This is a genomic window from Halorubrum yunnanense, assembly GCF_026586675.1.
Lineage (GTDB): Archaea > Halobacteriota > Halobacteria > Halobacteriales > Haloferacaceae > Halorubrum > Halorubrum yunnanense.
This window is the reverse complement of the sequence record NZ_JAODIX010000023.1, coordinates 8,640-62,072: the sequence shown is the minus strand read 5'-3', so window position 1 is coordinate 62,072 and position 53,433 is coordinate 8,640. Positions and strand designations below refer to the sequence as shown.

The following is a 53,433-nucleotide window of genomic DNA, read 5'->3' as shown; positions in this document are numbered from 1 at the left end:
GCCGTCGGCTCGCGGCCCGAAGGGCCGCTCACCGGGGCGCGCCACCGCACCGTTTACTACACCATTTATAAGTGACAGTCGCGGCCGCTCGCGGATAGTTAACTACCGTATCGTCACCGACGACCTACTCCTTGGGGACGAGGTGGACCTCGCCGCCGTGCTCGAACGCGAGGACGCTGTCGGCGTCGCCCCCGACGAAGTCGGGGTTCGGGACCGTCTTCGCCTCGTAAGTGACCGGGTCGAGCACCTGGATCGCGTTCTCGTCTTCCACCGTCACCACCGTCGTCTCCGCCGCGTCGCCCCGGGTGCCGAGGCGGATCGCGTCCGGCGCCGCCGCCTCCTCGAACTCGGAGGTGTACGCCTCGCCCGTCGCGAGCCGGACGCCCTGGAGGCGCCCGGAGACCCCCGTGACGAGGACGGGGCCGTCGCCGTCCTCGGGATCGATGATCTCCCCCTCGGCGTACCGGGGGAGCCGGACCGCGAACGTCACCCGGTACACCTCGTTGCCGTCGCCGTCCTCGGTGACGAGCGTCGGGTACGACTCGAAGCTCCCGCCGAGCGCGTCGGTGATCCGGGTCGCGACGTTCTGCGCGAGCCGGTTCGAGGAGAGCTTGACGTCCGGGCCGTCGTCGGTCTCTTTCACCTCGGTGATGAACGCCTCGCGGTCGCCGTCGGCCTCCTGGTCTGCGACGTACGACTCGGCAATGTCGAGCGCCTCGGCGCGCTCCGCGGGCGTCAGATCGCGCTCGTCCGCGCGCACCTGCACCGTGCCGGCGTAGTAGCCGCCGGCGATCCGCCCGCACCGGTCGCAGGTCCCCCGCGAGATCTTCACCGGGACGGTGACCTCCGCGGATCGGAGCGTCCCGCGGACGACGCCCGAGAAGTGACAATGCATCCGGACGTTGTTCTCGTCGACCTGCTCGGGCTCGACGCCCCACTCGACCTCCTCGGCGTCGACGTGGACGCCGAGCGCCTCCGCAACCTCGTCGACGGCGACGTCGGTGTAGTCGCGCGCGCCGACATCCCGCCACGACTCGCCGCGGCGGACCGCGCCGCAGCCGGAACAGACCAGCACCTCGATCCGGTCGGGCGCGTCGACCAGCTCGAAGTCCTCGAAGTAGCAGTCGTCACACAGCAGCGCGTCCCGCCCGCCGGGGTCGCCCGGAAGCGGCTCGCGCCGCTCCGGGACGGCGCCGCCACACCGGGGACAGAACTCCCGCGACTCGCTCATTGCCGGCGGCTACGCCGAGGAGGCGTTTAAGCGGCGCGGACCCGCCTCGACCGACACGGCCGGGGCGCGTCTCTGAGCCTATCCCTCCGAAATCGTTTTTCGCACGGACCGTGAAAGCCCCCGTATGAGCGAGAATCCCGACGACGAACGGCTCGAGGAACTGCGAGAGAAGAAGATGGAGGAGCTCCGCGAGCGCAAGCAGGGCGGCGGCGGCGACGCTCAGGCCCAGCAGGAGGCCCAGGAACAAGCTGAGGCCCAGCAGGAGGCCGTGCTCAAACAGTACCTCACGGACGGCGCGCGCCAGCGTCTCAACGCGGTCGCGATGTCGAAACCGGAGTTCGGCGAGAAGGTGAAACAGCAGGTCGCGGCGCTCGCGCAGAGCGGCCGGATCCAGGGACAGATCGACGAAGACCAGATGCGCGACCTCCTGAAGGAACTCCAGCCCGACCAGCAGAGCTTCGACATCCAGCGGCGATAGATGGAGCTCGCGCTGCTGTACAGCGGGGGAAAAGACTCCTCGCTCGCCGCCCACCTGCTCGACCGGTTTTACGACGTGCGCTGCGTCACCGGGAGCTTCGGGCTCACCGACGACTGGAAACACGCCGAACGCGCGGCCGCGGAGCTGGGCTTCCCCTTCGAGCGCGTCGAGCTGGAGCGGGAGGTGGCGGACGAGGCGGCCGCGACCATGCTCGAGGACGGCTACCCGCGGAACGGAATCCAGCGCGTCCACGAGCACGCGCTCGACGCGATCGCGGACCGCGACGTCGACGCCATCGCGGACGGCACGCGCCGGGACGATCGGGTCCCGACAGTCTCGCGCGCGCAGGCGCAGAGCCTCGAGGACCGCCACGGCGTCGACTACATCTCTCCGCTGTCGGGGTTCGGCCGCCACGCCGTCGACCGCCTCGTGGAGGAGACGTTCGACGTCCAGCAGGGGCCGAGCGAGGAGGTGCCGAAGGCCGACTACGAGGACGAGCTCCGGACCCTCATCGCCGAGGAGCACGGCGAGGCGACCGTCGACGAGGTGTTCCCGGACCACGACCAGACGTACGTCCACGGTCGGAACGATTAGCTCGGCGGCGCGCCCGCGACGCCGGTCCAGGCCCAGACCGCGGTCCCGGGTCCGCCTCCGGCTCACGCCGCGACCGCTCACCGTCGCTCGCCGAGGAACGACTCCACGTCCGCCCTGGAGGGGAGTGCCGTCATCCCGCCTTCTTTTCGCACCGAGAGCGCGGCCGTCGCGTTGGCGAACGCGACCGCGTCGACCAGATCGACGCCGGTGTCGACGCGGCTCTCCCCCTCGCTCAGCCGCGCGACCAGCCCGGCGGTGAACGCGTCGCCGGCCCCGGTCGCGTCGACGGCCTCGACCGCGAACCCGTCGTGGCGAGCGGTCCGCTCGCCCCACGGCGCCGCCGCCGAGCTCGCGACGATCGCGCCCGCTTCCCCGAGCGTGACGACGGCGGTGTGCGGGCCGAGAGCCAGCAGATCGCGGCCGAGAGCCTCCCTGTCGCCCTCCCCCGACGAGAGCCCCGTCGCCGCCACGTCCTCGTCGCTGGCGAGGACCACGTCGCTGTCGGCGACGATCGCGCGGACCGCGTCGACGACGGCCTCGCGCTCGCCGTCCGGCACGAGGTCCTCGCGGTAGTTCACGTCGAACGACACCGTACAGCCGCGCTCGCCGGCTTCCGCGGCCAGCTCGCGCATCGCCTCCCGGCCGTCGGGGTGCGTCAGCGCGACGCCGCCGAGGTGGACCCACGAGGCCGACGCCAGCGCCGCGACCGAGACCGAGTCCGGATCAAAGCCGAACGTGGCGTCCCCGGAGCCATAAAACCGGAACCGCCGGCCCTCCACGCCCGGCGGCGAGACGACCGCGAGGGTGGTGTTGCCGTCGACGCGCTCGAACGCGCCTGTCGGTAGGTCCTCGGCGACGAGCGTCTCGCGCAGGAAGTCGCCGAACGGGTCGCTCCCGAGTCGGGTCCAAAACGTCGGCGCCGCGCCAAGCCGGGCGAGCCCGACCGCGACGTCGGCGGGCGCGCCGCCCGGTCGGTGCGAGAAGCCGTCGACGTCGCGAAGGGTCTCGCCGGGCCCGGGGAGCAGGTCGATCAGCGTCTCGCCGGCCACGAGGATCTCCGCCATGCGAGAGACGGAGGCGCCGGGCGACGTGAAAGTGTGCGATTCGCCGGCCCCTCCCTCGCTCGCCTCTCGCCCGCGGACGGCCGCTTACTCCTCGTCGTCGGAATCCGAGCCGTCCGACTCCCCGTCAGCCGCCGCGACCTCCTCGGCGACCGCCTCGAACGCCGCGAGGATGACCCGCTTGCAGGCCTGTCCCTCGGTCGTCCAGTGGTTGGCGTAGTCGAGCATGTCGTCGTAGATCTCCGGCTTGCAGCCGGCGGCCTGCGGGTGCCCGCCGCCGTTCACCTTGCCGGCGACCTCGTGGGCGTGCTGAAACTCCTCCGAGCCGCGGATGGACGCGGAGCCCGCGGGCTTGACGATCACCGCGGCGTCGGCGCCCTCGCCGCGGAGCGTCTCCGCGACCTCGTTCTGCGAGCACCGGCCGTACGTCACCGCGACCGTCCACTCGCCGACCTCGTGGGTCACCGCGCGGTCGACGGCGGCGTCGATCCGGGCCTCCTTCTCGACGCGGCGGTCGGCGACGAACCTCTCGACGGTCTCAGGGAGATCGGCGCCGTACGCGCCCGCGACCGTCGCGTACTCCTCGCTGCCGGCCCAGTAGGAGTAGTCGGCCAGGTCGTCCGAGCGCGGGTCCGCCTTGATCCAGAGGTCGTGGTCGCGGGTCGCGACTGCCAGCTCGGCCCACCGGTCGTCGAACGCGTGGTCGAGCGAGCGGAGCGTCACGTCGGCGGTGCATTCCTCGTCCGACTCGCCGATCACGAGGTCGACGCCGAGGTCGCGGACGGCCGCCGCCGTCTCGTCGTCCCACTGGTGGTGGTCGAACCAGCGGATCGAGGCGGTCTCCCCCGCGAGCGCCTCCAGCGGCTCCGCGATCCAGTCGTAGTCGTCGGGACAGAGGTCGCAGACGAACAGGTCGACGTCGTCGTCGGCGTACGCGAGCACGCGCTCGAGCGAGGTGTCGAGCGAGTACGGGCCCGCCGAGACCAGCCCGACCGGCGACCGCGTGTGAGCGTCGGCGGTGGGGTCGGCGTCGTCCCCGTCGCTTCCCCCTTCATCCTCATCCTCCCCGTCCGCATCCGCCCCGTCCCCGAGCCGCGCCGCGATGGCGGCCTCGAAGTCGGCGACGTCGAGGGCGGCGTCGTACGCTTCCCGGATCATCGCCGCGCAGGCGAGCCCGTCGGCGTCGCCGTCGGCGATCACAACCGCCTCGCTCCCCTCAATCGCCTCTTTCGCCTTCCGCTCGGCGCGCTCCTCGTCCAGCGAGTCCGGGTAGAAGAAGCCCTTGCCGGGCAGCCGCGTGTACCGCGAGCGGGGGATCCCCGCCTCGTCGATGAGGTCGTCGTCCATACAGTCGCCCCGGGCGGGAGCGGGAAAACTCCGCCGTTCTCGACGGCCGAAGCGCGCGACGCCGCGTCGCAGGGCCTATATCGTCGTCCGCCGCGGGTCCTCGTCGGTGAGCTGGCGGACGGTGAGCACGGGGACCGGGCAGGTGCGCACGACGCGCTCCGCGACGGAGCCGATGAGGAACCGGTTCTCCCCGTGTCGCCCGCGCGTCCCCATCGCGACGAGGTCGGCGTCGACGTCCCCGGCGCAGCCGGATATCTCGCCGGCCGGTCGCCCCTCGCGCACCTCGACGGTCACGTCCAGTTCGGAGTCGCGCTCCCCCGCGGCCTCGGTGACCTGTTCGAGCGCCGACTCCCCGTGGTCATCGAGCGCGTCGCGGAGGTCCTCGCGGACCTCGTCTGGCGTGGACTCGACCTCGCCGCTGTCGACGACGTAGATAGCGTGGACCTCGGCGTCGAAGCGGGCCGCGACGTCGACCGCGACGTCGACGGCTCGGCGCACGCTGTCGGAGCCGTCGGTCGCGACCACGATCGTGTCGAACATACGCCCCCGTTCGCCGAGCCGACAGTTAAAAACAGGCGGTCGACTCCGACGCCGTGGCGGCGGGAAGCGCGGGTGCGGCGGTGCTGTGGTTTATCAGCGATCGGCGCGGGCGCGGCGGCGTTCCCGGCCTACCGGTGCGATTCGATCTTGATCACTGGGCTTCCGCTCGTGTCGGCGATGATCGTCGCCGTCGTCGAGTCCGCCTCGAACCGGAGGGTCATCTTGAGGTTGTTATCCTGGAAGAGGCCGTCCAGCGCGTCGGTGTTGATGTCCTCGCTGATGCGCCACAGCTGATCGAGCACGTCCTCGTCGTGAGCCTTCGCGACCGCCGTGACGACCTCCGTACTCAGCTCCTCGGTCTCGTCCGGCTCGTAGTAGAACTCCCTCGCGTCGTCCATACGTGGGGGTCGGCCATCAGCCGGAAGTCCGTTGTTACCAGTAGCTGACGTCGTCGTTACCCGCACCGACCGCGGGGTCGGCGCCCCTCGACCGCAGCGGGTCCCGACGGAGTTAGTCGGTTATAAGGACAGTGATTTCCGCGGATCCGAATCCCGCGGGCCTGAATCCCGCGGACTCTACTCCTCGAACCCGAACTCCGAACACCGCCGCGCTCGCGTCGCCTTACGCCAGGAAGACGTGCCGCGGCCGGTCGGCCAGCACCTCGCGACCCCACTCGACCGTCTCGCGGAACTCGTCGGAGCCGAAGAACGTCATCGCGTCCTCCTTCGCCTCCCACTGGCTGGCGATGAACATGTCGTTCTCGTCTTCGACGTTGGCCATCAGGTCGGTCTCGACGTGGCCGTCCATCTCCGCGAGGATCTCGCCGATGTCGTCGAACGTGTCGCCGAACTCCTCGCGGTAGTCGGGCTTGACGGTGTAGAACATCCCCATCGTGCCGAAGCCGGACTCCTCGCCGGCGCGGGCGACGACGTCCGGGAGCTCCGAGAGGAAGCCGGCCGCGGTCTCGGCCGCGGACGCGGTGTCCCAGATGGAGACGACCGCGGCGCGGTCGGTGTGCCGGCCCTCGTACACCGCCGTCTTCACGTGGGTGCCGTAGTGGTCGAAGTTGCCGCGGAGCCCCTCGACCTCGTCGAACAGCTCGTCGACGTCGGCCTCGCTGTACAGCACGGTGGCGTACACGTCCTCGCCGTGGGGCTTCCCGGCGTAGATGTCGAGGTCCGCGAGCTCGCCGCGGATGTCCTCGTCGGCGACGCCGTCCCCCCCGTCGTCCGCCGCCTCGTCGCCGTGCGGGTGGTCGCCCTCGCTGCCCGCGTCCTCGTCGCCGTGCGGGTGGTCCCCGTGTGCCGAGCCCCCGCCGGCGCCGGCGCGGTCGTGGCCCCCGCCGTAGCCGTGACCGTCGTCGCCGTCGCCGTGGTGGCCGCCCTCCCCGTGGGCGCGGCCCGCGTGGGCGTCCTCGGCGCTCCCCTCGTCCGCGGGCACCGTCTCGCCCGCGAGGTACGCGCCCAGGTCCGCGGGCGGGAACCGCCGCCCGATGTAGAACTCCCCGAACTCACCGTAGCGCGAGGAGGCGGGGTCGAACCGCATCTCGTAGACGATGTCCTTGATGTCGGTGGGGTCCGAGCCGAACAGCGTGACGCCCCACTCGTGGCCCTCGAAGCCGACTGAGGAGGCGATCACCTGCTTAATCTTGCCCGCGTACTCCTTGCCGACCTCGCCGTGGCCGGCCATGAGGTCCGCGCGGTCTTCGAAGTCGAGGTCGTACCAGTTGTACTCCTCCCCGCGGCGTTTGCTCATCGGGTAGAAGCAGACGTACTCGTCGTCCGGGATCTCCGGCGTCAGCTTCCCCTCGATGTAGCGACGGAGGCCGGCGTCGACCTCCTCCGGGCCCTCCTCGAAGTACGCGTCGGAGACGTAGCCGGAGACCTCGGTCACGGAGACGTACGAGGTCGTCCGCTCCGTGAACCCCGCGAGCGCGGTGTCCTCGAACCGGCGCTCGATCGACGAGAGGTCGTCGAGCGACGGCCGGAAGTGGACGAACAGGAGGTCGGCCTTGTGCCCGAGCACGGAGAACAGCCCGGAGTCGCCCTCGTCGGCGTCGGCGACCTGTTCGCGGTGTCTCAGAAAGCGCTTGCCCTCCTCGATCGCCCGTTCCCGCTCCCGTTCGGGGGCGTCGCGCCACGCGTCCCAGTCGATCGACCGGAAGTCGTGCAGCGCGAACCACCCCTCCTCGGTCTGTGGTGCCTCGACCATACGTCGGCTTGGGTCGCCGGGGGTTAGGCGTTTGCGGGTCGTCGCCGCTGCGTCTCCGGGACGGACGTCGTTTCGACGATCTGGGTAGTCATTCCCGTGAAAACTCCAACAGTATTAATCGCGACCAGCGCCTTAGTCAGCCATGGCGATCGCCCGGCACGAACGCGGACGACGGGCGGACCTGCGGGCGTTGCTCTCGCAGGTCCATCCGGTGTTCATGCTGCCGCCGCTCGCGGCCTCGTGGTTCGGCGCGGCCGTCGCCGGCGAGTTCGCGCTCTCGGTCGGCGCGATCCACATGACCGCGATCTTCCTCGCGGTGTACACGGCTCACGTGAAGGACGGCTACGTCGACTTCCACCGGCGCGGCGAGGACGACGACCACCCGATGACGGTCCGGGGCTGTCGCCTCTCGCTCCTCGCCGCGGGCGTCGGCTTCGCCGCCTGCACGCTCGCGCTCGGTGCCCTCGTCGGCCCGGGCGCCGCGCTCGTCACCCTGCCGACCTGGTTCGTCGGGTACCTCCACGCGCCGCAGCTCGACACGAACCCGATCACCACGACGCTGGGGTACCCGACCGGGATCGCGCTCGCGCTGCTCGGCGGGTTCTACGTCCAGGCGGGCGAGGTGACCGCGACGGTGCTCGGCTTCGCGCTCGTCTTCCTTGCGACGCTCGCCGGGGTGAAGATCATCGACGACGAGCAGGACTACGCGTACGACAAGTCGATCGACAAGCGGACCGTCTCGGTGCTGCTCGGCCGGGCGCGGGCCCGGACGCTGGCGTTCTCCCTGCTGTCGACCGGGCTCGTCGGCGTCCTCTGGGGGACGGTCGGCGGGCTCTTTCCCCCGTCGGCGCCGGCCGCGGCGCTCGCGTTCGGCTCGGTAGCGCTGGTGGCCGGCCGCGCCCGTCCGACGATCGCGACGATGCTGCTGATTCGCGGCGCCTACGTCTTCCTCGCCCTCCTGCTCGTGGCCGTCTGGTTCCGACCGCTGTCGGGCACCGCGCTCCCGGACATCACCGTTCTCGGGCCGTACACGTACCTCGCCACCGAGGTCGTCTTCGGCGCGCTCGCGTTCGGCCTGCTCCGGTACGCCGGCGCGCTCCGGGAGGCGGCTCGGACGGTCGCCGCCCTGTACCCGATCGCGTACCTCTGGGACTGGTACACGCTGGAGGTCGGCGTCTTCGAGATCACGCTGCGCACCGGGTACGACCTGTTCGGGATCCCGATCGAGGAGCACCTCTTTATGATCGTCGTGCCGGCGCTCGTCCTCGGCCTCCACGAGACAATCCGGACGCTCTCGAGCGAGTCGGACGACGCGTCTCGGAGCGGCTCTCGCCCGTGAACGGGCCACCGACAGCGACGCCGCTACCGATCGATCAGCCGCCCGAGTATCCCGCCCGGTAGCCCGGCGCGAATCAGGCGGTCGTACAGCCGGTCGGGGAGCACCGCGGCGGCCCGCGGGAGCCAGCGCGCGCGGCGGCTCACCCGGTAGACGGCCCGCGGCCGCTCCGTCGTGGCCGCGACGACGACGCGCTCGACGACGGTCTCCAGGTCGGTCGCGGCGGGCGCGTACCCCTCGAACGCCCGGTAGGCGTCGGCGTAGGGGCCGTCGGGGTCCGCGTCCGCGTTCCGCTCCGCGATCTCGGCGGCCGCGCGCTCGTTGAACCCGGTCGGGACCGGGCCGGGCTCGACGAACGCGACCGTCGCCCCGCGGGGCTCGACCTCGCGGCGGAGGGCGTCGACGTACCCGCGCAGCCCGGCCTTCGCGGCGCTGTAGGCGCCGTGGTACGGGAGCGCAGTCGACCCGAGCATCGACCCGACCACGACGATCCGGCCGCCGCGCTCGCGGATCGACGGGAGGGCGGCCCTGACGACGGTGTGGACCGCGGTCAGGTTCGTGTCGAGCTGCCGCCGGAACGAGTCGACGGTGGTGTCCTCGACCGCCGCGATATCGTACCCGCCCACGCAGGAGACGACTCGGTCCAACTCGCAGTCGGCGAGGAGAGTCTCGACCGCGTCGCCGTCGCGCAGATCGAGGGCGTGCGTCTCCGCGGTCTCGGGGAGATCGGCCAGCCCGTCGGCGTCGCGGTCGAGCCCGATCACGTCGTGGCCGGCGGCCGCGAGCGTTCGCACGACGCCGCCGCCGATCCCGCCGGCCGCTCCGGTCACGAGGACGCGCATGGCGTTCGCTACCCCCCGGGGACGGGTGACGCTGGCGGTTCGGGTCGGGGCCGGACCCGAAGCGGGGTAACGTGTTCGGGGGAAGCCCCCGCCCGCGCCCCGAAGGCATATACCCCCCACCCGCGACTACCCGACGTATGTCCACCGACGAACCGTCCGTCCCGATCGTGTGTACCGAGTGCGACACGGAGACCAGCGTCCCCCTGTCCGACGTGGCGGACGCGCTCGCCAAACACAACGACGGGAAACACGACGGGGAGGAGATTGCGGAGGTCGACCCCGCGCTGAAAGACCAACTCGCCGACCTCGTCGCCGAGGACCTCGGGCTCTTCGACGAGGCGTAGGCGGGGAGAAGCGGTTCGCCGCCCGAGGCGACGCCGCCGTCACCGACGCGTCGCTCTCGGCTCTCTCAGTCGTCCTGCGCGAGCGCGCCCTTCGGGTGCCCCTTGTGCTGGAGGTTCCGGTTGTCTCGCTTCCGGGTCGCCGTCGCCGGGATGACCGTGTCGGCGTCGACCTCGCTTCGCGGTCGGCCGGTGTACCCGTGGTCGGGGTGTTCGGCGCAGTGGGCCATCGCGTCGTGCGAGCCCTCCCACGGTCCCTCGTCGCAGCCGTCCGCCGTGCAGACGAACACTATATTATCGGACATGTTGACGGGAAATTCCCGGTCGTCCTACATAAATCCGGAGACTTAATTATCAGATGAGATAACGAGGAGCGTCACCGGTCCTCATCCGTCCGACGCGGTCCGGACCTCGGCTCAGTCGCCGGCGGCGGGAGCCCCGAACAGCTCGACGCTCGTCCCGTCGTGGCGGCAGTCCTCCAAGGCGTGCTTGGCGGCGAAACCCGCTTCGTGGGCGGAGGCGCCGCGGCCGACGCCGACCTGCAGCTCCACGTCGACGTCCTCCCCGACGTGCGAGACGGCGTCGGCGAACGCGCCCTCGGGAAGGTCCGAGCAGACGGAGACGATGTTGTCCCCGCCGACGAAGAAGGAGAGCGCGCCGTGCCGCTCCCGGAGGTGGCGCATCAGGGAGCCGTACGCCCGCTCGATGTTGATGAACGTGTCGAACTCGTTGAGCTGATCGGTGTACTTCCCGGTCGCGTTGACGACGTCGAAGTGCGCGACCTGGAGATCCGAGGGGGTCGTCTCCGCGAGGTACTCGCCGGCGAGCACCTCGGTCCGGTGCTCGTCCTGCGCGCTCCCCTCCACCTGGAGCTGCCGGTTCGCGGCCTCCAAGGCGTCGACCGGTCGCTCGGCGACCGCGGTGCCGAGGCTGACGGTCACCGGGTACCGGTTCCCGATCGACTCCTGGAGGGCCGCGTGGGCCGCGCCGTCCACGCCGTTCGTCACCGCGATCATGTTGTCGAAGCGCGTGAAGAAGACGTACGCGTCGCGGTGGCCGAGGAACTGGGCGATGTCAGCGAAGAGCCGCGACTGGAGCGTCTGGAGGTCCATCTCTCGGCGCGGCTCCGGCGTCGTCGTCCACGGCCCGTAGTTGTCGATCTGGACGAGGGTCACCTGGGTCGTCGTCACAGTAACCGTCGTTACGGAGTCGCGCCGCTTTACGCTTCCGTTATCTCGAAGGTGAAACTCGTCCCGAATCTGGAACTCGCGTCTCTGCGACGACCCGGCGGCGGCCCCGCAACCACTACGGCCGTGGCGCCCCGACCGGGACCATGGGCTTCAGCGGCGCCGTCCTCGACGTGGACGGCACGGTCGTGCGAGGCAACGATCCGATCCCGGGCGCGCCGGCCGGCTATCGGCGGCTCGGCGAGGCCGGAATCGAGACGCTGTTCGTCTCGAACAACCCGACGAAGGGGCCGGCGGCGTACATCGACCGACTCGGGGCGGCCGGGTACGACGTCGACGTCGACAGCGTCTTCACGGCCGGCACGGTGACGACCCGGTACCTCCGGGAGCACCACGCGGACGACGAGCTGCTCTGTATCGGCGAGTCGGGGCTGCTCGACCAGTTCGCCGACGCGGGCCTCTCGACGACCGACGACGTCGACGCCGCCGACGCGCTCGTCGCCTCAATCGACCGCGGCTTCGACTACGACGACCTCTGTACCGCCATGTGGACGCTGGAGCGCGACGTGCCGTTCATCGGGACCGACCCCGACGTCGTCATCCCGGCCCCCGAACGCGACGTCCCCGGCTCCGGCGCGGTGATCAACGCCGTCGCCGGCGTCGCCGAGCGCGAGCCGGACGTCGTCCTCGGCAAGCCGTCTGACACCGCGATCGAGATGGTGCGCGAGCGCCTCCCCTACCCGCCCGAGGAGTGTCTCGTCGTCGGCGACCGCCTGAACACGGACGTCGCGCTCGGCGAGCGCGCGGGGATGACCACCGCCCTCGTCAGGACCGGCGTCACCGACGAGGACCGGCTCGCCGCCGCCGACGTCACGCCCGACTACGTGCTCGACGACCTCGGCGACATCGACCGCGTCCTGGGCTGATCGGGCCGGCGGCGATACGTCCGATTCTCGACCGCTGACCCGCTCTCACGCCGCTCGTCACTTCCGCTCTGTGGCCAACATTTATAACTAGAATTCGCCTCCCCTCGGTCATGTTTGATGTTGACACTCACGAGGAGGCTACCGGGGACGACGAGGACCCGGAGCGTCCCGTGCGCGTGATCGAGGGGCACGCGGTCCGGTTCAACGAGTACCGGTGCCGAGCGGGCGCGCAGACCGGTGCCGAGCGGGCGCGCGGACCGGTGCCGAGCGGGCGCGCGGACCGGTGCCGAGCGGGCGCGCGGACCGACCGGTCTCGGCGGCGTGCCACCGGCCGGTGTCGGGACCGTTAAGTGTTCGTCCCGGGTAGCCGAAGGCGTGATACAGAGGCTCCGACGCGCGAGTACCTTCGCCGCCGTGGCGGCGCTCGCGGCCCTCGCGCCGACGCTCGGCGACGCCGCCGTCGTGCCCTTCCTCGCCGTCGCCGGCCTCGCGTTCTTCGGGGTCCGCGACGGCGAGTGGTTCGAGACGCTCGCGCTGCCCGGCGACCGGGAGGCGGAGCGGCTGTACGGCCTCGTCGCCTTCTCGGTCGCCGCCGCGGGCCTCGCGCTGTTCGCCTCCCTCCCCCGCGCTCCCCTCCCCTACGAGGCGTTCGCGGGGGCGGCGCTCGCCGTCGGGGGCGGGCGACTTGGCCGGGAGTTCGTCGCCCGCCGCTCGACCGACGAGTTCCCGCTCGTCGCCGGCTACGTCGGCGTCGGGGCGCTCGCGTCCCTCGCCGGACAGGTCGCGGTCCGGATCCAGACCGAGCTCCTCGGCACCGACGGCGGGTTCTCCCTCGACGGGCCCGTCCCCGTCGCGAGCGTCGACCCCGCGGGGACGGCGTCGTCGCTGGCGACCGCCCTTCCCGACCTCGTCTTCCTCGCGTCCGTGGCCGGGCTGACCGCCGCGCTCGTGCGGTCGCTGGTGTTCGACCGCGACGCGCACATCACGGTGATCCTCGTCGCGTTCGCGGTCTGGGGGTTCGTCGCGCTCGACCCCGCGGTCACCGTCCCCCTCGTCGCCTTCGGGCTCGGCGTGACCGCCGCCCTGGGGTATATCTCCTTCGCGCTCGGCACCGCCTCGGTCCCGGGCATGCTGACTGGCGTGCTCTCGGCGCTGCTCGCGGTCGTTCTCGGCGGCGTCGGGTGGTTCCTCACGCTGATGTCCTTCTACGCCGTCGGCGGCCTCGCCTCGAAGTACCGGTTCGACGAGAAGGCGGACCGGGGCGTCGCCCAGGAGAACGAGGGCGCCCGCGGCACCGGGAACGTGCTGGCGAACTCCGCGGTCGCGCTCGTCGCGCTCGTCGGCTACGCGGCGACCCCCCACCTCGGCCTGCCGCCGGCTCCCTTCGCGTTCGCCTTCGCCGGGGCGACCGCCACCGCGATGGCCGACACGCTCTCCTCGGAGATCGGCGGACTGTTCGACGGCCCGCGGCTCGTCACGACCCTCCGGCGGGTCGACCCCGGAACCGACGGCGCGATCACGTGGCAAGGGGAGCTCGCCGGCCTCACGGGCGCGCTCCTCGTCGGCAGCATCGCCGCGGTCGGGATGCCGGTCGGCGACCTCGCCGTCGGCGGTGCGATCGTCGTCCTGGCGGGGGTCGCGGGCATGACCGTCGACAGCGTCTTGGGCGCGGTCGTCGAGGGCGACCGCGTCGGCAACCAGGCCGTGAACTTCCTCGCGACGCTCTCCGGGGCCGCGGTCGCCGTCGCGCTCGGGGTGGCGCTGCTGTGACCCGGTCGCCCGACCCGGACGACGAGGGCCCGGGCGCCGGGGACGCCGACCCCGCCGCTCCCGACCCGCGCGTCCGCGCCGCCCGGCCGGCCGACGCCGACCGGATCCGCGAGCTCCAGTCGCTCCTGCGGCAGCCGAACCCGGACCTCTTGGAGTACGGGCTCGCGGTCGGGTCGGCGCTCGTGAGCGCCGCGGACGGGCGGACCGTCGGCTACCTGCTGCCGGTCGACGCCCCGAACCGACCGGGCGTCCACCTCGCCGAGCTCGCCGTCGGCCCGGACCACCGCCGCGAGGGTCGCGCCCGGGGGCTCGTCTCGGCGGCCATCGCGGGCGCCGACGGCCCCGTGACGCTGCAGGCGCACCCCGACAACGACGCGGCGCTCGCGCTGTACGAGGGGCTCGGCTTTGCGGTCGTCGACCGGCGCACCGACGCGTACGCCGACGGCGACGCGCTCGTGTTGCGCCGCGAGTAGGGTCGATCGCGCGGGCGGACAGACAAAAGGACTATTCGAGCCCCGCGCTTCGGTCGGGGCATGAGCGACGCCGACGCGGAGACGGGAGGAGCGGGCGAGGGCGAGGACGACGACATCGGGGTCGACTTCGGCGAGAACGGGCTCGTCCCCGCGGTCGCCCAGGACGCCGACTCCGGCGAGGTGCTGATGCTCGCATACGTCTCGCCGGAGGCGCTCGACCGCACCCGCGAGACGGGCGAGGCGCACTACTACTCGCGGTCGCGCGACGAGCTGTGGTACAAGGGCGGCTCCTCCGGCCACACGCAGGCGATCCGCGAGGTGCGCGTCGACTGCGACGCCGACACGCTCCTGTACCTCGTCGACCAGAGCGTCGGGGCGTGTCACACGGGTCATCGGTCCTGCTTCCACCGGACCATCGACGGCGAGCACGTCGGGGAGCGCGTCTTCGACCCGGACGAGGTGTACTGAATGGGCGGCGCGGCGGGGGGCGGCGCGGCGGACGCGACGGCGAGCGGCGCGACGGCAGAGACCGACCCCGTCGCCGAGGCGGGCGAGGCGGCCGCGACGCTCCGCGAGCGCTACGACGAGCTCCGCCGGCTCGAGGGCCGGATCGCCGACCTCGGCCGCGAGCGCGTCGAGGCCGCGGCGGACACGTACCGGCGGGCCCACCGCGTGCTCGACCAGTACGAGGAGGACGCGGTCGGCAGCGGGGACTTCGCGGCGTACGTCCAGTTCGAGGGGGAGTTCGCGAACGCGGTCGACGTCGACGACGACGCGCTCGCGGCCGACGCGTTCGCGGCCGCCGACGAGGCGGTCGACAAGAAGCGGCTCTCCGAGCGCGACTTCGAGGCGGCCCGCGAGGCGCTCGACCCCGCCGGGGAGTACGTCGACCTCCTCGGCGATCGCGACGAGGCCCTCGACGACTACCGGGTCGCCCGCAAGGACGCCCGAGAGGCCCGGAAGGCCCTCGCCGCGCGGCTCGACGAGCTCCGCGAGGTCGCGGCGATGGCGGACGCGGACCTCGACGCCGACGTCGACCGCCTCCGCGAGCCGGTCGAGACGTACAACGAGGCGGTCCGCGAGTCGTTCGCCGCCTTTTATAAGTCCGCGTCGGCCCGTGAGGCCTTCGCCTTCCTCGACCGCGCGGACGCGACCCCCTTCGTCGACGTCGACGTGCCGCCGACGGACCTGGCCGACTACGTCGCCGAGTACGAGGCCGGCGAGGAGCCGCTGCCGACCCTGCTGGAGTACGCGGACTACTCGAACTCGAAGCTGGAGCACTACGTCGACGACCCCGGCGCGCTCCGGACCGCGGTCGCGGTCCACCGCACCTACGCCGAGCGGATCGACGGCGAGCCGCTGACGCTCGACTGGCCGCCCGCCGCCGGCGACGCGCTCGCCTACGAGATCGACGAGCTGATCCCGCTGGTCTCGCGGGTCGCCGGCGAGGAGACGGTCGCGACGCTGCGGGCGGTCCGCGACCTCGCGCGCGACGACGAGTACGAGCGGCTCCGCCGTGCCGCCGAGGTGCGCGACGCGCTCGATAGGCCGGAGCTGGAGCTCGTCCGAACGGGCGTCATCGACGACCGGGTGCGCGAGGCCGAGCGCACCCTCGACGTCGTCGAGGACGTGCTGGCGGAGACGGAGCGGTAGCGGGCGTTTAAATAAACGCGACGAGGAGTCGCGGCCTTTCAAGAGCCGCCGGCGCCGACGTGGTGATATGACCCGATTTGACGCCGCCACCGAGGCGGAGCGGCTGAAGCTGTTCGCGGACGGGGCGACCGCCCACCGCACCCGGTCGAGCGACGTGATGACCGTCGACGTCGACCCCGACAGCGACGTCACCGAGGGCGGCGAGGTGCCGCCGTGGGTCCAGCTCGCCGGCACGGAGCTGGTTCTGGACTGCACCGACGGCGAGCTGGACCGGCTGAAGGAGCTGCTCGGCGAGTTCCCCGAGTTCCGGATCGACGAGCTCGTCAGCCCGGAGGAGGCCGAGGGGACGAACGCGGTCGTCACGGCGCGCTCGGACGCGAACCGCGTGGCGGGGTTCATTGAGCGCGCGTTCCGCGAGGTGTACGGGCTCGACGAGGGGTACCGGGCCTGGGTGACGGCTATATGAATTGACTTTCCACGTTGTCGTCGGTTGCTTATAAGTCGTTGACTACGGGGCGAAGGCTTCCGACGCTCCGGTCGCTTGGTTATAAACGATTGATACTGGATCGGCGGTGAACACCTCCGAAGCCCCAGCTGCTTGCTTATCGATAGACGAGCACGGATCGGCGGTGAACACCTCCAAAGCCCCAGCCGTGAGGCGGGCGTACGCTCGCTGCGGTCCTCGGTCGCTCGCGTGGCTCGCTCCCTGTGGTCCTTGCGTCGCCTGCGCCCGCCTCACGGCTGCCCCTTTGAGTCCCACCCCGCACCGCGACCGCACGACCTCACGCCTCCCCAGCCTCGTCAGTCGCCCTCCGCGTTGCTCCGGGCGACTGACTCCCTCGCGGGCTCCTCGCGGTCGCCGGCGGCGACCGCTCGGAGGCGCGCCACCGCTTCGATCGCTTATAAATTATCGTGCGATGCCACTGTGTGTGTTGGCAACTCGCCGCATTCCGTCGCGACACACTTACTTTCCGCGGCGCGTTTGACTCGATAGACAGTCGCCTCGCGTGCTCGTCGGACGGGGGCGACGCCGACCACCAATGCAACAGTACCTCGATCTCGTCGACGACACCCTGTCGACGGGCACGTACAAGCCGAACCGGACCGGCGTCGACACGATCGCGTCGTTCAGTGGGCAGTATACCGTCGACCTCGCGGAGGGGTTCCCGCTCCTGACGACCAAGCAGATGGACGGCTACCGCTGGAACTCGCTCATCCACGAGGTGCTGTGGTACCTCTCCGGCGAGGAGCACGTCCGGACCCTCCGCGAGGAGACGAAGATCTGGGACGCGTGGGCCGACGACGAGGGACGCCTCGACACCGCGTACGGCCGGTTCTGGCGGCGCTTCCCCGTTCCGGACGACGACGCCGCGCTCCCCGGCGAGACGTGGCCCGACGACGCGCACCGCTGGGTGACCGTCGAGGCGGGCCCCGACGGGACCGAGCGACGGACGTTCGACCAGATTCAGTACGTGCTCGACACCCTGGCGGAGAACCCGCGCTCGCGCCGGATGGTCGTGAACGCGTGGCACCCCGCCAACGCCGCGACCTCGACGCTCCCGCCGTGTCACTACACGTTCGTCGTGAACGTCCAGGACGGCCGCCTGAACCTCCACCTCACGCAGCGCTCGGGCGACATCGCGCTCGGCGTGCCGTTCAACATCGCCGCGTACGCGCTGCTCGCAAACGCGCTCGCGCAGCGGACCGGGTTCGAGGTCGGCGAGTTCGGGCACACCGTCGTCGACGCGCACGTCTACTGCGGCCGCGGCGAGCGCGGGAAGTGGTACGCGAACAACCTGCCGTACGTCCAGGAACGGCTCGCGAGCGTCGAGCGCAAGGCCGACTACCTTGACGTGAAAGACTGGGTCGAGCGGACCGCCCCCGACGAGGCCGACGGCGAGGCCGGGTACGACCACGTCCCCGGCCTGCTCGAACAGCTCTCGCGGGAGCCGCGCGACCGTCCCCGGATCGAGATCGCCGACGCCCCCCTCGACGAGCTCACCTACGAGGACGTCGAGCTCGTCGACTACGACTCCGCGGACGGGCTCTCGTTCGGGGTCGCGGAGTGATGCCCGACGACGCGTCCGCCGGTGACGGCGCCGACGCCGAGCCGGATCCCGCCGACGCCGACCTCGACCTCGTCGTCGTCGCCGCCGTCGCCGAGAACGGCGTCATCGGGGACGACGGCGGGATGCCGTGGCACTTCCCCGCCGACCTCGCGCACTTCAAGCGGCTCACGACCGGTCACCCTGTCATCGTCGGCCGGACGACCTACGAGAGCATCGCCGACCGGGTCGGCGGCCCGCTCCCCGACCGCACCAGCGTCGTGGTGACGACGCGCGACCTCGACCTCCCCGCGGGGGCCGTCGTCGCGAACGACCTCGACGAGGCGGTCGCGCTCGCAGCCGCGGACGCCGCCGACCGGGGCGTCGACGAGGCCCACGTGATCGGCGGTGCGACCGTCTACGAGGGGCTCCTCGACCGCGCCGACCGGATGGTCCTGACGGAGGTCCCCGGGAGCCCCGACGGCGACACGCGGTTTCCGGACTGGGACGCCGCCGCGTGGCGGGAAGTCGACCGCGAGGTCGTCGCGGACGCCGAGACCGAGGGCGACGGCGACCTCGCGTTCGTCACCTACGAGCGAGCAGCTGACTGACGTACGTGCTTTTATATCTCATATAATTTGCTATCCCAGAATTAATAGAAAAATACCTACGTAGAGCTGGTGGTTCCTCCCTAATTTATTCTGCGTAACAACACTTTTTGCCGTGTGTCTTGGTACGTGTTGTCATGCCATTAGCCGAGTCGACCGTCGAACCGAGGCGGTGCCCGTTTTGCGAGGCGGAGTTGGCGTCCCCCGGCGCGGGGTTCGTCCGTCACATCGATGAGAGCCCGGAGTGCCGGGACGCCTTCGAGACGTGGCGCGACCGCGTGACCGACGACATGCGGGCTGGTTGGGCGGGGTGACGGCGGGGGGTGATACCGGACGGACCGCCGCTGCTCAGCTTCGGAGCGCCTCCACCGGTCGCTCGTTCGCGGCCTTCCAGGCCGGGTAGGCGCCGCTGACGAGCCCCACGCCGACGCCGAAGCCGAGCGCGAGGAGGAGGTAGCGGCCGTTCGTCGGGTCGAGCGCGAGCGCGGCGTCGACCTCCGGCGTCGAGACGACGAGCCCGGCGACGAGCAGGACGGTCAGGAGAGTCCCCGCAGCAGCGCCGGCCGCGCCGATGAGGCCGGCCTCCGCGAGCAGCACGCGCAACACGTCCCGCCGCGTCACGCCGACCGCGCGCATCACGCCGATCTCCTGCCGACGTTCGACGGTGCTCATCAGCATGACGTTGAGGATCGAGACGCCGGCGACGACGAGCGAGATGGCGCCGAGCCCGAGGAGAAACGTGCTGAGCAGGCCGAAGAAGCCGTTTATCTCGTCGACGATCGCGACGAGCTCGAACAGCTCGACGCGTTCCTCGCGGGCGTTCACCTCCGCGCGGATGTCGTCGGCCGCGGCCCGCGCCGCCTCGCCCGACTCGGCGACGACGAGGACCCGTCCGTACCCGTCCGCCGAGAAGGCCGACTCGGGGAGGAAGACGGCGTCGTCGGGCGCGACCGGGCTGAACGTCTGGCTCTCGACGAGCACCGCGACGACCCTGACCTGCGCCCCGCCGATCCCGACGGTGTCGCCCGGGCCGACCCCGAGGTCCTCGGCGACGCCCGCGCCGACGATCGCGCCCTGTCGGTGGCGCTCGGGGAGCCGCCCCTCCGCGGCCTCGAACGCGAGCGCCGGCTCCTCGACGCCGTAGATGGTCGCGAACTGCTGGGCGCTCTGGCCGGAAACGACCGCGTTGTCCGAGTGTAGCGGGACGACCGCCGGCCCGCCCACCGCACGCCGGATGTCCGCCACGTCGGCGTCCGAGAGCGACTCCACCCCGGCGTCGGCGTTCGGCGAGACGACGACCTGCGTGCCGATGTCGCCGATCGCGTCCTGAGCGCCGAGCGCCAGCACGTTGCCGAAGATCCCGAGCGCCGCGACGGCGAGCACGCCGATGCAGACCCCGAGCACCGCGAGCGCGGTCCGCACCCGGTTCCGACGCAGGTTTCGCGCGGCCATCGCCACCGCGGGACCCCAGCCGCGGAGCCGCCCGGCGAGCCCCGAGGGCGTCGACGGGTCGGCTCGGCTCATCGATCCCCCGCGGTCGCCGTCTCGGGACCGGGGCGCGGCTCGTCCGCCCTTTCCCCACCGTCCGGGACTCCGCCGACGAGCACGCCGTCGGTGAGCTCAACGACCCGGTCGGCGAACCCCTCCACGAGCGGGTCGTGCGTCACCGCGACGACCGCCACGCCCTCCTCTTTCACCCGCTCGAACTCGGCGAGGATCGACTCGCCCGTCTCCGTGTCGAGGTTCCCGGTCGGCTCGTCCGCGAGCAGCACCGCCGGCTCGTTGATCAGTGACCGAGCGATGGCGACCCGCTGTTTCTGCCCGCCCGACAGCTCGGCGGGCTCGTGGCCGAGCCGGTCGCCGAGGCCGAACCGAGAGAGGAGGTCCGCGGCGCGGTCGCTCGCGTCGCCGGGATCGAACGCGGTCGGCAGCGCGACGTTCTCGACCGCCGTCAGGGTCGGTAACAGGTGGAAGTCCTGGAAGACAAACCCGATCGACTCCTTGCGCGCCGCCGTGCGCTGGGCGACCGAGAGGCTCGTCACGTCCGTCCCGTCTAGGAGTCGCTGGCCCTCGGTCGGGTCGTCGAGGAGTCCGAGCACATTCAACAGCGTCGACTTCCCGGAGCCGCTGGGGCCGACGACCGCGACGAACTCGCCGGGCTCGACCGCGAAGTCGACGTCGTCGAGCGCGACCACCGGCTCGGCGCCCCCGCCGGGGTAGCGCTTGGTCGCCCCCCGGAGTTCGAGGCTATACATCGCGCCGACGCACCACGCCGCCGACGACTGCGAGCCCTGCGGCGCCGGCAAGGCCGACCGCCCCGAGCGTGCCGACGGAGCCGAGTCCGCCCGCGGAGCCGAGGGTCCCCACGGTACCCGACCCCCCGCTTCCGGCCCCTTCGGCGTCGGGGATCGCCACCGCGTCGGTCTCGACGTACCGCACGCCGCGCTCGGTGTACGCGATCCGGATCGGGACCGCCGACGCGACCGACGCGTTCGCGGTGGTCCGCAGGTCGAAAGCGACGAAGTCGCCGGCGCCGACGGCGCCGACGAAGTACTCGCCGCCCGCCGGCGTCGGCGCGACTCCCGGGGCCTCCTCCACGGAGACGACGACGCCCTCCAGCTCGCCGCCGCCGGCGTTCCCGAGGTTGGCGTCGACGAGGACCTCCCCGCCGCCGGTCGTCTCGACCGTCGCGTCCGTGACCGCCGGCGCCGCGTCGTGCGTCGGGTACCGGAGCGTCGACGTCGCGGTGCGCTCCGCGCCGGCGCCCGCCTGCGCGTCGAGGCCCGACCGGAACGCCGCCGTGAACGTCACCGCCGAGCGGCGGTCGAGCGGACCGAGGTCAACGACGACGCGCCGCTCCTCGCCGGGCGCGACGTCCTCGACGACGTACGGGCCGGCCTCGATCCCGGCTCTCCCCTCGTCGTCCGCGCCTCCCTCGCCGTCGGTCACACCGCCCGCGATCGGCTCCCCGACCGCGGTCAGGCTCACGCGGTCGGCGGTCGTCGTCCCCGTGTTGACCACGGTCACCGCCACCGGGGAGTCGGCCGACAGCACGGCCTCCTCCGCGTCCTCGCCCGTGTCCAGCCCGCCGCCACCGCCGCCGAAGATCCCCTCGATGCCGCTCACGCCGACGCCGCCGGCGTTCCCCTCCTCTTCGTCGCTCTGCAGGTCCTCCGGAGCGAGCCCGCGCGTCCGGAGGTCGAGCGTCACCTCCGCCGGCTGGACGTCGACGACGACGTCCCGCGTCACGGTGACGGTCTCCCCCTCCTCGTCGCCGCCCGTCGCCTCCGCCTCGGCGACGACCTCGACGGTGAGCCGGCGCTCGCCGGGCTCGTCGAACCGCGTCCACAGCTCGACGTCGAGCGAGTCGCCGGCCGAGAGCGCGCCGACCGCGGTCGCCTTGTCCAGCGGCTCGGCGTCGTTGCCCGCGCCGACGACCCTGACGCTCGTCACGTCGGCGGCGGCGGGGCTGCCGCCGGAGTTCGAGACGGTGACGTTCAGGCTCGTGCGCTCGCCGACGACCGGCTCGGTCGTGCTCGTCTCGACCCCGTCGATCGCGATCCGCGCGTCGGGCACCGCCGCGGCCCCGCCGACGGCCGCGAACAGCGCGAGGAGGGCCGTCAGCACGGCTGTCGTTCGTGTTGAAATCAATGTCAAGCCCGCTAGGGGACCGATCGTAATATATCCGTCGCAGGTGGAGGTCGACGCCGCGCGTTTCGCTGCGGCGGGCGCGCGGTGCGGGGGTGGGCGCCTCGTCTCCGCCGACCGCGGGCGAATAAAGGCTCCCGGGCCGCGGCCGGGACATACCGGTTACGGATGCTTTTTCAACCGTCCGGCGTAAGTACGTGTAATGAGCCAAAGCGACACCGCGAGAGCGGAGGATCGGCGATGATGGGCGGTAACGACCAGCAGGCGTACGACCGCGGGACGTCGCTGTTCTCGCCCGATGGACGCATCTACCAGGTCGAGTACGCCCGCGAGGCGGTCTCGCGCGGCGCGCCGAGCGTCGGGATCCGGACCGCCGAGGGCGTCGTTTTCGTCGCGATGTCCCGCGCCTCCTCGACCCTGATGGAGGCCGAGAGCATCGAGAAGCTCCACAAGCTCGACGACCACCTCGGCACCGCCAGCGCGGGCCACGTTGCCGACGCGCGACAGCTGATCGACCTCGCGCGCCGGCAGTCGCAGGGGAACCGGCTCCGCTACGGCGAGCCCGTCGGGGTCGAGACGCTGACGAAGTTCGTCACCGACCACATCCAGGAGAACACCCAGCGCGGCGGCACCCGGCCGTACGGCGCCGCGCTCCTCATCGGCGGCATCGACAACGGCGAGCCGCGTCTGTTTGCGGCCGACCCCTCCGGGACCCCGAACGAGTGGAAGGCGACCGTCATCGGCGGCGGCCGGCAGGAGATCCAGGGCCACCTCGAGGAGGAGTGGACCGACGACCTCTCGCTGGCCGCCGGCATCGAGCTGGGCCTCGCCGCGCTCGCGGCCCACGAGGACGAGTTCGAGCCCGACGACGTCGCGGTCGCGACGATCACCGAGGAGGACGGCTACCGGACCGTCCCCGGCGACGAGGTCGCCGAGTCGTTCGAGGCGGCCGGGATTGGTGACGACGAGGACGCCGACGCGGACGACGACGAGTAACGCCGTGGCCCCTCTCGGCCGATCGCTTTTCTCCCGCCCCGTCGAACGCGGAGCATGGCACGCATCGCGGAACTCGTCGCCTACCCGCTGAAGTCGAACGACGGCGTCGCCCTCGACCGCGCGGAACTCGGGCCGGCTGGCGCGCTCCGGGGGGACCGCACGTACGCGCTCGTCGAGGCCGGCGTCGACCCGCACGAGGCCTCCGTCGGTGAAGGCGGCGGGTACGTCAACGGGAAGCGCGAGCCCGCGGTCCACGGGCTCCGCGCGAGCTACGAAGTCGCCGGTCGGGGAGACGCGACGCCGACCGCGGTGACCCTCTCGCGGCCGGCCCGCGCCGAGACGGGGACCGTCGCGGCCGAGCGGACGTTCGCGCTCCCCGACGAGGGCGACGCGCTGGCGGCGTGGGTCGGCGACTACCTCGGCTACGCCGTCGACTTGGCCCGCGAGCCCGACGGCGGGCTCCCAGACGACCGGAGCGCCCGCGGACCGACGGTGGTCTCGCGCGCGACGCTGGAGACGGTCGCCGGCTGGTTCGACGCGGTCGCGGACGCGACGGAGATGCGGCGGCGGCTCCGCCCGAACGTGGTCCTCGACGACTGCCCCGCGTTCTGGGAGGACCGGCTGTTCGCCGACCGCGGGGAGGCCGTCCGGTTCGCCGCGGGCGACGCCGAGCTGCTCGGGGTCACCCCCTGTCAGCGCTGTGTCGTCCCGTCACGAGACCCGGATACGGGCGCCGGGATCGACGGGTTTCGCGAGACGCTTATAAATAACCGGCGAGCGACGCTCCCCGACTGGACCGAGAGCGACCGGTTCGATCACGACTTCCGGCTGATGGTGAACACCGCCGTTCCGGAGGAGTGGTGGGAGTCGACCCTCGCGGTCGGCGACGAGGTGTCAATCGAGGGCGTCGAGGCGCTCGACGGGGAACCGTACTGAGCGTTCAGCGAGTCCGAACTGACGAGGATATTTAAAAGAAACCGCGCCGAGCGACCGGCGGCGACTACCGACCGCAGTCGGCGACTACCGACCGCCGTCGGTCATCGCGACCGGCTCCTCCTCGGCGGCGTCGGCGGGGGCGTCGCTCCCGTCGGCGACAGGCTCCTCGACGCTCGCGGTGTCGGGCGTCGTCTCGCCGACGCCGAAGTGGTTCCAGAGGGTGACGCCGGCGACCGCGTACGCGACGAGGTCGTAGTGGACGGCCCCCTCGAACGCGGTGAACGCGGCGAGCGTGCTGTAGCCGAACAGCGCGACGACGCCCGCCACGAACGCGGTCTCGTTCGTGACCCTGCCCGCGGTCGCCGCGGCGAGGGACCGCTTTATCATCGGGCCGCAGGCGACGAGGAACGCGATGCCCGACAGCGAGCCGAGGTTGACGAAGAAGTGCGTCGCCACGCTCGAGTCGAGGATCGACTGGAGGTACTGGACCGTCACCGGGTCGTAGAACAGCCACTCGATCCGCGTGGGGTAGAGGACGGCGATGTACGGCGTCGCCACCATCAGCCCGAAGAGGACGGCCACGGCGACGCGGGCGGAGGCGAACTGCGCGGCGCGCCGCACCTCGAACGCCGCGTCGCCGGGCGCGACCACGAGCCCGCAGGCCTCCAGGGCGTCCCGGAGTTCCGCGCGGGAGACGTCGGCGTCGTGGTGGATCCCGACCGTCCCGTTCCGCCTCGTCGCCGAGGCGGCGCTGACGCCGTCGCGGTCGAGGAGGACGGCCTCGAGCAGTCCCTCCCGCCGTTTCGTCTCGATCCCGTCCACCGAGAAGGTGTCGTGGACGTGCGGCTCCGGGACTCGCGCCGTGCGCGGCCCCGCGTCGTCGGGCGACGCGTCGGGGCGGCCACCCACCGGCGCGGCGATCCCCCGTTCGCGGGCCGCGGCGTCGAGCCGCGTCGAACGCCCGTGGCGGTCGTCTGGCATGTGAACTACCTACGTCCGAACCGGCATGAAACTTCCCCCCGCTCCGGTCCCGGCGTGACCGTCCCGCGGCCGCCGGGCCCCGCTCACCTCACTTGGCGAAGTAGCTGGTCAGGTACCCCGAGAGGAACGAGGCGATCCCGACCGCGGCCAGCAGTTCGCCCGTCGACCAGTCGTCGTCGGCCTCGGAGCGCGCGGCCGCGGCGGTCACGACGAGGCTGACGACGAGCGAGATGATCCCGTTGCTCAGGTCGGCTTTGAATCCCATACCCGCAGTAAGCGCCGCGAACGCATAGTCGTTCGGCCGAGTGCGGCCGTCGACTCGGGGCGGAACCCCTCTCCGAGCGACCCCCGTATGCGCCGGGCGTCGCGCCGGTCAGGCGTTGACGGACTCCAGGTAGGAGGTGACGATCATCTGGCCCTTGCGCGTGAGCGCCGCACCCGACTCGCCGTCGACGACGAGCTCCGCCTCCCGGAGCGTATCGAGGACCATCGACGTCTGCGTGACGTCGCCCGTGACCACATCGGCGATGTTCGCCTCGCCGCCGGCCGAGTAGATCGACACGAGGATCTCCAGCTGCTCTTCGGTCGGGTCGAACGACTCCAGGTCCTCCATGGCGTCGTCGTACTCAAGTTTGATGTACCGGCCGAGCACGTTCAGCGTGCGATCGTTCGGGACGGTCGCGATCGACGTGACGGTCCGCCCGTCGACGACATGGCGGAACACGAGCGCGGGCCGCCGCGTGCCGGCGAGCGTCCGGCCGGTCCGCTCGTAGTCGATCACGGCGGAGAGGTCGACCTCGAACGGGTCGGGGCAGTCGACGAAGCCGATCGCGCCCGACGAGAGCGTCACCGACGCCGTGTGGTCCGACGCGTCCGTGACCCGCCCGCCGACCTTCGCGGGGTGGCGAACGGTGACTGTCACGTCGCGAAGCAGGGCCTTGAACAGCAGGCGAGTGAACCGGTCCATGTCCTCCGGCTCCCCCTCAACGAGGACCGTGCGCCGCTCTCCCCGCCGCTCGTACGCGAGGGTGACGCTGTCGCTGAAAAACGACTGGAGGTCGCCGGGAACCGTGCCGACCACCACGTCGAACACCCCCGACAGGGGGACCGTCGTCTTCCCGTCGTCCGTCGCCAGCACCAGTCGTCGCTGGCTCAGGAGCACCCGCCCCGTCACCGGCTCGTCGCTTCCGATCTCGGGGGTGTGGACGCGGCCGACGAAGTCGGCGACGACGGACTCTTCCATCGGACCACGATATGCGCCGTTCGCTATTTACTGTTACCCACGGCGTATCAGTCGTGATAACAAACTGTCAAGCGCGCCGCGGGACGCGAACGAACGTGTTCGGCGGTCCCTCGGCCCCGTCCGGCCTCGATCGGCCGATCGATCGGGCGCCGAGAGGCGAGGAACAGCAAAGCCTAATGAGGAGGGCACCTAACCATCAGGTGATGCCCACAGTAGAATACCTCAACTACGAAGTGCTCGACGACCACGGCTGGTCGATGGACGACGACGACCTGTTCGAGGAGGCGGCCGGCGCCGACCTCGACGGCGAAGACTACGGTAGCCTCGAAGTGAACCAGGGCGAGTACATCCTCGAATCCGCCGAGGCTCAGGGCTACGACTGGCCCTTCTCGTGCCGCGCCGGCGCCTGCGCGAACTGCGCGTCCATCGTGAAGGAAGGCGACATCGAGATGGACATGCAGCAGATCCTCTCCGACGAGGAGGTCGAGGAGGAGGACGTGCGCCTGACCTGTATCGGTAGTCCGGCCACCGACGAGGTCAAGATCGTCTACAACGCGAAACACCTCGACTACCTGCAGAACCGCGTCATCTAACGCCGCTTCGACCACGCCGCGGTCGTACTCACAGACGGTGTTCGATGTGGGTCGCCCCCATCGGTGCCACCGTTTTTTACAGGGCTTCCGGGGAGCGGCCGCCTCGTTCGACTTCCCCCTCCCCTACCAGGCCGACCACGCCGTCAGGCTCTCGTCGCGGCCGTACACGCGCTTGCAGTCCTTGGCGTACGCGAAGTCGCCGTCGTGGTCGAGCTTCTCGTGGCGGTACTCGGGAGCGTCCTCGCGGATCTGGACGCCCTCGACGGCGAACTCCTCGTCGCCGAACTCGACGGTCTCGCCGACCGTGAACTCGTAGTCGCCGGGGACGTTCACCCGGACCGAGCGCGTCTCGTCGGCGTTCCCGTCCTTCGGGTGCAGCGTCACCGGCACGGAGACGTTGTCGACCGCGCGCGTCCACAGCGTCTCGACCTCCTCGACGCCGGCCTCCTCGACGCGCTGCTCCGGTCCGACCTCGATCCCGGTCACTCGGACCTGCATCAGCGCGTCCGGGGTGTCGACGACGAACTCCCCGCCGGTCGCGACGTCGGTGTCCGCGGGCACGTCCATCCGGGTCGTGAACGAGTCGCCGTCCTGCGAGACGACGATCTTCAGGCCGACGGTCTCCGCCTCGGGGATCTCGGTCTTGTACGTGTGGTCGCAGCCGGTACAGCGGACGGTCGCCTGTCCGCCGGGCCGCAGCACTTCGTGGACGGTCTCCTCGCCCGGCGAACACGACGGGCAGGGGAGGCCGACTCGGTCTCCTGTTTCGGTCATTACGGCGTCGTATCCGCCGCTCGCGTAAATATCCGCCCCTGTGGTCGCGGTGCGTCACGCGCTCGCGTGGGGGGCGGCGGACTGGCTCCGGGGCCGGGCCGCCGCCGGAGTAAGGAAACTGGTTTATCGGAGTCCGGGGAACGGACGCCCATGATCGTTCCCGGATCCAGCTCACAGCTGCTCGCGGCCGCGCTCGCCGAGGAGACGGGTCGACCGCTGGCGACGCCGACCTACGACCGGTTCCCGGACGGCGAGACGCTCGCGACGGTACCGGAGTTCGACGGCGACGAGGCGACCGTCGTCGCCGCGACCGACTCCGACGAGGCGTGGGTCGAACTGCTCCAGCTCCAGGACGCCGTCCGCGAGGCCGGCGCCGAGCGCGTGACGACCGTCGTCCCGTACATGGGATACGCCCGACAGGACGAGTCGTTCGGCGACGGCGAGCCCGTCTCGGCGCGGGCGATGGCGCGGGCGATCTCGACCGGCACGGACCGCGTCGTCCTCGTCAACCCCCACGAGCCCGGCGTCGCCGACTTCTACGACGTCCCCGTCCAAGCGGTCGACGCCGCGGCCGTCCTCGCCGACCCCCTCCCGGAGGGCCTCACCGAGCCGCTGTTCCTCGCCCCGGACGAGGGCGCGATCGCCATCGCCGAGACGGTCCGGGACGCGTACGGCGCGGGCGAGACGGACTACTTCGAGAAGCACCGCGACCGCGAGACGGGCGCCGTCGCCGTGTCGCCCTCGGACGCCGCCGTCTCGGGCCGAGACGTCGTCGTCGTCGACGACATCGTTGCCACCGGATCGACGATGAGCGAGTCGGTCGGGGTGCTGAACGACCGCGGCGCGGCGCGGGTGTTCGCGGTCTGCGTCCACCCCATGCTCGCCGCCAACGCCGTGACGAAGCTCCGCGGGGCCGGCGTCGATCGAATCGTCGGCAGCGACACCATCGAGCGGGGCTGCAGCGTCGTCAGCGTCGCGCCCGCGCTCGCCGACGCGCTCGAATAGTCCGACTCGGCGTCGTCGAATACCCCGGAATCTGATACGATCGCCCCCTCCCGCGGTTGCGGTCCATACGGGGATTCGAATGCCGACGGAGAGCACTGACCACCCGACAGCGTGCGAGTACAGAGGAGGCAGTCAGCACGGGAACTCCGCCATACTCTTCATCTGAATCCGGAACCGATCGATAGAACGTTCCTGCGCATTGATCACCGCTACAAGTTTCAAACTCAGTTCTATCGGCGTGATTTTCCCAGAGAAGGTGGATAACGATATTCAATCTGGCCTTCAAATATCTGGGTCGTCCAGAAGCAACTCAATACAGCGTTGACATAAGATGAGAGTCATTTCTCTTGATTTCAGCTGTTCTTCAAACACGAGAGACTTTTTCTCAGCGGGAAGCCCTCCGCAGTGAGTACAGGGATTCCGGTCGGACATTTATGTACGAATGATTATACACTAAATTGTGATAAGGGTTTCCACACCATGTGGGAGAGAACACTGAGCGGTCCGTAGTTCAGTCGTACTGAGCGATCACTCTCTCGTAGATCGGCCTCGGTTCGTGCCGCATCCGCGCTGGGTATTCAGCGGTAGCTCAATGAACTACTTGGAGTCTGTCGGCAGGGTCGTGACCGACTCAGAGGAGGCAGTCAGCACGCGGACTGCGCTGTTTTCTCAAAACGGATCCTGAATTAGCCGATAGAACGTGCCTGCGAACTGACCGATGAAATCCTGTCATTTCTAAGTGACGTTCTGGACGGTGTGCAGGATGCAACACGACTACTGGTCACTGATTTCCGAGGGGCAGGTGCTGGGTCGAATCGTTTGATACGGGACGACCCTGTGTCACGACTGCTGCGATCTGCATTCCAATTGTTGACAATAGTCCACTGGGTACAGGTGAATGTCCCGACGCAATCCATCCTCCCTCCAGACTAAGCACTGCTCTGGGGTCTGAGTGACGAGGTCGACAATTCGTTGGTGGGGGCGCGATCGAATTTTATTGTTATTTTTGTCTCACTATCTGAATTGTCATCATATGTTATATCGCCACGGTGATCTTTCATGGTTGATTTCATGAGCCAGAATCGAATACCATCTGGATGGTTCGTTTTTGACCGCTCAGCCGGTTGGTCGAACGCTGAGAGTTCGGCTGAGGGAATATCGAGTCCAGCACCCACAATCTCTACCTCTATTTTATCATCTAACGTGTTGTCCGTAATTTTGAGCGTACCTCTACTCTCAAGATGACTTTCGAGTGCCTTCAGAAATTCTTCGAACACCAAATGAATCCGTTCGTCAACGTAAACTGATTGGTCAGGAGAGATATCAATATTGAGCTGTGATGTCGAAATCGCTGCCCTATCACACACCTCTTCCACGATTGGTTTGAGTCGGTGTGCAGATGTCTCACCGCTATCCGCAGGTGTTGTATCGGCGAACTCTTTTACTAACTCCGAAGAGTCTCTCAAATCCGTCGCTGTTTCGTGGATTGTCTCAACACGATCGGTATGTGGGTCCATTTCCAACTTATCAAGTAATAAAGCAGAATATCCCCGAATGATATTCACATCATTTCGGAGATTGTGGCGGAGATACGTGTGGAGGACGCTGAGATGCTCTTGCTGACGTTTGATTTTCGTGATATCCCGTCCTTCGACTATCAATTGCGCTACTTCGCCAGATCCGTTGTGTAGCGGGCGAATAGAAAAGTCAATCATCGCACTTCCGGCTTTCCCTTGGATTCGAATTTGGTCCCTAAACAACTCTCCCTGTTGCGCTTTGGTTATTGCTTGTTCAACTACTTGTTGTGACTCTGGATACGGCTGTACCCAGTATGACTCACTGAGGTGTTCCCCGATGACATCATTTCGATCCAGCTCTCCGAACCTGAGGGCTGTAGCGTTTGCTTCGATAAGTGTACCATCTCGGGCAAGGAGGCCGGTGAGCTGATACGTATTATCAAAAATCTGTTCATACTTCCGTGCAGTTGCCCTTGACCGGCCAGCATAATAGCCAGCGAGTGTACCCGCCAGCGTACCCCCGTTCATTCCAATGAGTAGCAGAAACTGTGGTTCGATTATTGACCGTCCTTCAACAGTCCACACGACAAACGTCAGGCCAATTAACCCACCACCGATGACGAAACCGGAAACTGCCCACCGCCGAATCATACTGTATTCCGATTCGATAAATTCGGTGTCTCGCAGATGCCACCCAATATAAATTACGCCGACAGCCAGTCCTCCATCTAACAGCAACGCTACAACTGGTCCTGCGACTACTCCCAATGATATTATCTCATTAGCATGATAGAGCGTGGCAACTAATAACAACAGGCTGCCGAGAATTAGTATTGGGACCGCACCTTCGCGGACATTCATACGGCTTTATTCCGCCGCCGTCATATAAAGGACATGTTGCGGGTCGGTAATCTATGATAGTCCCACAGGTTCGACAATTGGGCTGGTTTAGAGCGCTTCGATGAACAAAACCGAGGTTGGTTCCCAGTATTTATCCTCTACGCATGGCATCGGTTTCCTCACAGGTCGTATATGTATTGTGGTCTGTAGTGTTACATTCTTCTCCCTGTGTTGACCGATCCGATCTGATCGGATCTGGAAATAACTCTGTGCGAGATTCGCGTTTTGCACCTCGCACGGCTGCCGAAAAATATATTTAAATTGGTAGAAACTCGGGGATCGACACGTACCCTTTGTTGACCACCTGTTTCGGGACAAGACCCGTCTGCAGAACGGGACCTCAACGAGGCCGCCTACTCGATCTCCCGGATCGCCCGCGCCGGGTTCCCGCCGACCATCGTGCGCGCCGGCACGTCTCCGGTGACGACCGTGCCCGAGGCGATCACCGCGCCGTCGCCCACGGTCACGCCGGGGTTGAGCACGGCGCGCCCGCCGATCCAGACGTCGTCGCCGACGGTCACCGGTTCGGCGCGCTCGCGGCCGGTCGCGCGCTCGTCGGAGTCGATCGGGTGCGTCGGGGTGTAGACGTGGACGCCCGGTCCGAGCAGGCAGCGGTCGCCGAACTCGATCGGGTTCGAGTCGAGGAGGACGCAGCCGTAGTTCGCGAAGAAGTCGTCGCCGACGGCGACGTTGTAGCCGTAGTCGCAGCGGACGGGCGGCTGGACGGTCGGGCTCTCGCCGACCGCGTCGAACAGTTCGCGGAGGAGCCGCTCGCGCCGGTCTCGCTCCGGTCCGCTCGTCGCGTTGTACCGGCGGGCGAGGTCGCGGGCGCGGACGCGGTCGGCGGCGAGCGCCGGGTCGCTCGGGTCGTAGAGCTCTCCCGCCAGCATCCGCTCCGTCTCGGTCGACATGGTCGGAGTGACGGGCGCCGATTTATAATACATCGGTGGTTCGGTGGCTCGATCCGCCCGTCGACGCCCGCTACCCGTGCGTGTAGCCGCGGTCGGGAAGGGTGTCGCCGTCGGCGGTCACGCCGTCCGCAGCGTCGACGACGGTCCCGACCCGCACGAGCCCGGAGGGACACGCTTCGCGGGCATCGTCGAGGTCGTCCTCGGGAACCGCACAGACGAGCTCGAAGTCCTCGCCGAAGTGCGCGGCCAGCTCGAACCGGTCCGCCGCCCCCTCGGCGACGTCGTCGACCGCGGGGTGGACGGGGAGCCGGTCGCGGTCGAGGGCGAACCCGACCTCGCTCGCCTCCGCGAGCTGGTGGAGCGACCGCGCGAGCCCGTCCGAGGAGTCCATCATCGCCGTCGCGCGCCCGGCGAGCGCGACGCCGTCGGCGACGCGGGGCGTGAACCGGAAGAGGTCGTCGGCGCGCTCAACCGAGCCCTCGTTGCCGCGCTCGAACAGCCGGAGCGCGGCCGCCGACCGGCCCCACTCGCCGGTGACGCAGAGCGCGTCGCCGGGGCTCGCGCCGGCGCGCGTCACCGGCTCGGCGCCCGCGACGTCCCCGATCGCCGTCGAGGCGGTCGTGAACTCCCCGTGGGAGTCGAGGTCGCCGCCGACGTACTCGGCGTCGACGGCCTCGCAGACGTCGACCGCGCCGGCGACGAACCGGTCGAGTTGGCCGGGGTCGAAGGCGGCGTCGGCGTAGACCGCGACCGCCGCGGTCGCGCTCGCGCCCATCGCCGCCACGTCCGAGAGCGACGCGCCGACCGCGCGCCACCCGGCGGTGTACCGGGTCGTCCCCGGCGGGAAGTCGGTGCGCTCGTGGAGCATGTCTGTCGTGATGACGGTGTCGCCGACGACGGCGGCGTCGTCGCCCGCGTGCGGGAGGTCGGCGGCGAGCCGGCGAAGCGCGTCGCGCTCGTTCACGGGCGGTCAAACGCGCCGGAACCGATTAGAAAGGATCGGTCCGCCGCGTCGATCGCCCGGCTCGCGCGACCGCCCGTGGTGCGTGATAGCACGAATCATTTAAGGGCGTAATACACATTAACGAATATTATCATTATCAATCATTATGTTTATTGCCGGTCGTCCGAACTCACTGAGTGCAATGTCAGTATCTGTACGCGGACACGCCGCAGCCCGGCGCGCCAACCGACCGATCATCAGACGACCGCCGCAACCACCCACGCGACCCGATGACGACATCTGACACGACCACGACGACCGAGACGACCCGAGCGACTGACCAGCGGACGACGACCGGCGACCGACCGGCGACCGATCGCGCGCCGACCGCCGACACTTCTACCGAGCGAATCCCCGGCCGCACGCCGATCACCGAGGAAGCGGGCGCGCCGCTCGTTCCGCCGATCCAGACCTCGACGGACGGCGCCACCGCCACCGCGACCGACGACCCTCGGCGCCCGAGCTCGCCGCCGACCGACGCGGAGCGAGACGCGCCGCTCGTCCCGGACCTGCGTCCGACGCGCCGCCCGCGGACCGACGGGGGATCACGATGAGCGCCGTCCCGATGGCCAGGACCGGCGATGGGCCGCGCCCCGATCCGACGACGTTCACGCGCGGCGCCACCGACCGGCACGCGGCGGACCGAGCGGCGACCGACCGATTCACCGACGGCGACACCGCGGAGTGACACCTATGCACCCAGAAGAACTCGACGACGACGTCTTCACGAGAGATATCGACAACCCGGCCGGCCGTCGGCTCCGCGAGCTGTTCGAGGAGCAGGACTACACGTTCGCCCCCGGGATCTACCACGCGCTCGACGCCCGCCTCGCTGAGATGGCGGGGGTCGACGCCGCCTACATGAGCGGCTACTCGACCGTCCTCGGCCAGTTCGGCTTCCCCGATCTGGAGATGGTCTCGATGACCGAGATGGTCGAGAATGCGAAGCGGATGGTCGAGGCGACGAACCTCCCGGTGATCGCCGACGCCGACACCGGCTACGGCGGCGTCCACAACGTCCGGCGCGCGGTCCGCGAGTACGAGAAGGCCGGCGTCGCGGCGATCCACATCGAGGACCAGACGACGCCAAAGCGCTGCGGGCACATCGCCGGCAAGGAAGTCGTCTCCCAGGAGCAGGCGCGGGCGCGCTTCGAGGCCGCCGTCGACGCAAAGCAGAGCGAGGACACCGTCATCATCGCGCGTATCGACTCGTACGGCTCCGCCAACGGCGACTGGGAGGACCACCTCGAGCGCGGCCGGATCTACGCCGACGCCGGCGTCGACCTCGTCTGGCCCGAGATGCCCGACCCGTCCCGCGAGGACGCGATCGAGTACGCCGAGACGATCCACGAGACGCACCCCGATCTGGATCTCGCGTTCAACTACTCCTCGTCGTTCGCGTGGAGCGAGGAGGAGGACCCGCTCACCTTCGAGGAGCTCGGCGACCTCGGCTACCAGTACATCTTCATCACCCTCTACGGGCTCCACTCGGGCGCCCACGCTGTGTACGAGGACATGCAGAACATCGCCGAGAACGCCGAGCAGGCGCAGTTCGACCTCGAGGACCGGTACCTCGGCCACGAGACGGAGAGCCACCACGAGCTCTCCTTCGTCCCGCGGTACCAGGACATCGAGGAGCGGTTCGACCCCGACGCGTCGGCCCGGCACGAGGAGTCCGCCGGCTTCACCGACGAGGAGAGCGACCCCATCACGGCCTCCGAGACCGACGACGACTGACCGGGGCGAGCGCGGATCGTCGGATCCACTCGGTTGCGGCTCTTTTTCCCGAACAGACCTCCGGACGGCGTTGACGTCTGTTCGCTTACGTCGAAAGCGTGTCGATCCCGTCGATCTCGACGTAGCCGTAGTTGCACTCGGGGCAGCGCCACTTCGTCTTCTCGCCGAGGTGGAGGGTCATCGCCGCGGTCCGGTAGAACGACTGGGTCTCCCCGCAGGAGGGGCAGTCCACGTCCTTTTCGAGCGCCATGCCCGCGGCTCCGTCCGGCGCGGATTTGAAGCTACTGATTCACCGGTCGTACCCGGTTGATTATTTTTAAACCGCTCCTCATGAATCGCCGGTAAACGGCTCCAAAGCCCCAGTCGCGACGACTCGCGCGCTTTGCTGTGCTCCTCCGTCGCTCGTTACACTCGCTCCTTGCGGTGCTTGCTGCAGCGTGCTTCGTCCTCGCGACTGCCCGTTTGAGTCACGCCCCGTCCCGCAACTGCAGCCTCACCCCTCCCCAGCCTCGTCGCCGGCGGCGGAGTCGCCGGCTGCCCGTGGCGCTATGCGCCACGCTGTCACCGGCGCGTAGCGCCGGTTGCAAGCGAGAGCTCCGCTCTCGCCCTGTCTGTCGTCCTCCGCGTTGCTCCGGACGACCCACTCCCTCGCGCGGTGCTGCTCGCGCCACCGCAATTCGGTTTATAAATAGTCGTCCTCTCGATTACTTATAAATAACTCTCGCCGCAGCCGCTACTTCTCGTCGACGTGCCGGACCTCGCTGGCGACGCCGCGCGTCGAGTCGACCATCTCCGGGCCGGACATCTCGGCGCGGCCGACCGCGAACGCCTTCGGCCCCTCGATGACGACCTCGTCGCCGACCCGGATCTCGTCGTCCGCGTTGACGACGCCGGGCGCGAGCACGGAGCCGTGGGGGACGAACCGGTCGATCTCGACCCGTTTCGCGGGCGCGTCGCTCGCGACCCACCGGCGCGCGCCGGCAAGGGTGAAAGAGAGGGTACCGTACTGCGGCACCATCGTCGCGAGTTGCTCGCCCGGCTCGCCCTCGCGGCCGGCGTCGGGGTCGTCGCCCCACACCTGCAGCTTGGGGTAGCGCCCGGTCGTGCGGATGTCGGCCTCGCCCGGCCCGCCGAACAGGTCGTCGCCGGCGCCGTCGCCGAGGAGGTAGTCGGCGATCGCCCGAACCGTGTTGTGTTCGCGCTCGCGCTTGCTGTAGGCGGGCTCGCCCTGCAGGGCGGCGTTGAGCTCACCGAGCGACTCGTCGCTCGTCGGATGGCCGACGCAGGTGTACTCGAAGGCGATGTCGATCGCGGGGTCGCTCTCGACGCGCTCGCAGATCTCGCGGTAGCCGTCCTCCGGGATGTGCGCGATCACTCGGGAGTAGTCGTTCCGCTCCAGATACCGCCGGAGCGCCTCGGCGACGAAGCCGATCTCGTCTTCGCCCCAGTCGCCGGTGACGACCGCGTCGTAGTGCTGGGCCGGATAGGTCGTCTCCAGCTCCTGGGGGACCACGCCGATCGGCGAGGTCATCGAGACGGTGTGGCCGCGCCACTGGATCGCGTCGTGGAACTGGCCGTGGCTCTGCGAGTCGCTGTACGGCTTCGTGGCCGAGCAGGGAACCAACACGAGCGGCTGGTCCGTGAACCGGTTCCGGTACCGGCTCGTCACCCGGTCGGCGAACCGACGGATCTCGACGCGGTCCAGCGTCTCCGCGGTCGCCGCGGTCACCTCGGCGTCGCGCATGAGGGGGGTCCGCTCTTCCATGTACCCCCACTGGTCGTCGAACTCGCGGAACGCGGCCGTGAGCCACTGCTCGTGACGAGTCTGCCCCTCGATGTAATCCCGCAGGCGACCCGCGCGGATGCGCTCGCGGACCCGCCGGAGCTCGGCGCGGAGCGCGTTGACGTTGTGCTCGGCGCAGTCGGCGCGGGTGAACTCGTCGCGGGGCTGTGCGCAGGCGGGGCAGGCGCACGGCAGCTCGTCGAGGTCCTCGAGGAAGTGCTCGGCGTCGGCGGTGAGGTACATTCCCTGCGTCCCCTTTGCCCGGACGAGCGTCGCGTCCACGAGGTCGACGCCGGCGTACGCGAGGAGCGCGACGTTCCGCGGCGTGGCGACACCCGAAAGCATCAGGGCCGTGTCGGCCGGGAGGGCCTCCTTCGCCGCCACCACCGCGTCGCGGAACCCCTCGCCGTGGCCGACGAACCCGGCCGCGTCCGAGAGCAGGTACGCGTCGGCGCCCACGTCCCGAGCGCTCCGGCTGTCCACGACCGCCGCGGAGGGGTAGTCGACGTCCGGGTGGCCGACCGCGAACGACTCGCGGACCTCCTCGCGGGTCCCCGCGGGGAACGAGCGGTGCGGCAGGATTGTTAGCGACGCCTTGTCGCCGTCAGGCACCTCGCGGTCGCCGGCCCAGAGGCTGCCCGCGTCCTCGAGGAACGGGTCCGCCAGCGCCGGCGTCGCGGCGGGCTCGGCGAGCCGCAGCTCCCCGAGTCGGGCGGCGCCGTCGCGCTCGTGGACCTCGAAGTAATCGGTCATACGCTCTCTCGCGCGGGGACGGTCAATTCTCTTGTGTTCCGGGCCGGGAGCGTCGGGACGGATCCGGCCGCAATCGTTACGGCGGAACCGGCCGAATAGATAGCATGGACCCCTCCGGCCCGTGGGACCGCGACCGCGTCGACGAGTTCCTGACCGACGCGCGCGTACCGGTCCGCCTCGGCTGTCACACTCCCGCGGACGACCCGTGGCTCGTTTCGCTGTGGTTCTCGTGGGACGGCGCTGTCAACTGCGCGACGAGCGCCGACGCCGACCTCGTCTCGTTCCTCGCGCACGACGACCACGTCTCATTCGAGGTGTCGACGAACGACCCGCCGTATAAAGGCGTCAGGGGACGCGGCCGCGCGACGGTGTCCCCGGACGCGGACAAGGAGCTGCTCCGCGCCCTGCTGGAGCGCTACCTCGGCGGCGCCGACAACCCGACCGGGGAGCGGCTCCTCCGTCCGGAGCGCGAGGAGGTCCAGATCCGGATCGAGCCGGAGCGACTTCACACCTGGGACTACTCGGAGCGGATGTGAGGGGTCGACCGGCGGCCGGTCCCCGACCACCGCCGCCCCGGGCTACTCCGACCGCCCGAGGGTCCGCAGGTCCTCCGTCTCGACGCGGTCGGGGACGGCGTCGAGCGCGGCCTCGGGCCACCCGTCGTGACCGAGGGTGACCTCTGAGTCGGGGTTCGCCGACGCGAGGGCGGCGACGCCTTCGGCTGCGGCGACCCGCGCCGCGTCGTCGAGCCGCTCCGGGACCTCCGCGGTGAGCGGGTACGTCTCCGAGAGCGCCCGCGGGAAGGGCCCGAAGGGCGGTTTCACGCGCCACACCGCGTCGTATTCGTGGGTCGACGGCGCGTTTGACTCCGTGAGCAGCAGGTGGTCCGGTACCTCGAGTCGGGCGAGCCGGTCGCGGTGGCGCCGGATCTCCGGGCGCCGGGCCGACTCGTGGGAGGTGTAGAAGAACGCGTCCTTCGAGACGGGGTCGATGCGCTCCAGTTCGTCGGCGTGGTCCAGCAGCGCGCGGTAGCCGTCGAGCATCGCGGGGTGGCCGCGGGCGCGCCGGTCGACCAGTTCGAGGAGGTTCCCCGACCGGATCGCGGCCTTCACGCGGCGGAGCTCCTCGAAGGTGACGTGGAGGTTGTGCTCGGCGAGGAGCTGCTCGGCGGACGCGTCGGCGTCGCCCTCGTCGGCGCCGTCGTTCCCGTCCATCGCCCGCAGCTCCGCCGGCGTGTGCTCGGCGCAGACCGGACACGAACAGGGGAAGTACTCCATCTCCTCGAGGTGCTCCGTCCCGGAGACCGTCAGGTAGCGCCCGTCGCGCGCCATCAGCGCGTAGGCCGCCGAGTCGAACAGGTCGCAGCCGGCGGCGACCGCTAGCGCGAGCATCATGGGGTGGCCGGCGCCGAACAGGTGGACCGGCGCGTCCGGATCGAGCCCGCGCTTCGCGGCGCGCACCGCCTCGACCACCTCGGCGTAGCGGTAGGAGTTCAACAGGGGGACCATCGCGCCGACCGGGAACACGTCGAGGTCGGTGTTCGTCGCGCGTCGCCCCGCCGCCTCGCGGAGGTCCGGGAACGTCGACCCCTGCACGGGGGCGTTAACGAGCATGTCGCCCGTCTCCGCGGCCTCGGCGTCGGCGAGGGCGCGCTCCGTGGTCTCCAGCTCCCGCTCGGCGCGCTCGCGGTCGACGTCGGGCGGCGTCGGGACGTCGACGGGGGTCGCCACGTCGCTGCCGATCTCGCGCTGGAACTCGATTATCTCCGCGGTGGTCACGTCGATGTCGCCGTACTCGGCGAGCTGGAAGGAGCCGGAGTCGGTCATGATCGCGCCGTCGAAGCCGAGGAAGTCGTGGAGCCCCTCCTCCAGCACCCGATCCCGGATCCGGTCCGTACTCCGGATGATGTAGGAGTTCGTGATCAGCATCTCCGCGCCGAACTCCTCGCGGAGCCGCGACGGCTCGACCGTGAGCACGTTGGGGTTGACGACCGGCAGCAACGCGGGCGTCTCGACGGTGACGCCCGCGCGGGGGACCTCCAGCCGGCCGATCCGCCCGGCGGCGTCGTGGTCCCGGACCTCGAAGTGATCGCGCATACCCGGAGTGGGCGGACGCGGGCGGTAAGGGTTGCGTTCGGGGACGGACGGCAGGGGTTGCGTTCGGGGACGACGGGCCGCGCCGCGCGACCGGTCGGCTCCCGCTCAGAGCCCGGTCGGGTGGCTCACGTACTCCGTCTCCAGTCCCCACCCCGCCGACAGCGACTCGAGGGACCGCACCCCGAACGTCTCGGTCGCGTAGTGGCCCGCGAGGAAGACGGTGACCCCCGCCTCCCGCGCGTCGTGGTAGACCTGCCCTTTCCCCTCGCCCGTGATCAGCGCGTCGGCGCCGGCTTCCGCGGCCTCGTCGAGCCAGTCGACGCCCGAACCGGTGACGATCGCGACGCGCTCGATCTCGTCCGGTCCGAAGTCGAGCACCCGCGTCGGCGACGCCTCGCCGTCCGGCTGCCCTTCGAACCCGTCGAGGGTCTCGCGGATCGACGCGGCCGGGAGCGGCTCCGCCAGCTCCCCGACCGTCCCGATCGTGACCGGGCCGATCTCGCCGAACGGCTCGCGCTCTTCCAGGCCGATGGCGCCGGCGACGCCGGCCGCGTTGCCGAGGTCGGCGTGGCCGTCCAGCGGAAGATGCGAGACGTATAGCGCGATGTCGTTCTCGATCAGCGCCTCGACCCGGTCGTACGTCTGGCCCGTAACGCGATCGAAGCCCCCCCACGAGATCCCGTGGTGGACGACGAGGACGTCGGCGGCCGCGTCGGCCGCGGCCTCGATCGTCGCCGCCGCGGCGTCGACCGCGAACGCGACGCGCTCGACCTCGGCGTCGTCCGGACCGACCTGTACCCCGTTCGCGCTGGCGTCGACGTCGGCGTACGCCGCCGTGTCGAGCGCGTCGTCGAGCCGTCCCGCGTACTCGGAGAGTCGCATGTCGGCGGGTACGGCCGGAGGGAGTTAAAAGAAGGCGAACTGCTCGGGACACCGGATCCGGCCGGGCCTGCGGTCGAACGACGAGGTTCGCAGCGGACAACTCGTACCTCATCACCGTACCGGCGCGCGCCCTCAAGCGCCCCACGGGCGCGAGTAGCGAGAGACCGGAGATCCCTCTGACAGCCGGCGGCAGAGCCGCCGGCGACGAGGCTTGGGCTTTGGCGGTGTTCTTCGTCGATCTGGCGTCAACTACTTATAAGCGAGCGGCCGGCCGCTGGAGGCGTTCACCGCCGCCGTCAGATCGACCGCTTATAAATAGACGAGACGTCCCGATCAATCCGCTCCGACGGAACCCACCGAGACCGCGCTCGAACCGGCCTAATCGTCCAGCTCTTCGGCGACCGACTCCGGCGGGCCGTCGAGCTCGGGGGCGCCCCCCTCGCTCGACGACCCCCTGCCCAGGACGTCTGGCGGCGCGTCGAACTCGGGGTCGAACAGGCGGAGCGCGGTCCGGATCGTCTCCCAGTCGTCCTCGCCGGCGGCGTCGCGCAGCGAGCTGGTGGGAGCCGCGAGCAGCTGGCCGACCAGCGCGTCCGCCATGTCCTCGACGGTCTCGCGCTGCTCGTCGGTCAGCCCGCCCTGCGACTCCAGCTTCGAGAGCGCGCGGTCGACCTCGCGGGCCTTCACGCGGTCGGCGCCCGCGTACATCGCGGAGATGGCGTCGTCCGCGCGCTTGCGCTTGTACGCCTGCAGGATGCGGTCGAGCTCCTCGTCGATGATCGCCTCGACGTCGCGCGCCTCCGCCTCGCGGCTCTCGCGGGTCTGCCGCGTCACGTCCTCTAACGCGTCGATGTCGTACAGCGTGAGCCCGTCGCGCTCGGCGATCGCGGGGTCGACGTCCCGGGGCTGCGCGATGTCGATACAGACGAGCCGCCCCGCGTCCTTGAGGTGCTCCGCTCCGACGATCGGCTCCGGGCTCCCGGTCGCCGTGATCACGAGGTCGGCGTCCGGCACGACCGCCGGCAGGTCCGCGAGCGGCACGGCCTCGGCGGGCGTGTCGACCTCCCCGGCGACGAACTCCGCGTTCGGCACCGTTCGGTTGGCGACGACGATCTCGGAGACAGCCGTGTCGTCGAGCGTCCGGGCCGCGAGCGTCCCCATCTCGCCGGCGCCGACGACGACCGCCGACCCGTCGGTGAGGTCGATCTCGGTCGCGGCCAACCGGACCGCGGCCGAGCCGAGCGAGACGACCCCCTCGTTGATCGACGTCTCGTTCCGCGCGCGCTCCCCGACGTGGAGCGCCTTCGTCACCCCGTCTTTGAGGACCGGGCCGATGCCGCCCGCGGACTTCGACTCCTCGTACGCCTCCCGCAGCTGGCCGATGATCTGGTCTTCCCCGAGCACGAGCGACTCCAATCCGGAGGCGACGCGCATCAGGTGTTCCAAGCTCTCCTCGTGGTCGAGTCGGCGGACCGAGCCACCGCGGACGTCGGGCGCGAACGACGCCAGCGCGTCGGCCCCCTCGACGGTCCGGTCGGTGACGACGAACGCCTCCGAGCGGTTGCACGTCTGGAGGGCGAACGCCTCCTCGACGCCGTCGCGCGCGAGCAGGTCCGAGACGGTCGCGCGGACGCCGTCGCCGCCGGCCGACTCGATCTCGTCGACCGTCGCGCGGGCGTGAGCGACGCTCACGCCGGCGATGGCTCCCGTCTCCTTCATCGGTTGAGTTCCTCCTCGATCACGGAATACGCCTCTTTCCGACCGTTGGATCTCCCCTTTTGTAAACCCTTCCAAACCCCCTCGGATCGCACGACGCGACGGATCGCTTCCCGACGCGCCTCGGGGTCTATCCCGCGCTCTCTGAGCTCCGCGCGGAGCTCGCCGGAGAGCTCCGCCATCGCCCCGGCACCGTCGATCTCGGCCTCGACGCGCTCGCGGAGCGCCTTCGCGAGCGCCGGACTCGCACCCCCCGTCGAGAGCGCCACGCTGACCGGGTCGTCCTCGACGGTCGCCGGGACGACGACGCTCCGGGCCTCCCGACCCGCCGAGCCGTCCGCGGCCGACACGTCCGTCCGGTTGACGAGCAGGTCGGCGTCGAGCGCGGCGGCCTCCGCCGCGGCGTTGACGGCCCCGTCGTCGGTGGCGGCGACCACGAGAGCCGGTCCGACTCGGTCGACCCAGCCGGCGACCGCGTCGGCGTCCGGCGCGGCGCGGACGAGCTCCACCGCCGGACCGCCGGCTCCGCTCCGGCCGCCCTCCTCCGCGAGGTCGACGAGGCGGTCGTCGAACGCCGGGCTCACGACCACGACGCGGGCCTCGTCCGCGAATCGCGACGCCTTCCGCGCGCCGACGCTGCCGCCGCCGAACACGAGCACCGACTCCCCGGCGAAGTCGTGGTAGAGGGGGATCACGTCGTGTTGCTATCGGCCCGGTCGGCGATCCGGATCCCCGTCTTCTTTAAGATCCGCGTCGAGAACAGCGTGTCCCAGTCGTTCGACCCGACGTCCCAGTACTCGTCCATCACCTCTTTGACCTCCGCGATGCGGCGCTCGCTCTCGGCCTCGGTCCGCCCGTGCGTCATCGCGAAGAAGTTGTACTCCCAGACGCCCGCGTGGCGGGGGCGCTCGTAGCAGTGGGTGACGAAGCCGAGCGCGGCGACCGCGGGGCCGACCTCGTCGAGGGCGTCCTCGGGCACGTCCCAGACCGTCATCCCGTTCTCCGTGTACCCGAGCGCGTAGTGGTTCGGGATGACGCCGACGCGGCGGACCTTCCCCTCCGCCGCGAACCGCTTTACCGTCTCGATCACCCAGCCGACGTCGGCGTCGAGCGCGGCCGCCACGTCGGCGTACGGCGTCTCGGTGATCGGGAGCCCGCCCTGTATCTCGACGACGAGGTCGCGCTCGTCGCGCGTGAGCGTCCCCCGGTCGCTCGGCGTGACGGCGGGGCCGAGGGCCGACAGGTCGACGTCGCCGTCGGAGACGGGCCCGTCGACAAGGAACTTCGCGCCGACGTGGAACTCGCGGAGCTTCGGGAGGTTAAACGTCTCCTGGCCCGTCGCGGCCTCGATCTCCGCGAGCACCTCCTCGACGCGATCGCCCCCGTCCCTGTCCGGGTCCGGGTGGTCCGCGACGCTCACCACGAACCACATGTTGAGGTGGGGGTGCTCGCGCTCGTAGTTGTGCGCGACCGCGGTGAACTCGTTGACGAGGTCCGCGATCTCCTCGTAGCGGTCCTCGGGCGCGTGCATCGCGACGAGCGACGCCGCGCCGCCGATCTCCTCGGCGTTGACGAGCGCGCCGAATCGCGATAAGATTCCCTCGTCGTCGAGCTCGCGCACGCGCTCGCACAGCTCGGCCCCGGTCACGTCGACGCCGTGCTCGCGGAGTGCAGCCGCGGCCGGCTCGAAGGGCCGCTCGGTCACCGGAAACCCGCCCTGGAAGGCGTTGATGATCCCGCGGTCGAGCGCCGTCAGATCCGCGTCGACCTCTCTCATGTCTCCGGATCGGGTCCGAGCGAGAATAAGCGATCCGACCCGGGTCCGCGGACCGGCGACGCCGGAGCCGCGGCCCTCGGCCGCCTCAGCCGTCCAGGTCGCGCGCGATGTCGGACAGGGACGACCGCGGTCCGCGTGTCGCCTCGTACACCACCCGCTCGCCGGGGATCCGAAGCCCGTACAGCTCGCCCGGCACGACGACGTCGAGGACGACGCTGTCGCCCGGCTCCCGGCCGTTGGCCTCGAGCCACGCGACCAGCCGGTTCTCCCCCTCGCCCGGCTCCCGCGCGAGCCGCCGGTTACCGAACGCGCCGCGGATCAGCCGCCCCGAGCCGTCGGCGGTCACGGGGGCGTAGTGCTCCTCGCGCTCGATCGCGACCCGGATCACGTCGCCGGGGTCGACCGCCAGCGACCCGCAGCTCCCGGACTCGACCCGGTCGGCGAGCTCGTCGTCGGGAATCCGCACGCAGGGGCGGCGAGTGCCGCCGCTCCGGGCGAGCGAGACGCGTATCGAGGCGACGCCCTCGCCGTCGGAGGGAACGCGGGGCATCGAAAACGGGCGTTTACTCCTCGTCGGCGTCGCCCTCGCCGAGCGCGGCGGCGACGTCGTCGCCCTCGACGACCGAGACGTTGATCTGCGCGACGTCGTCGTCGACCTCGCGGCCGCGGACGGTGACGCGCTTGCGCTCGCCCTCGCGGGACGGTTTGAAGCCGACGCCGCCCTCCAGCAGGAGCTCCTTCAGGCGCGTGCCCGAGACGTCCTCGCGCATCGGTCGACCGGTCTCGTCGGAGCCGCCGGTGATCTCGACCGTGTGCTCGGAGAGCCCGACGGCGTCGCCGCCGATCTCGTCGCCGATCTCGCGACCGAGGAACCGGTTGGCGTCCTGTCCGTCGACCTCTCGCTGGAACGTCTCGCCGCTCTCGGGGTCGGCGATGACGACTTTGAATTCTGCCATAGCCGAACTGAGACTCCCGCGAATAAAAAGCACGTCGAAACCTCGATCCGTCCCCGATCGCCCCGTGCCCCCGGTTCGACGGAAAACGTCCCGCTCCGAACTGGCCCGCCGACCGGCGCTCACCGTTGGGCGTCGACCCGCTCGACTCGAGGCGACCCGTCGCCCCACGGGCCGTCGACGAACGCGTCCTCCAGCGCCCGAGCGACCCGGCCCGGGTCCCCGGGACCCCCGGCGGCGGCGACGCTGCCGACGCTCTCGGGGTCGAAGGCGACGTCGAGCGCGTCGTAGACGGCGTCGCTGACGGCGGCGACCTCCCGCGCGTCCCCCGGCGCGACGACGACGCACCCGGCGACCAGCGCCGCGTCGGCGCGGAGGCGCTGGGCGATCCCCGAGATCTTCCCGCCGCCGGCGACGCGCACGGAGTGGTCGCCCGGGCAGAACGACGTCGGCGGCTCGCCGGCGACAACGTCGGCACCGAGGCCGCGGAGCGCGTCGGCGACCGTCTCGACGGTCCGGTCGTATCGCTCGGTGATCGACTCGTCCTCGTCCGGCGAGACCGCGTGAGCGAACGCGACCGTCTCGCCGGCGTACGCGACAGCTCGCCCGCCCACGTCGCGCTCTATCGGTCGAAATCCGCGGTCCGCGGCGATCCGCTCGGCGCGCTCGAAGCCGTCGGCGCGGGCGTCGCGGCGACCGAAGGCGACCTGTCGGGCGGGGGTCCACACGCGGAGCCCGGGGTCCCCGTCGCTCGCGGCCGCGAGCAGCGACGCCGTCCGTTCGCGGTCCGCGTCCGGGTCGCCGGCGGTCCCCCTGAGCACGCGCATACCGGGTTGCAGGACGGAGCGAATAAGCCGGTTTCGGCCGGCGAAGAGGCCCGCCCGCGGCTACGGCCTCGTCCACCGCGGCCGCTTCGGCGTATGACCCAAACGTTTTGCCGGCCCTCTGACTGGGTCACGTATCGATGAGCGACCTCGGCGCGCTGCCGGTGCGAGCCTACCTCGCGGCCTGCCTGCTCGCCGGAGTCATCGGGCTGTGGCTCGGCCGAGTCGCGTGGCGGGACCGCGACCAGCCGGGCGGCACCGAGGTCGCACTGTACCTGCTCTGCGGCGGCGGGATATCACTCCTGTACGGCGTCAGAGTCGCGATCGGGAGCGAGCTCGCCATGGTCGTCACGCTCAACCTCACGACCCCGCTAATCGCCGCGGTCCCCGGGATCTGGACGGCGTTCACGCTCGCGTTCGCCGGACACGACCAGTGGCGGACGGAACACCGGATCGTCGCGCTGGCGACGCCCCCGTTCGTCTGGGTGCTCCTCGCGTGGTCGAGCGCCACGCACGGGCTCTCCCGGCGCTCGCTCGCCCCGGTCCCCGAGGGACCGTTTACGCTGCTCTCCTTCGACCTGGGCCTCGCCGACATCGGCTTCGTCCTGTACGCCTACGCGCTCTGCGTCGTCGGCGTCCTCGTCGTCGTAGACCTCTACCAGCGGACCGGGAACCGATACCGGCTCCAGACGTTCGTGATCCTGCTCGGGACGCTGTTCCCGTTCCTCGGCGGGATCGCCACCGTCGTCGACCTGGGCAGCTACGCGAACCTCGCGTGGTTCCCGTCGGCGCTCGTCGTCCACGGCGTCTTCCTGTACGGGACGGTGTTCTGGCTCGGGACGCTCGACGCCGCGGTCGTCGCCCGCGACACCGCCGTCGAGGTGATGCAGGACCCGGTGATCGTGGCCGGCTCCGACGGTCGGATCCGCGACCTCAACCCCGCCGCCGAGGGACTCCTCCCGCCAGACGCGGTCGGTTCGTCGCTCTCGGCGGTCTTCCCGCGGTTGGAGACCGGCGTCGAACATCCGATCGCCATCGGCGACCGGCAGTTCGACATCCAGGAGGACCCGATAACGGACCCCCGCGGGACGGATCGCGGGCACGTGTTCCTGCTCCGGGACGTGACCGAGCGGGAGCGACGGCAGACGGAGCTACAGCGCCGCGAGGCGGAGCTGGAGCGCCAGAACGAGCGCCTGGAGGATTTCGCCGGCGTCGTCTCTCACGACCTCCGGAACCCGCTCGCCGCGGCGACCGCTGCCGTCGAGCTCGCGCGCCACGACGGCGACGACGACGCGCTCGACCGGGCAGCGAACGCCCACGAGCGGATGGACGACCTGATCGAGGGGCTCCTCTCGCTGGCGACCGCGGGCCGCTCCGTCGACTCCGTGGAGCGAGTGTCGCTCGACGCGACCGCCAGGCGGGTCTGGTCGCGACTCGAGACCGCGGACGCGACGCTCTCCGTCGAGGGACCGGACGCGACGGTGCTCGCCGACGGCGACCGGCTCGAACAGCTGCTCTCGAACCTGTTCCGCAACGCGATCGAACACGCCGGCAGCGACGTCGCGGTGCGCGTCGAGACCGAACGCCGAGCGGGCGGCGTCGCGTTCGCGGTCGCCGACGACGGACCGGGCGTCCCGCCCGATCGGCGCTCGGAGGTGACCGGACGGGGCGTCTCGCTGGGAGACGGAACGGGGCTCGGGCTCGCGATCGTCGTCGACATCGCGGAGGCGCACGGCTGGGAGCTCTCCGTCGAGGAGTCCGAGTCGGGCGGCGCTCGCTTCGCGATCGACGGCATCGAGCCCGCGGACGGGTGAGGTGACTCCCACCCGCTGCCGCCGTCGACGGTCACTTGACGATCAAGTCCCCTCGCACAGACAACGATGCCAGTCACGCTTCCGCCGGACGCCCTCGACGGATTTCGGCGGTTTTCGCGGTTCAACTCCCCGTACCCCGCCCACGACGACGGCCGCGCCGTCGACCTGTATCCCGAAGACGGGCGGGGGTTCTCGCCCGTCTCCGGCGTCGTTCGCGAGACGCGGACCGTCGGCTGTCCGGACCGGTCGTACGCCGCGAGCGAGGACCACCTGATCGTCGTCGACCTCGACGACGAGTGGTGCCGGCGGGGCGGGGCCGAACCCGGGACGACCGCTCGAATCCTCCACGTGATCCCGGAGGTCTCGCCGGGCGATCGCGTTGGCGTCGGCGACGACCTCGGGCCCACGACACGCTCCGGGTTCTTCGGGCAGTGGGTCGACGATCACGTCCACCTCGGGTTCCGGGCCCCCGGCGCGAGCGTGCTCAGGGCGAGCGGGTCGCTCCCGGTCGACGTCGACGTCCCGGTCGCCCCGATCCCCTGGGGAGGGGACGGGGTCGTGGTCGAACGGGGTCCGACGCACGTGGTCCTCGACGCGCCGGTCCACCCCGATCCGGGCGAGTCGTTCGCCGCGCTCGCGAGCGACGAGGGAGTCCCGCTCGACGGCGGGCTGGCTCACTACCCCGGCGGGGGTGCCTTCGGGCGGGGCGACGCCTTCGACGGCCTCGGCGCGGACGCCGAGGCGTCGCTGTGGGGGACCCGCGTCGGCGTCGCGGCCGGCCGCGGGCTCGCGTGGGACCCCGTCGACGTGCTCGCGAACGGCGAGCGCGTGGTGGGGCTGTCGCTGTTCGCGGCGCGGGACCCCGGGTACGGCGCGAAGGTCGTCTGCCCGGACCGCGAGTTCGCGGTCGGCGAAGCCGTGTCGCTCGACGTGGTCCCGAGCGACGATCCGATCCGGCTCGGCGTGGGGTGAAAGACCGGCGGGCGGGCGAACGGCGATGTGGCGAACAGCCGGCGCGGACGACTCCTCGCGGCGGTGCGCCGGACGCCCGTCTCGGCCGCCGCGGGCGACCCGTCAGGTCACGGGGCGGCTGGCTCGGCATCGGTGATAAGCGGCCAGCCCGGTCCCGCCGCGATGCGACTCCGGGTCACCGTCGCCAACCTCCGGTCAGTTGTTTCGGGTTTCGGGGGCTACAAGCGGCGCCCTCGCGACGGGGCGGTATGGACCGCACAGACGTCGCGGATCTGGACCCCCTCTCGGCCGAGGCGGTCGCGCTCGTCGAGCGGCGGATCGAGGAGGAACACGGCTACCTCTCGTGGCTGAACACGTCGGTCGACGTCGTCGAGCGCGGGCGGGTCGTCCTCTCGATCCCGTACGACGACAAGCTGACGAACAGCGACGGCGGCACGATCCACGGCGGCGTGGCGGCGACGTTGGTCGACACCGCCGGCGGGATCGTCCAGCGCACCGCCTTCGAGGACCCGCTCTCCGGCGGGGTCGCGACAGTGAACCTCAACGCGAGCTACCTCCGCCCGGCGACCGGCGACCTCCGCGCCGAGGCGACGATCGTCAGGTCCGGCGGCTCGATCGGCGTCAGCGACATGACCGTCACCAGCGCGACCAACGGGGACACCGCCGAGGTCGTCGTCGGTCAGGGGTCGTTCCGGCTGTTCCGCGAGTAGCCGGCGAGGCCCTCGAGGAGGTCAGCTGGATCGTCGAGCGCGGCCGCGAGCTCCCTCACCGCGTCGCGGTCGGCCCGCTCGGGCGCCGCCCGCACGACGACCGACTGCTCGCCGAGGGACACGAACCCGCAGTCGAGCCGCTTCGCCGTCTCGCGCAGTCCGACGCCGACGTCGGCGTCGCCGGCGATCACCCTCCTGGCCGGGCTCTCGAACGCCCGCACCGTCAGGTCGTAGCCCGCGATCCCCTCGGTCAGCTCCGCCCGCGACGTCGACCGCTCGGCGGCGAGTCGGTCGAGCGCGTCGTCGAGGCTCCGCCGGAGCCCGGAGTCGGTCGGTCGGTTGACGAACCGCAGGTCGCGGTCGACGACCGCGTCGAGGCCCGTCACGTCGGCCGGGTTGCCGGCCGGGACGACGAGCCCCCAGTCGCGCGTCCAGCCGCCGAGGTCGATCGACTCGACCTCGCGATCGGTGGGTCCCGCGATGACCACGGCGTCCGGGACCCCGTCGCGCAGCCGCCGGAGGCCCTCGCGGGAGCCGACCGGCAGGTACCGCGGGTTCTCCAACCGGTCGAGCAGGCGGTTGAGCGCCGGGTCGTCCTCGCCGACGCCGAGCAGGCTCGGGGGGCGAACGTCCGGCGAGAACAGCTGCACCGAGACGCGCTCGCCCTCGTCGAGGTACTCCGTGTCCGGCTCGACGGTGACCACCCCGTCGGCCTCGACGAGGCTCGTCGTCGCCCCGGAGCCCTTGTCGACCGGGTAGACGAGCGGGAGGTCGCCGTCGTTCAGGTCGAGCAGCCCGACGGGCATCAGTCGCGTGCGTCCCTCGCCGTAGCGCTCGCCGACCGCCATCCGTCCCTCGACGGTCGCCGTCGCGGGCTCGGCCCGGCCGGCCGCCTCGCGGACCGCGGGCGCGACGAACGTCCGGAAGATCGTGAGCGCGGAGACGGGGTAGCCGGGGAGGCCGACGTACGCCGATTCGCCGGTTCGGGCGTCGGCGTCGCCCCCGGAGGCCGCCTCGCTCCCGCCCCGGTCGAGGCACCCGACGAGCATCGGCTTGCCGGGCTTGACCGCGACGCCGTGGAGCAGCAGCTCGCCGCGCTCCTCGATCACCCGGTAGATGACGTCGACGGCGCTCGCCGAGGTCGACCCCGACGAGAGCACGAGGTCGCACTCGTCTGCGGCCCGCCGGAGCAGCCGCTCCATCTCCTCGTAGTCGTCGCCGGCGTGCGGGTAGAGGACCGGCTCGCCGCCGGCCTCCTCGACTCCAGCCGCGATCGTCGTCGAGTTCACGTCGTAGATCTCGCCGCGCGAGGGGTCGAGCGCCTCGCCCGGGCGTACCAGTTCGTCGCCGGTCGAGACGATCCCGACGCGGGGTCTCCCCTCCACCGGCACCTCGTCGACGCCGAGCGCGGAGAGCAGCCCGATCTCGCGGGGCGTCAGCCGCGTCCCGGGGCCGAGCGCGCGGGCCCCGGCCGCGATGTCCGCGCCGGCGCTCATCACGTGATCGCCCGGCGCGACGGCGGTCCGGATCGCAATCCGGTCGGGGTCGGAGCCGGCGTCCGGACCTCCGCCGATCTCGTCGGTCCGCTCGACCATCACCACGGCGTCGGCGCCCTCGGGCATCACGGCGCCCGTGGAGATCTCCGCGCAGGCCCCCGGCGCGACGGTCACCTGGGGCGCGGCGCCCGCGTGGACCGCCCCGGCGAGGTCGAGCTCCGCGGGGTCGGCCTCGTCGGCGCCGAAGGTGTCCTCGGCGCGGACCGCGTACCCGTCCATCGACGCCCGATCGAAGCCGGGGACGTCGACCGCGGCGTCGACCCGTTCCGCGAGGACGCGCCCGCGGGCCTCCTCCAGCGGGACCGTCTCCGGTTCCGGCGAGAGGTCGAGCGAGTCGATCGCCTCGCGGGCGGCCTCGGGCGTCGCGAGGTCGCGGAACTCCTTGCGGTCGCTCACGGCGTCACCTCCCAGAGCTCGACGTCGACGACGTCGCCCGCGCCGAGCCCCTCCCGCGGTTCCGGAACCACGACCCAGCCGTCCGCGAGCGAGACGCTCGACAGGATGCCGGAGCCGCTCGCGCGGGTCGGCGTCGCGGTCGGGAGGTCGTCGTCGCGGTCGTCGGCCTCACCATCCGACAGCGCCACCCGCGCGAACGTCCGCGTTCCGGGCTCGCTCGGCACCTTCCGGTCGAGGACGGCGCGTCGGGTCGGGAACGGGTCGGCGGTCGTTCCCCCCACGTGCTTCTGGAGCGGCCGGAGGAACTGCGCGGCGTTGACGATGCACGCGACCGGGTAGCCCGGCAGCGAGACGACCGGGGTACCGTCGGCGACGCCGAGGCAGACCGGGTGACCGGGCTTCAGCGCGACGCCGTGGACGAGCACCTCGCCGATGTCGTCGACGACCTCGGGGATCAGGTCGCGCTCGCCGACCGACGACCCGCCGGTGGTGACGACCACGTCGGCGTCGAGGTCGGCCTCGACCGCGGCCGCGAGCGCGTCCTCGTCGTCGGTGACGACGTCGCGGTAGCGCGCCTCGCCGCCCCACCGCTCGGCCTGCCGCGAGACGGTCAGCCCGTTCGTCTCGATCACTTCACCGGGACCGGGGTCGGACTGGACCAGCTCCTCGCCCGTCGGGATCACGGCGACGGTCGGGGGTTCGTAGACCGGGACCGCGTCGAGCCCGACCGACTGCAGGAGCCCGAGGTCGGAGGGACGCAGGACGTGGCCCGCGTCGAAGAGGCGCTGACCGTCCGCGACGTCCTCGCCCGCCTCGCCGACGTTCTCCCCGGTCGCGACCGCGTCGAACGCCTCGACCTCGTCGCCGACCGTCTCCGCCTGCTCGATCATGACGACCGCGTCGGCCCCCCCGGGGACCGCGCTCCCGGTGTGGACCCGCGCGGCCTCGCCGGGCGCGATCGACTCGGGCTCGGTCCCCGCGGCTCGGAGCACCGCCGGCGAGCGGTCGGAGGCGCCGAAGGTGTCCTCGGCGCGGACCGCGTACCCGTCCATCGCCGCCCGGTCGTAGCTCGGGACCGGCGCGGGCGCGTCGATCGGCTCGGCGACGACCCGGCCGTCGGCGTCGGCGACCGGCACCGACTCGGTCCGGCCGTGGGGGTCGGCGGCGTCGAGCAGCGTCGCCAGCGCGTCCGCGACGCGGGTCCGCCGCTTGAAGCCGGCCTCGCGTCTGTCGTGACTCATGGGCGTTCGTTTCGGGCCCGCGTGCAAAAACCCCGCTCTCCGAGCGGTCGGACGGGGACCCCTACGTGATCCAGGAGAGGACCCGCGCGGCGCGGTGCGTCCCCTGTATCGCCGCGACGCGGGCGGTCGAGAGCGTCTCGACGACTCCCCGCCGCGCCGCGGTCGCGGTCCGGACCGCGCCGGTCCGTGCGTAGTACCCTGACTTGCGGCCCGCGGCCCCCACGTAGTGTTTCGCGGCCATCCGGATCGGGGCCCGGCGACCGTCGACCGTGGTCGTCCCCTCGCGGATCGCGTCGAGGACGTTGTCGGCGGTGACGTCGGCGACCGACTCGCGCCCCTCGATCCGGACCTCGGTGAAGGCGCGCCCGACGTACTCCAGGTGGTGCGCGTCGCTGGCGGCGACGCCCGGGTAGTCGTACTCCGCCGCGAAGCGCCGCGCGCGGCGGTTCCGGTAGCCGGTGAACAGCCAGGCGTTGAACACCTCGACGGCGTCGATCTCGCCGACCTCGGCGGTGTCGTCTCTCGCCTCCGCCGCGTCCCGGTCGGCGAGCGGGGAGTCCCGCGACCCGTCGCTGACGGGAACCGCGTCGTCGTCCGACCTCGGAACCGGGACGTTGCGCTGGCGGACGCCGTGGCGCGAGCGCTGGAAGGGGTGCGGGACGATCGCGATGCCGCCGTGCTCGTGGATCCACTCGATCGTCTCGTCGTAGGGTCGACGGCGCGGCGGCATGCGCTCGACGCCGACCGCGAGCAGGTGGCCGTGCGCGGTCGACACCTCGACGCCGGGAATTCCGATCAGACCGTACTCCTGGGCCAGTTCGGCCGCCCGCTTCGACTCGCCGATCACGTCGTGGTCGGTGATCACGACCGCGTCGAGACCGATCTCCGCGGCGTGCTCTAAGATGAGCTCGATCGGCTCGTGGCCGTCGTAGCTCTCGTCCGAGTGGACGTGCGTGTCGATGCTGACGGTGACGCTGGACACACTCGAAGTAGGCGACGGGAGATACTTAAATGCGCGAGAGACGTCCGGCCATTGTTTATAACATGAGGGCGGCGGCGCGCCGCCGAGCGGC

Annotated in this window: 57 protein-coding genes; 25 read left to right on the top strand and 32 right to left on the bottom strand. The window is 70.7% G+C overall.

The genetic code is table 11. The annotated features are described in order from the left end of the window. Positions 1-124: 124 nt before the first annotated feature. The gene (locus tag N5096_RS05360) at positions 125-1,231 is read right to left on the bottom strand and encodes a 60S ribosomal export protein NMD3 (RefSeq protein WP_267663296.1); all 1,107 of its coding nucleotides are present in this window, start codon (positions 1,229-1,231) and stop codon (positions 125-127) included. A gap of 124 nt (positions 1,232-1,355) precedes the next feature. Between N5096_RS05360 and N5096_RS05355 the strand changes: the two genes are divergently transcribed. Continuing rightward, entirely contained in the window at positions 1,356-1,709 is a 354-nt protein-coding gene (locus tag N5096_RS05355) for a DNA-binding protein (protein WP_267663295.1), read from the top strand. Then, complete coding sequence (locus N5096_RS05350) at positions 1,710-2,303, top strand: DUF7411 family protein (protein WP_267663294.1); 594 nt, start codon at positions 1,710-1,712, stop codon at positions 2,301-2,303. A gap of 77 nt (positions 2,304-2,380) precedes the next feature. Here N5096_RS05350 and N5096_RS05345 read toward each other — a convergent pair whose 3' ends face one another. The 5 genes from N5096_RS05345 to N5096_RS05325 all read right to left on the bottom strand — a co-directional run bounded on the left by N5096_RS05345 (position 2,381) and on the right by N5096_RS05325 (position 7,462). Continuing rightward, on the bottom strand, positions 2,381-3,367 hold the full coding sequence (locus tag N5096_RS05345) for a carbohydrate kinase family protein (RefSeq protein ID WP_267663293.1): 987 nt from the start codon (positions 3,365-3,367) through the stop codon (positions 2,381-2,383). A gap of 84 nt (positions 3,368-3,451) precedes the next feature. Beyond that, positions 3,452-4,711 carry a DHH family phosphoesterase gene (locus N5096_RS05340; protein ID WP_267663292.1) on the bottom strand — a complete coding sequence of 420 codons (1,260 nt, stop codon included), beginning with the start codon at positions 4,709-4,711 and terminating at the stop codon, positions 3,452-3,454. A 75-nt stretch (positions 4,712-4,786) separates the two neighbouring features. Further along, complete coding sequence (locus N5096_RS05335) at positions 4,787-5,251, bottom strand: universal stress protein (RefSeq protein ID WP_267663291.1); 465 nt, start codon at positions 5,249-5,251, stop codon at positions 4,787-4,789. A gap of 128 nt (positions 5,252-5,379) precedes the next feature. After that, positions 5,380-5,649: a HalOD1 output domain-containing protein gene (locus N5096_RS05330; protein ID WP_267663290.1), complete on the bottom strand. Its 270-nt coding sequence runs from the start codon at positions 5,647-5,649 to the stop codon at positions 5,380-5,382. 223 nt (positions 5,650-5,872) lie between these two features. Then, entirely contained in the window at positions 5,873-7,462 is a 1,590-nt protein-coding gene (locus tag N5096_RS05325) for a heme-binding protein (RefSeq protein WP_267663289.1), read from the bottom strand. A 142-nt stretch (positions 7,463-7,604) separates the two neighbouring features. Here N5096_RS05325 and N5096_RS05320 point away from each other — a divergent pair, with 142 nt between their 5' ends. Further along, the gene (locus N5096_RS05320; RefSeq protein ID WP_267663288.1) at positions 7,605-8,801 is read left to right on the top strand and encodes a UbiA family prenyltransferase; all 1,197 of its coding nucleotides are present in this window, start codon (positions 7,605-7,607) and stop codon (positions 8,799-8,801) included. A gap of 23 nt (positions 8,802-8,824) precedes the next feature. Here the strand turns inward: N5096_RS05320 and N5096_RS05315 are convergent, their stop codons facing one another. Next, positions 8,825-9,640 (bottom strand): SDR family NAD(P)-dependent oxidoreductase, encoded by an 816-nt coding sequence (locus tag N5096_RS05315; RefSeq protein WP_267663287.1) that lies wholly within the window; start codon positions 9,638-9,640, stop codon positions 8,825-8,827. A 137-nt stretch (positions 9,641-9,777) separates the two neighbouring features. On the opposite strand from N5096_RS05315, the gene N5096_RS05310 reads away from it, so the two are divergent. Continuing rightward, positions 9,778-9,984, top strand: coding sequence for a DUF8149 family protein (locus N5096_RS05310; RefSeq protein WP_267663286.1), 207 nt, complete (start codon positions 9,778-9,780; stop codon positions 9,982-9,984). A gap of 65 nt (positions 9,985-10,049) precedes the next feature. Here the strand turns inward: N5096_RS05310 and N5096_RS05305 are convergent, their stop codons facing one another. Both N5096_RS05305 and N5096_RS05300 read right to left on the bottom strand, forming a co-directional pair. Next, positions 10,050-10,286 carry a hypothetical protein gene (locus N5096_RS05305; protein ID WP_267663285.1) on the bottom strand — a complete coding sequence of 79 codons (237 nt, stop codon included), beginning with the start codon at positions 10,284-10,286 and terminating at the stop codon, positions 10,050-10,052. A gap of 111 nt (positions 10,287-10,397) precedes the next feature. Further along, positions 10,398-11,171: a GTP cyclohydrolase III gene (locus N5096_RS05300; RefSeq protein ID WP_267663284.1), complete on the bottom strand. Its 774-nt coding sequence runs from the start codon at positions 11,169-11,171 to the stop codon at positions 10,398-10,400. 143 nt (positions 11,172-11,314) lie between these two features. On the opposite strand from N5096_RS05300, the gene N5096_RS05295 reads away from it, so the two are divergent. The 10 genes from N5096_RS05295 to N5096_RS05250 all read left to right on the top strand — a co-directional run bounded on the left by N5096_RS05295 (position 11,315) and on the right by N5096_RS05250 (position 18,957). Further along, positions 11,315-12,094: an HAD-IIA family hydrolase gene (locus N5096_RS05295; protein WP_267663283.1), complete on the top strand. Its 780-nt coding sequence runs from the start codon at positions 11,315-11,317 to the stop codon at positions 12,092-12,094. Between the two features lie 110 nt (positions 12,095-12,204). Further along, the gene (locus N5096_RS05290; RefSeq protein WP_267663319.1) at positions 12,205-12,444 is read left to right on the top strand and encodes a hypothetical protein; all 240 of its coding nucleotides are present in this window, start codon (positions 12,205-12,207) and stop codon (positions 12,442-12,444) included. Between the two features lie 25 nt (positions 12,445-12,469). Next, positions 12,470-13,864: a DUF92 domain-containing protein gene (locus N5096_RS05285; RefSeq protein WP_267663282.1), complete on the top strand. Its 1,395-nt coding sequence runs from the start codon at positions 12,470-12,472 to the stop codon at positions 13,862-13,864. After that, on the top strand, positions 13,861-14,337 hold the full coding sequence (locus N5096_RS05280; RefSeq protein ID WP_379790004.1) for a GNAT family N-acetyltransferase: 477 nt from the start codon (positions 13,861-13,863) through the stop codon (positions 14,335-14,337). Before N5096_RS05285 ends, N5096_RS05280 begins: the two co-directional genes overlap by 4 nt. Positions 14,338-14,397: 60 nt before the next feature. After that, complete coding sequence (gene hisI / locus N5096_RS05275) at positions 14,398-14,805, top strand: phosphoribosyl-AMP cyclohydrolase (protein ID WP_267663281.1); 408 nt, start codon at positions 14,398-14,400, stop codon at positions 14,803-14,805. Further along, entirely contained in the window at positions 14,806-15,990 is a 1,185-nt protein-coding gene (locus N5096_RS05270; protein WP_267663280.1) for a DUF7118 family protein, read from the top strand. A 67-nt stretch (positions 15,991-16,057) separates the two neighbouring features. Next, entirely contained in the window at positions 16,058-16,456 is a 399-nt protein-coding gene (locus tag N5096_RS05265) for a DUF7975 family protein (protein WP_267663279.1), read from the top strand. Between the two features lie 574 nt (positions 16,457-17,030). Then, entirely contained in the window at positions 17,031-18,059 is a 1,029-nt protein-coding gene (thyA, locus tag N5096_RS05260) for a thymidylate synthase (protein WP_267663278.1), read from the top strand. Further along, positions 18,059-18,646 carry a dihydrofolate reductase gene (locus tag N5096_RS05255; RefSeq protein ID WP_267663277.1) on the top strand — a complete coding sequence of 196 codons (588 nt, stop codon included), beginning with the start codon at positions 18,059-18,061 and terminating at the stop codon, positions 18,644-18,646. Before thyA ends, N5096_RS05255 begins: the two co-directional genes overlap by 1 nt. A gap of 134 nt (positions 18,647-18,780) precedes the next feature. Then, positions 18,781-18,957 carry a DUF7501 family protein gene (locus tag N5096_RS05250; protein ID WP_267663276.1) on the top strand — a complete coding sequence of 59 codons (177 nt, stop codon included), beginning with the start codon at positions 18,781-18,783 and terminating at the stop codon, positions 18,955-18,957. 34 nt (positions 18,958-18,991) lie between these two features. Here N5096_RS05250 and N5096_RS05245 read toward each other — a convergent pair whose 3' ends face one another. Genes N5096_RS05245 through N5096_RS05235 form a run of 3 tightly spaced genes read right to left on the bottom strand, consistent with a single transcriptional unit; the run spans position 18,992 to position 22,270 of the window. Continuing rightward, on the bottom strand, positions 18,992-20,167 hold the full coding sequence (locus N5096_RS05245; protein WP_267663275.1) for an ABC transporter permease: 1,176 nt from the start codon (positions 20,165-20,167) through the stop codon (positions 18,992-18,994). After that, positions 20,164-20,898, bottom strand: a complete 735-nt coding sequence (locus N5096_RS05240; protein ID WP_267663274.1) for an ABC transporter ATP-binding protein — start codon at positions 20,896-20,898, stop codon at positions 20,164-20,166. Before N5096_RS05240 ends, N5096_RS05245 begins: the two co-directional genes overlap by 4 nt. Then, complete coding sequence (locus tag N5096_RS05235) at positions 20,891-22,270, bottom strand: CARDB domain-containing protein (protein ID WP_267663273.1); 1,380 nt, start codon at positions 22,268-22,270, stop codon at positions 20,891-20,893. Before N5096_RS05235 ends, N5096_RS05240 begins: the two co-directional genes overlap by 8 nt. A gap of 261 nt (positions 22,271-22,531) precedes the next feature. On the opposite strand from N5096_RS05235, the gene psmA reads away from it, so the two are divergent. Continuing rightward, positions 22,532-23,287, top strand: a complete 756-nt coding sequence (gene psmA, locus N5096_RS05230) for an archaeal proteasome endopeptidase complex subunit alpha (protein WP_303654897.1) — start codon at positions 22,532-22,534, stop codon at positions 23,285-23,287. Between the two features lie 54 nt (positions 23,288-23,341). Next, positions 23,342-24,223 (top strand): MOSC domain-containing protein, encoded by an 882-nt coding sequence (locus N5096_RS05225; RefSeq protein WP_267663271.1) that lies wholly within the window; start codon positions 23,342-23,344, stop codon positions 24,221-24,223. 84 nt (positions 24,224-24,307) lie between these two features. Here the strand turns inward: N5096_RS05225 and N5096_RS05220 are convergent, their stop codons facing one another. From N5096_RS05220 to N5096_RS05210, 3 genes are all read right to left on the bottom strand, one after another. Further along, positions 24,308-25,204 carry a hypothetical protein gene (locus tag N5096_RS05220; RefSeq protein WP_267663270.1) on the bottom strand — a complete coding sequence of 299 codons (897 nt, stop codon included), beginning with the start codon at positions 25,202-25,204 and terminating at the stop codon, positions 24,308-24,310. Between the two features lie 88 nt (positions 25,205-25,292). After that, complete coding sequence (locus N5096_RS05215; protein ID WP_267663269.1) at positions 25,293-25,469, bottom strand: hypothetical protein; 177 nt, start codon at positions 25,467-25,469, stop codon at positions 25,293-25,295. Positions 25,470-25,577: 108 nt separating this feature from the next. Continuing rightward, positions 25,578-26,447: a CheF family chemotaxis protein gene (locus tag N5096_RS05210; RefSeq protein ID WP_267663268.1), complete on the bottom strand. Its 870-nt coding sequence runs from the start codon at positions 26,445-26,447 to the stop codon at positions 25,578-25,580. Positions 26,448-26,650: 203 nt separating this feature from the next. Between N5096_RS05210 and fer the strand changes: the two genes are divergently transcribed. Beyond that, positions 26,651-27,040 (top strand): ferredoxin Fer, encoded by a 390-nt coding sequence (gene fer / locus N5096_RS05205; RefSeq protein ID WP_267663267.1) that lies wholly within the window; start codon positions 26,651-26,653, stop codon positions 27,038-27,040. A 123-nt stretch (positions 27,041-27,163) separates the two neighbouring features. Here the strand turns inward: fer and N5096_RS05200 are convergent, their stop codons facing one another. Further along, positions 27,164-27,814, bottom strand: a complete 651-nt coding sequence (locus N5096_RS05200) for an HVO_0476 family zinc finger protein (RefSeq protein ID WP_267663266.1) — start codon at positions 27,812-27,814, stop codon at positions 27,164-27,166. Between the two features lie 150 nt (positions 27,815-27,964). Between N5096_RS05200 and prs the strand changes: the two genes are divergently transcribed. Next, positions 27,965-28,819, top strand: a complete 855-nt coding sequence (gene prs, locus N5096_RS05195; protein WP_267663265.1) for a ribose-phosphate diphosphokinase — start codon at positions 27,965-27,967, stop codon at positions 28,817-28,819. A 929-nt stretch (positions 28,820-29,748) separates the two neighbouring features. On the opposite strand, the gene N5096_RS05190 is transcribed toward prs, so the two are convergent. The 3 genes from N5096_RS05190 to thiL form a co-directional block, all read right to left on the bottom strand. Further along, complete coding sequence (locus N5096_RS05190) at positions 29,749-31,197, bottom strand: PAS domain-containing protein (protein ID WP_267663264.1); 1,449 nt, start codon at positions 31,195-31,197, stop codon at positions 29,749-29,751. Between the two features lie 392 nt (positions 31,198-31,589). Further along, complete coding sequence (locus N5096_RS05185) at positions 31,590-32,147, bottom strand: maltose acetyltransferase domain-containing protein (RefSeq protein ID WP_267663263.1); 558 nt, start codon at positions 32,145-32,147, stop codon at positions 31,590-31,592. A gap of 70 nt (positions 32,148-32,217) precedes the next feature. Next, the gene (thiL, locus tag N5096_RS05180; protein ID WP_267663262.1) at positions 32,218-33,111 is read right to left on the bottom strand and encodes a thiamine-phosphate kinase; all 894 of its coding nucleotides are present in this window, start codon (positions 33,109-33,111) and stop codon (positions 32,218-32,220) included. Positions 33,112-33,380: 269 nt separating this feature from the next. Here thiL and N5096_RS05175 point away from each other — a divergent pair, with 269 nt between their 5' ends. The 3 genes from N5096_RS05175 to N5096_RS05165 are packed head-to-tail and all read left to right on the top strand — an operon-like array spanning position 33,381 to position 34,887. Next, positions 33,381-33,704 (top strand): hypothetical protein, encoded by a 324-nt coding sequence (locus N5096_RS05175; RefSeq protein ID WP_267663261.1) that lies wholly within the window; start codon positions 33,381-33,383, stop codon positions 33,702-33,704. Continuing rightward, positions 33,701-33,838, top strand: coding sequence for a hypothetical protein (locus N5096_RS05170; RefSeq protein ID WP_267663260.1), 138 nt, complete (start codon positions 33,701-33,703; stop codon positions 33,836-33,838). Before N5096_RS05175 ends, N5096_RS05170 begins: the two co-directional genes overlap by 4 nt. Before the next feature lie 5 nt (positions 33,839-33,843). After that, a complete protein-coding gene (locus N5096_RS05165) occupies positions 33,844-34,887 on the top strand; it encodes an isocitrate lyase/PEP mutase family protein (protein WP_267663259.1) in 1,044 nt (347 codons plus the stop codon). An 85-nt stretch (positions 34,888-34,972) separates the two neighbouring features. On the opposite strand, the gene N5096_RS05160 is transcribed toward N5096_RS05165, so the two are convergent. Both N5096_RS05160 and arcS read right to left on the bottom strand, forming a co-directional pair. After that, entirely contained in the window at positions 34,973-35,137 is a 165-nt protein-coding gene (locus N5096_RS05160; protein ID WP_267663258.1) for a DUF7838 family putative zinc beta-ribbon protein, read from the bottom strand. Positions 35,138-35,620: 483 nt separating this feature from the next. After that, positions 35,621-37,423 (bottom strand): archaeosine synthase subunit alpha, encoded by a 1,803-nt coding sequence (gene arcS / locus N5096_RS05155; protein WP_267663257.1) that lies wholly within the window; start codon positions 37,421-37,423, stop codon positions 35,621-35,623. Between the two features lie 104 nt (positions 37,424-37,527). Between arcS and N5096_RS05150 the strand changes: the two genes are divergently transcribed. Continuing rightward, on the top strand, positions 37,528-37,959 hold the full coding sequence (locus tag N5096_RS05150; protein WP_267663256.1) for a pyridoxamine 5'-phosphate oxidase family protein: 432 nt from the start codon (positions 37,528-37,530) through the stop codon (positions 37,957-37,959). A gap of 42 nt (positions 37,960-38,001) precedes the next feature. Here the strand turns inward: N5096_RS05150 and tgtA are convergent, their stop codons facing one another. The 8 genes from tgtA to N5096_RS05110 all read right to left on the bottom strand — a co-directional run bounded on the left by tgtA (position 38,002) and on the right by N5096_RS05110 (position 45,674). After that, on the bottom strand, positions 38,002-39,519 hold the full coding sequence (gene tgtA, locus N5096_RS05145; protein WP_267663255.1) for a tRNA guanosine(15) transglycosylase TgtA: 1,518 nt from the start codon (positions 39,517-39,519) through the stop codon (positions 38,002-38,004). 105 nt (positions 39,520-39,624) lie between these two features. Continuing rightward, positions 39,625-40,401, bottom strand: a complete 777-nt coding sequence (locus N5096_RS05140) for a Nif3-like dinuclear metal center hexameric protein (protein WP_267663254.1) — start codon at positions 40,399-40,401, stop codon at positions 39,625-39,627. A gap of 378 nt (positions 40,402-40,779) precedes the next feature. Continuing rightward, the gene (hemA, locus tag N5096_RS05135) at positions 40,780-42,120 is read right to left on the bottom strand and encodes a glutamyl-tRNA reductase (protein ID WP_267663253.1); all 1,341 of its coding nucleotides are present in this window, start codon (positions 42,118-42,120) and stop codon (positions 40,780-40,782) included. Next, positions 42,117-42,812 (bottom strand): precorrin-2 dehydrogenase/sirohydrochlorin ferrochelatase family protein, encoded by a 696-nt coding sequence (locus N5096_RS05130; protein WP_267663252.1) that lies wholly within the window; start codon positions 42,810-42,812, stop codon positions 42,117-42,119. The genes hemA and N5096_RS05130 overlap by 4 nt, the downstream gene beginning before the upstream one ends. Next, positions 42,809-43,894, bottom strand: a complete 1,086-nt coding sequence (ahbB, locus tag N5096_RS05125) for a siroheme decarboxylase subunit beta (RefSeq protein WP_267663251.1) — start codon at positions 43,892-43,894, stop codon at positions 42,809-42,811. The genes N5096_RS05130 and ahbB overlap by 4 nt, the downstream gene beginning before the upstream one ends. Before the next feature lie 85 nt (positions 43,895-43,979). Next, on the bottom strand, positions 43,980-44,444 hold the full coding sequence (locus N5096_RS05120) for a DUF7112 family protein (protein WP_267663250.1): 465 nt from the start codon (positions 44,442-44,444) through the stop codon (positions 43,980-43,982). A gap of 13 nt (positions 44,445-44,457) precedes the next feature. Continuing rightward, positions 44,458-44,850, bottom strand: coding sequence for a 30S ribosomal protein S6e (locus N5096_RS05115; RefSeq protein WP_267663249.1), 393 nt, complete (start codon positions 44,848-44,850; stop codon positions 44,458-44,460). A 119-nt stretch (positions 44,851-44,969) separates the two neighbouring features. After that, the gene (locus N5096_RS05110) at positions 44,970-45,674 is read right to left on the bottom strand and encodes a lipoyl protein ligase domain-containing protein (protein ID WP_267663248.1); all 705 of its coding nucleotides are present in this window, start codon (positions 45,672-45,674) and stop codon (positions 44,970-44,972) included. Positions 45,675-45,811: 137 nt separating this feature from the next. On the opposite strand from N5096_RS05110, the gene N5096_RS05105 reads away from it, so the two are divergent. The 3 genes from N5096_RS05105 to N5096_RS05095 all read left to right on the top strand — a co-directional run bounded on the left by N5096_RS05105 (position 45,812) and on the right by N5096_RS05095 (position 49,167). Next, on the top strand, positions 45,812-47,485 hold the full coding sequence (locus N5096_RS05105; RefSeq protein ID WP_267663247.1) for a histidine kinase N-terminal 7TM domain-containing protein: 1,674 nt from the start codon (positions 45,812-45,814) through the stop codon (positions 47,483-47,485). A 66-nt stretch (positions 47,486-47,551) separates the two neighbouring features. Then, positions 47,552-48,457 carry a DUF8155 domain-containing protein gene (locus N5096_RS05100; protein ID WP_267663246.1) on the top strand — a complete coding sequence of 302 codons (906 nt, stop codon included), beginning with the start codon at positions 47,552-47,554 and terminating at the stop codon, positions 48,455-48,457. A gap of 248 nt (positions 48,458-48,705) precedes the next feature. Next, the gene (locus N5096_RS05095; RefSeq protein ID WP_267663245.1) at positions 48,706-49,167 is read left to right on the top strand and encodes a PaaI family thioesterase; all 462 of its coding nucleotides are present in this window, start codon (positions 48,706-48,708) and stop codon (positions 49,165-49,167) included. Here N5096_RS05095 and N5096_RS05090 read toward each other — a convergent pair. From N5096_RS05090 to N5096_RS05080, 3 genes are all read right to left on the bottom strand, one after another. Beyond that, positions 49,137-51,119: a molybdopterin biosynthesis protein gene (locus tag N5096_RS05090; protein ID WP_267663244.1), complete on the bottom strand. Its 1,983-nt coding sequence runs from the start codon at positions 51,117-51,119 to the stop codon at positions 49,137-49,139. The two genes, N5096_RS05095 and N5096_RS05090, sit on opposite strands and share 31 nt — an antisense overlap. Next, positions 51,116-52,360: a molybdopterin molybdotransferase MoeA gene (locus N5096_RS05085; RefSeq protein ID WP_267663243.1), complete on the bottom strand. Its 1,245-nt coding sequence runs from the start codon at positions 52,358-52,360 to the stop codon at positions 51,116-51,118. Before N5096_RS05085 ends, N5096_RS05090 begins: the two co-directional genes overlap by 4 nt. Before the next feature lie 61 nt (positions 52,361-52,421). Continuing rightward, positions 52,422-53,342 carry a PHP domain-containing protein gene (locus N5096_RS05080; RefSeq protein WP_267663242.1) on the bottom strand — a complete coding sequence of 307 codons (921 nt, stop codon included), beginning with the start codon at positions 53,340-53,342 and terminating at the stop codon, positions 52,422-52,424. Positions 53,343-53,433: the final 91 nt, after the last annotated feature.

What these genes read in the sequence shown, in the direction of transcription:
- N5096_RS05360 (WP_267663296.1), bottom strand. Translation starts at nt 1,231, where the DNA reads ATGAGCGAGTCGCGGGAGTTCTGTCCCCGGTGTGGCGGCGCCGTCCCG.
- N5096_RS05355 (WP_267663295.1), top strand. Translation starts at nt 1,356, where the DNA reads ATGAGCGAGAATCCCGACGACGAACGGCTCGAGGAACTGCGAGAGAAG.
- N5096_RS05350 (WP_267663294.1), top strand. Translation starts at nt 1,710, where the DNA reads ATGGAGCTCGCGCTGCTGTACAGCGGGGGAAAAGACTCCTCGCTCGCC.
- N5096_RS05345 (WP_267663293.1), bottom strand. Translation starts at nt 3,367, where the DNA reads ATGGCGGAGATCCTCGTGGCCGGCGAGACGCTGATCGACCTGCTCCCC.
- N5096_RS05340 (WP_267663292.1), bottom strand. Translation starts at nt 4,711, where the DNA reads ATGGACGACGACCTCATCGACGAGGCGGGGATCCCCCGCTCGCGGTAC.
- N5096_RS05335 (WP_267663291.1), bottom strand. Translation starts at nt 5,251, where the DNA reads ATGTTCGACACGATCGTGGTCGCGACCGACGGCTCCGACAGCGTGCGC.
- N5096_RS05330 (WP_267663290.1), bottom strand. Translation starts at nt 5,649, where the DNA reads ATGGACGACGCGAGGGAGTTCTACTACGAGCCGGACGAGACCGAGGAG.
- N5096_RS05325 (WP_267663289.1), bottom strand. Translation starts at nt 7,462, where the DNA reads ATGGTCGAGGCACCACAGACCGAGGAGGGGTGGTTCGCGCTGCACGAC.
- N5096_RS05320 (WP_267663288.1), top strand. Translation starts at nt 7,605, where the DNA reads ATGGCGATCGCCCGGCACGAACGCGGACGACGGGCGGACCTGCGGGCG.
- N5096_RS05315 (WP_267663287.1), bottom strand. Translation starts at nt 9,640, where the DNA reads ATGCGCGTCCTCGTGACCGGAGCGGCCGGCGGGATCGGCGGCGGCGTC.
- N5096_RS05310 (WP_267663286.1), top strand. Translation starts at nt 9,778, where the DNA reads ATGTCCACCGACGAACCGTCCGTCCCGATCGTGTGTACCGAGTGCGAC.
- N5096_RS05305 (WP_267663285.1), bottom strand. Translation starts at nt 10,286, where the DNA reads ATGTCCGATAATATAGTGTTCGTCTGCACGGCGGACGGCTGCGACGAG.
- N5096_RS05295 (WP_267663283.1), top strand. Translation starts at nt 11,315, where the DNA reads ATGGGCTTCAGCGGCGCCGTCCTCGACGTGGACGGCACGGTCGTGCGA.
- N5096_RS05290 (WP_267663319.1), top strand. Translation starts at nt 12,205, where the DNA reads ATGTTTGATGTTGACACTCACGAGGAGGCTACCGGGGACGACGAGGAC.
- hisI (WP_267663281.1), top strand. Translation starts at nt 14,398, where the DNA reads ATGAGCGACGCCGACGCGGAGACGGGAGGAGCGGGCGAGGGCGAGGAC.
- N5096_RS05270 (WP_267663280.1), top strand. Translation starts at nt 14,806, where the DNA reads ATGGGCGGCGCGGCGGGGGGCGGCGCGGCGGACGCGACGGCGAGCGGC.
- N5096_RS05265 (WP_267663279.1), top strand. Translation starts at nt 16,058, where the DNA reads ATGACCCGATTTGACGCCGCCACCGAGGCGGAGCGGCTGAAGCTGTTC.
- thyA (WP_267663278.1), top strand. Translation starts at nt 17,031, where the DNA reads ATGCAACAGTACCTCGATCTCGTCGACGACACCCTGTCGACGGGCACG.
- N5096_RS05255 (WP_267663277.1), top strand. Translation starts at nt 18,059, where the DNA reads ATGCCCGACGACGCGTCCGCCGGTGACGGCGCCGACGCCGAGCCGGAT.
- N5096_RS05250 (WP_267663276.1), top strand. Translation starts at nt 18,781, where the DNA reads ATGCCATTAGCCGAGTCGACCGTCGAACCGAGGCGGTGCCCGTTTTGC.
- N5096_RS05245 (WP_267663275.1), bottom strand. Translation starts at nt 20,167, where the DNA reads ATGAGCCGAGCCGACCCGTCGACGCCCTCGGGGCTCGCCGGGCGGCTC.
- N5096_RS05240 (WP_267663274.1), bottom strand. Translation starts at nt 20,898, where the DNA reads ATGTATAGCCTCGAACTCCGGGGGGCGACCAAGCGCTACCCCGGCGGG.
- psmA (WP_303654897.1), top strand. Translation starts at nt 22,532, where the DNA reads ATGATGGGCGGTAACGACCAGCAGGCGTACGACCGCGGGACGTCGCTG.
- N5096_RS05225 (WP_267663271.1), top strand. Translation starts at nt 23,342, where the DNA reads ATGGCACGCATCGCGGAACTCGTCGCCTACCCGCTGAAGTCGAACGAC.
- N5096_RS05220 (WP_267663270.1), bottom strand. Translation starts at nt 25,204, where the DNA reads ATGCCAGACGACCGCCACGGGCGTTCGACGCGGCTCGACGCCGCGGCC.
- N5096_RS05215 (WP_267663269.1), bottom strand. Translation starts at nt 25,469, where the DNA reads ATGGGATTCAAAGCCGACCTGAGCAACGGGATCATCTCGCTCGTCGTC.
- N5096_RS05210 (WP_267663268.1), bottom strand. Translation starts at nt 26,447, where the DNA reads ATGGAAGAGTCCGTCGTCGCCGACTTCGTCGGCCGCGTCCACACCCCC.
- fer (WP_267663267.1), top strand. Translation starts at nt 26,651, where the DNA reads ATGCCCACAGTAGAATACCTCAACTACGAAGTGCTCGACGACCACGGC.
- N5096_RS05200 (WP_267663266.1), bottom strand. Translation starts at nt 27,814, where the DNA reads ATGACCGAAACAGGAGACCGAGTCGGCCTCCCCTGCCCGTCGTGTTCG.
- prs (WP_267663265.1), top strand. Translation starts at nt 27,965, where the DNA reads ATGATCGTTCCCGGATCCAGCTCACAGCTGCTCGCGGCCGCGCTCGCC.
- N5096_RS05190 (WP_267663264.1), bottom strand. Translation starts at nt 31,197, where the DNA reads ATGAATGTCCGCGAAGGTGCGGTCCCAATACTAATTCTCGGCAGCCTG.
- N5096_RS05185 (WP_267663263.1), bottom strand. Translation starts at nt 32,147, where the DNA reads ATGTCGACCGAGACGGAGCGGATGCTGGCGGGAGAGCTCTACGACCCG.
- N5096_RS05175 (WP_267663261.1), top strand. Translation starts at nt 33,381, where the DNA reads ATGACGACATCTGACACGACCACGACGACCGAGACGACCCGAGCGACT.
- N5096_RS05170 (WP_267663260.1), top strand. Translation starts at nt 33,701, where the DNA reads ATGAGCGCCGTCCCGATGGCCAGGACCGGCGATGGGCCGCGCCCCGAT.
- N5096_RS05165 (WP_267663259.1), top strand. Translation starts at nt 33,844, where the DNA reads ATGCACCCAGAAGAACTCGACGACGACGTCTTCACGAGAGATATCGAC.
- N5096_RS05160 (WP_267663258.1), bottom strand. Translation starts at nt 35,137, where the DNA reads ATGGCGCTCGAAAAGGACGTGGACTGCCCCTCCTGCGGGGAGACCCAG.
- arcS (WP_267663257.1), bottom strand. Translation starts at nt 37,423, where the DNA reads ATGACCGATTACTTCGAGGTCCACGAGCGCGACGGCGCCGCCCGACTC.
- N5096_RS05150 (WP_267663256.1), top strand. Translation starts at nt 37,528, where the DNA reads ATGGACCCCTCCGGCCCGTGGGACCGCGACCGCGTCGACGAGTTCCTG.
- tgtA (WP_267663255.1), bottom strand. Translation starts at nt 39,519, where the DNA reads ATGCGCGATCACTTCGAGGTCCGGGACCACGACGCCGCCGGGCGGATC.
- N5096_RS05140 (WP_267663254.1), bottom strand. Translation starts at nt 40,401, where the DNA reads ATGCGACTCTCCGAGTACGCGGGACGGCTCGACGACGCGCTCGACACG.
- hemA (WP_267663253.1), bottom strand. Translation starts at nt 42,120, where the DNA reads ATGAAGGAGACGGGAGCCATCGCCGGCGTGAGCGTCGCTCACGCCCGC.
- ahbB (WP_267663251.1), bottom strand. Translation starts at nt 43,894, where the DNA reads ATGAGAGAGGTCGACGCGGATCTGACGGCGCTCGACCGCGGGATCATC.
- N5096_RS05120 (WP_267663250.1), bottom strand. Translation starts at nt 44,444, where the DNA reads ATGCCCCGCGTTCCCTCCGACGGCGAGGGCGTCGCCTCGATACGCGTC.
- N5096_RS05115 (WP_267663249.1), bottom strand. Translation starts at nt 44,850, where the DNA reads ATGGCAGAATTCAAAGTCGTCATCGCCGACCCCGAGAGCGGCGAGACG.
- N5096_RS05110 (WP_267663248.1), bottom strand. Translation starts at nt 45,674, where the DNA reads ATGCGCGTGCTCAGGGGGACCGCCGGCGACCCGGACGCGGACCGCGAA.
- N5096_RS05105 (WP_267663247.1), top strand. Translation starts at nt 45,812, where the DNA reads ATGAGCGACCTCGGCGCGCTGCCGGTGCGAGCCTACCTCGCGGCCTGC.
- N5096_RS05100 (WP_267663246.1), top strand. Translation starts at nt 47,552, where the DNA reads ATGCCAGTCACGCTTCCGCCGGACGCCCTCGACGGATTTCGGCGGTTT.
- N5096_RS05095 (WP_267663245.1), top strand. Translation starts at nt 48,706, where the DNA reads ATGGACCGCACAGACGTCGCGGATCTGGACCCCCTCTCGGCCGAGGCG.
- N5096_RS05085 (WP_267663243.1), bottom strand. Translation starts at nt 52,360, where the DNA reads ATGAGTCACGACAGACGCGAGGCCGGCTTCAAGCGGCGGACCCGCGTC.